This window comes from Streptomyces sp. NPDC051104 (genome assembly GCF_040682835.1).
GTDB lineage: Bacteria > Actinomycetota > Actinomycetes > Streptomycetales > Streptomycetaceae > Streptomyces > Streptomyces cynarae.
Genome location: NZ_JBFBBS010000039.1, coordinates 1 through 57,142 on the forward strand (window position 1 = coordinate 1; position 57,142 = coordinate 57,142).

General features: G+C 69.3%; 50 protein-coding genes and 8 pseudogenes (1 of these 58 cut by a window edge). 35 read left to right on the plus strand and 23 right to left on the minus strand.

Annotated features, from left to right (window positions below):
- Nucleotides 1-383 precede the first annotated feature (383 nt).
- Complete coding sequence (locus AB0N14_RS32665) at nt 384-1,241, plus strand: aldo/keto reductase (RefSeq protein ID WP_366029319.1); 858 nt, start codon at nt 384-386, stop codon at nt 1,239-1,241.
- Between the two features lie 95 nt (nt 1,242-1,336).
- On the opposite strand, the gene AB0N14_RS32670 is transcribed toward AB0N14_RS32665, so the two are convergent.
- The gene (locus AB0N14_RS32670) at nt 1,337-2,290 is read right to left on the minus strand and encodes an NAD(P)-dependent oxidoreductase (RefSeq protein ID WP_366029320.1); all 954 of its coding nucleotides are present in this window, start codon (nt 2,288-2,290) and stop codon (nt 1,337-1,339) included.
- Between the two features lie 259 nt (nt 2,291-2,549).
- Between AB0N14_RS32670 and AB0N14_RS32675 the strand changes: the two genes are divergently transcribed.
- Nucleotides 2,550-2,822: a dienelactone hydrolase family protein gene (locus AB0N14_RS32675; protein WP_366029321.1), complete on the plus strand. Its 273-nt coding sequence runs from the start codon at nt 2,550-2,552 to the stop codon at nt 2,820-2,822.
- Between the two features lie 318 nt (nt 2,823-3,140).
- Here the strand turns inward: AB0N14_RS32675 and AB0N14_RS32680 are convergent.
- Nucleotides 3,141-3,563 (minus strand): annotated as a pseudogene (locus tag AB0N14_RS32680) (four-carbon acid sugar kinase family protein); the annotation flags it as partial.
- A gap of 30 nt (nt 3,564-3,593) precedes the next feature.
- Complete coding sequence (locus AB0N14_RS32685) at nt 3,594-5,138, minus strand: MFS transporter (protein WP_366029322.1); 1,545 nt, start codon at nt 5,136-5,138, stop codon at nt 3,594-3,596.
- A gap of 779 nt (nt 5,139-5,917) precedes the next feature.
- On the opposite strand from AB0N14_RS32685, the gene AB0N14_RS32690 reads away from it, so the two are divergent.
- From AB0N14_RS32690 to AB0N14_RS32700, 3 genes are read left to right on the plus strand one after another with little or no spacing between them, the layout of a single operon-like run.
- Complete coding sequence (locus AB0N14_RS32690; RefSeq protein ID WP_366029323.1) at nt 5,918-6,139, plus strand: Ig-like domain-containing protein; 222 nt, start codon at nt 5,918-5,920, stop codon at nt 6,137-6,139.
- 15 nt (nt 6,140-6,154) lie between these two features.
- The gene (locus AB0N14_RS32695) at nt 6,155-6,439 is read left to right on the plus strand and encodes a L,D-transpeptidase (RefSeq protein ID WP_366029324.1); all 285 of its coding nucleotides are present in this window, start codon (nt 6,155-6,157) and stop codon (nt 6,437-6,439) included.
- A 13-nt stretch (nt 6,440-6,452) separates the two neighbouring features.
- The gene (locus AB0N14_RS32700; protein ID WP_366029367.1) at nt 6,453-6,722 is read left to right on the plus strand and encodes a L,D-transpeptidase; all 270 of its coding nucleotides are present in this window, start codon (nt 6,453-6,455) and stop codon (nt 6,720-6,722) included.
- Nucleotides 6,723-6,956: 234 nt separating this feature from the next.
- On the opposite strand, the gene AB0N14_RS32705 is transcribed toward AB0N14_RS32700, so the two are convergent.
- Together AB0N14_RS32705 and AB0N14_RS32710 are read right to left on the minus strand one after the other, a co-directional pair.
- On the minus strand, nt 6,957-7,646 hold the full coding sequence (locus AB0N14_RS32705) for a sigma-70 family RNA polymerase sigma factor (RefSeq protein WP_366029325.1): 690 nt from the start codon (nt 7,644-7,646) through the stop codon (nt 6,957-6,959).
- Nucleotides 7,643-8,824 carry an MFS transporter gene (locus tag AB0N14_RS32710; protein ID WP_366029326.1) on the minus strand — a complete coding sequence of 394 codons (1,182 nt, stop codon included), beginning with the start codon at nt 8,822-8,824 and terminating at the stop codon, nt 7,643-7,645. The genes AB0N14_RS32705 and AB0N14_RS32710 overlap by 4 nt, the downstream gene beginning before the upstream one ends.
- Nucleotides 8,825-9,043: 219 nt before the next feature.
- Between AB0N14_RS32710 and AB0N14_RS32715 the strand changes: the two genes are divergently transcribed.
- Entirely contained in the window at nt 9,044-10,000 is a 957-nt protein-coding gene (locus AB0N14_RS32715) for a LysR family transcriptional regulator (protein WP_366029327.1), read from the plus strand.
- A gap of 38 nt (nt 10,001-10,038) precedes the next feature.
- A pseudogene (locus tag AB0N14_RS32720) lies at nt 10,039-11,116 on the plus strand (gamma-glutamyltransferase); the annotation flags it as partial.
- Between the two features lie 330 nt (nt 11,117-11,446).
- On the opposite strand, the gene AB0N14_RS32725 reads toward AB0N14_RS32720, so the two are convergent.
- From AB0N14_RS32725 to AB0N14_RS32735, 3 genes are all read right to left on the minus strand, one after another.
- Nucleotides 11,447-12,598 (minus strand): AAA family ATPase, encoded by a 1,152-nt coding sequence (locus AB0N14_RS32725; RefSeq protein ID WP_366029328.1) that lies wholly within the window; start codon nt 12,596-12,598, stop codon nt 11,447-11,449.
- Between the two features lie 29 nt (nt 12,599-12,627).
- Nucleotides 12,628-13,665 carry an aliphatic amidase gene (locus AB0N14_RS32730; protein WP_366029329.1) on the minus strand — a complete coding sequence of 346 codons (1,038 nt, stop codon included), beginning with the start codon at nt 13,663-13,665 and terminating at the stop codon, nt 12,628-12,630.
- A 99-nt stretch (nt 13,666-13,764) separates the two neighbouring features.
- Nucleotides 13,765-14,901, minus strand: coding sequence for a substrate-binding domain-containing protein (locus AB0N14_RS32735; protein ID WP_366029330.1), 1,137 nt, complete (start codon nt 14,899-14,901; stop codon nt 13,765-13,767).
- Between the two features lie 126 nt (nt 14,902-15,027).
- Here AB0N14_RS32735 and AB0N14_RS32740 point away from each other — a divergent pair, with 126 nt between their 5' ends.
- The 7 genes and pseudogenes from AB0N14_RS32740 (at nt 15,028) to AB0N14_RS32770 (ending at nt 21,365) form a co-directional block, all read left to right on the plus strand.
- Complete coding sequence (locus tag AB0N14_RS32740; protein WP_366029331.1) at nt 15,028-15,486, plus strand: MarR family transcriptional regulator; 459 nt, start codon at nt 15,028-15,030, stop codon at nt 15,484-15,486.
- Nucleotides 15,487-15,937: 451 nt separating this feature from the next.
- Nucleotides 15,938-17,680, plus strand: coding sequence for a hypothetical protein (locus tag AB0N14_RS32745; protein ID WP_366029332.1), 1,743 nt, complete (start codon nt 15,938-15,940; stop codon nt 17,678-17,680).
- Between the two features lie 40 nt (nt 17,681-17,720).
- Nucleotides 17,721-18,149 (plus strand): FmdB family zinc ribbon protein, encoded by a 429-nt coding sequence (locus AB0N14_RS32750; RefSeq protein ID WP_366029333.1) that lies wholly within the window; start codon nt 17,721-17,723, stop codon nt 18,147-18,149.
- A 94-nt stretch (nt 18,150-18,243) separates the two neighbouring features.
- Nucleotides 18,244-19,494 carry a formamidase gene (gene fmdA, locus AB0N14_RS32755; protein ID WP_366029334.1) on the plus strand — a complete coding sequence of 417 codons (1,251 nt, stop codon included), beginning with the start codon at nt 18,244-18,246 and terminating at the stop codon, nt 19,492-19,494.
- Between the two features lie 404 nt (nt 19,495-19,898).
- Nucleotides 19,899-19,985, plus strand: a pseudogene (locus AB0N14_RS32760) (IS3 family transposase); the annotation flags it as partial.
- Between the two features lie 3 nt (nt 19,986-19,988).
- A complete protein-coding gene (locus AB0N14_RS32765) occupies nt 19,989-20,375 on the plus strand; it encodes an integrase core domain-containing protein (protein ID WP_366029368.1) in 387 nt (128 codons plus the stop codon).
- A 366-nt stretch (nt 20,376-20,741) separates the two neighbouring features.
- On the plus strand, nt 20,742-21,365 hold the full coding sequence (locus AB0N14_RS32770) for a TetR/AcrR family transcriptional regulator (RefSeq protein WP_366029335.1): 624 nt from the start codon (nt 20,742-20,744) through the stop codon (nt 21,363-21,365).
- A 166-nt stretch (nt 21,366-21,531) separates the two neighbouring features.
- Here AB0N14_RS32770 and AB0N14_RS32775 read toward each other — a convergent pair whose 3' ends face one another.
- Nucleotides 21,532-22,185, minus strand: coding sequence for a class I SAM-dependent methyltransferase (locus tag AB0N14_RS32775; RefSeq protein ID WP_366029336.1), 654 nt, complete (start codon nt 22,183-22,185; stop codon nt 21,532-21,534).
- Between the two features lie 123 nt (nt 22,186-22,308).
- Nucleotides 22,309-22,809 carry a class II fructose-bisphosphate aldolase gene (locus tag AB0N14_RS32780; RefSeq protein WP_366029337.1) on the minus strand — a complete coding sequence of 167 codons (501 nt, stop codon included), beginning with the start codon at nt 22,807-22,809 and terminating at the stop codon, nt 22,309-22,311.
- Between the two features lie 9 nt (nt 22,810-22,818).
- On the opposite strand from AB0N14_RS32780, the gene AB0N14_RS32785 reads away from it, so the two are divergent.
- The 9 genes and pseudogenes from AB0N14_RS32785 to AB0N14_RS32825 all read left to right on the plus strand — a co-directional run bounded on the left by AB0N14_RS32785 (nt 22,819) and on the right by AB0N14_RS32825 (nt 31,782).
- Entirely contained in the window at nt 22,819-23,334 is a 516-nt protein-coding gene (locus tag AB0N14_RS32785) for a SpoIIE family protein phosphatase (protein ID WP_366029338.1), read from the plus strand.
- Between the two features lie 112 nt (nt 23,335-23,446).
- Complete coding sequence (locus AB0N14_RS32790; RefSeq protein ID WP_366029339.1) at nt 23,447-24,337, plus strand: ABC transporter substrate-binding protein; 891 nt, start codon at nt 23,447-23,449, stop codon at nt 24,335-24,337.
- Nucleotides 24,337-24,948 (plus strand): annotated as a pseudogene (locus tag AB0N14_RS32795) (amino acid ABC transporter permease); the annotation flags it as partial. The gene AB0N14_RS32790 and the pseudogene AB0N14_RS32795, both read left to right, overlap by 1 nt.
- Before the next feature lie 189 nt (nt 24,949-25,137).
- Nucleotides 25,138-25,941: an amino acid ABC transporter ATP-binding protein gene (locus tag AB0N14_RS32800; protein WP_366029369.1), complete on the plus strand. Its 804-nt coding sequence runs from the start codon at nt 25,138-25,140 to the stop codon at nt 25,939-25,941.
- Nucleotides 25,938-26,369, plus strand: a complete 432-nt coding sequence (locus AB0N14_RS32805; protein ID WP_366029340.1) for a RidA family protein — start codon at nt 25,938-25,940, stop codon at nt 26,367-26,369. Before AB0N14_RS32800 ends, AB0N14_RS32805 begins: the two co-directional genes overlap by 4 nt.
- Complete coding sequence (locus AB0N14_RS32810; RefSeq protein ID WP_366029341.1) at nt 26,366-27,481, plus strand: acetamidase/formamidase family protein; 1,116 nt, start codon at nt 26,366-26,368, stop codon at nt 27,479-27,481. The genes AB0N14_RS32805 and AB0N14_RS32810 overlap by 4 nt, the downstream gene beginning before the upstream one ends.
- Nucleotides 27,482-27,585: 104 nt before the next feature.
- A complete protein-coding gene (locus AB0N14_RS32815; protein WP_366029342.1) occupies nt 27,586-28,323 on the plus strand; it encodes a FadR/GntR family transcriptional regulator in 738 nt (245 codons plus the stop codon).
- A gap of 242 nt (nt 28,324-28,565) precedes the next feature.
- Nucleotides 28,566-29,948 carry an acetamidase/formamidase family protein gene (locus tag AB0N14_RS32820; RefSeq protein ID WP_366029343.1) on the plus strand — a complete coding sequence of 461 codons (1,383 nt, stop codon included), beginning with the start codon at nt 28,566-28,568 and terminating at the stop codon, nt 29,946-29,948.
- 193 nt (nt 29,949-30,141) lie between these two features.
- Nucleotides 30,142-31,782, plus strand: a complete 1,641-nt coding sequence (locus AB0N14_RS32825) for an amidase family protein (protein WP_366029344.1) — start codon at nt 30,142-30,144, stop codon at nt 31,780-31,782.
- A 569-nt stretch (nt 31,783-32,351) separates the two neighbouring features.
- On the opposite strand, the gene AB0N14_RS32830 is transcribed toward AB0N14_RS32825, so the two are convergent.
- The 3 genes from AB0N14_RS32830 to AB0N14_RS32840 all read right to left on the minus strand — a co-directional run bounded on the left by AB0N14_RS32830 (nt 32,352) and on the right by AB0N14_RS32840 (nt 34,741).
- Complete coding sequence (locus AB0N14_RS32830) at nt 32,352-32,867, minus strand: DUF3293 domain-containing protein (RefSeq protein ID WP_366029345.1); 516 nt, start codon at nt 32,865-32,867, stop codon at nt 32,352-32,354.
- A gap of 348 nt (nt 32,868-33,215) precedes the next feature.
- On the minus strand, nt 33,216-33,749 hold the full coding sequence (locus AB0N14_RS32835; protein ID WP_366029346.1) for a GNAT family N-acetyltransferase: 534 nt from the start codon (nt 33,747-33,749) through the stop codon (nt 33,216-33,218).
- 596 nt (nt 33,750-34,345) lie between these two features.
- Complete coding sequence (locus tag AB0N14_RS32840; RefSeq protein WP_366029347.1) at nt 34,346-34,741, minus strand: helix-turn-helix domain-containing protein; 396 nt, start codon at nt 34,739-34,741, stop codon at nt 34,346-34,348.
- A 129-nt stretch (nt 34,742-34,870) separates the two neighbouring features.
- Here AB0N14_RS32840 and AB0N14_RS32845 point away from each other — a divergent pair, with 129 nt between their 5' ends.
- Nucleotides 34,871-35,956: a Gfo/Idh/MocA family oxidoreductase gene (locus tag AB0N14_RS32845; RefSeq protein WP_366029348.1), complete on the plus strand. Its 1,086-nt coding sequence runs from the start codon at nt 34,871-34,873 to the stop codon at nt 35,954-35,956.
- Between the two features lie 149 nt (nt 35,957-36,105).
- On the opposite strand, the pseudogene AB0N14_RS32850 reads toward AB0N14_RS32845, so the two are convergent.
- Nucleotides 36,106-36,288, minus strand: a pseudogene (locus AB0N14_RS32850) (hypothetical protein); the annotation flags it as partial.
- A 95-nt stretch (nt 36,289-36,383) separates the two neighbouring features.
- Between AB0N14_RS32850 and AB0N14_RS32855 the strand changes: the two are divergent.
- A complete protein-coding gene (locus AB0N14_RS32855; protein WP_366029349.1) occupies nt 36,384-36,521 on the plus strand; it encodes a hypothetical protein in 138 nt (45 codons plus the stop codon).
- Between the two features lie 214 nt (nt 36,522-36,735).
- Here AB0N14_RS32855 and AB0N14_RS32860 read toward each other — a convergent pair whose 3' ends face one another.
- On the minus strand, nt 36,736-37,896 hold the full coding sequence (locus tag AB0N14_RS32860) for a PP2C family protein-serine/threonine phosphatase (protein ID WP_366029350.1): 1,161 nt from the start codon (nt 37,894-37,896) through the stop codon (nt 36,736-36,738).
- Between the two features lie 282 nt (nt 37,897-38,178).
- Nucleotides 38,179-38,463, minus strand: coding sequence for a hypothetical protein (locus AB0N14_RS32865; RefSeq protein WP_366029351.1), 285 nt, complete (start codon nt 38,461-38,463; stop codon nt 38,179-38,181).
- 826 nt (nt 38,464-39,289) lie between these two features.
- On the opposite strand from AB0N14_RS32865, the gene AB0N14_RS32870 reads away from it, so the two are divergent.
- Together AB0N14_RS32870 and AB0N14_RS32875 are read left to right on the plus strand one after the other, a co-directional pair.
- Nucleotides 39,290-40,483 carry a serine hydrolase domain-containing protein gene (locus AB0N14_RS32870; protein WP_366029352.1) on the plus strand — a complete coding sequence of 398 codons (1,194 nt, stop codon included), beginning with the start codon at nt 39,290-39,292 and terminating at the stop codon, nt 40,481-40,483.
- Nucleotides 40,484-40,500: 17 nt separating this feature from the next.
- A pseudogene (locus tag AB0N14_RS32875) lies at nt 40,501-40,857 on the plus strand (leucine zipper domain-containing protein); the annotation flags it as partial.
- 120 nt (nt 40,858-40,977) lie between these two features.
- Here the strand turns inward: AB0N14_RS32875 and AB0N14_RS32880 are convergent.
- Entirely contained in the window at nt 40,978-43,383 is a 2,406-nt protein-coding gene (locus AB0N14_RS32880) for an alpha-L-rhamnosidase C-terminal domain-containing protein (protein WP_366029353.1), read from the minus strand.
- A gap of 489 nt (nt 43,384-43,872) precedes the next feature.
- On the opposite strand from AB0N14_RS32880, the gene AB0N14_RS32885 reads away from it, so the two are divergent.
- Together AB0N14_RS32885 and AB0N14_RS32890 are read left to right on the plus strand one after the other, a co-directional pair.
- Complete coding sequence (locus AB0N14_RS32885; protein ID WP_366029354.1) at nt 43,873-44,088, plus strand: hypothetical protein; 216 nt, start codon at nt 43,873-43,875, stop codon at nt 44,086-44,088.
- A gap of 202 nt (nt 44,089-44,290) precedes the next feature.
- Nucleotides 44,291-47,584 (plus strand): GH92 family glycosyl hydrolase, encoded by a 3,294-nt coding sequence (locus AB0N14_RS32890; protein WP_366029355.1) that lies wholly within the window; start codon nt 44,291-44,293, stop codon nt 47,582-47,584.
- Between the two features lie 180 nt (nt 47,585-47,764).
- Here AB0N14_RS32890 and AB0N14_RS32895 read toward each other — a convergent pair whose 3' ends face one another.
- Nucleotides 47,765-48,649: a helix-turn-helix transcriptional regulator gene (locus AB0N14_RS32895; RefSeq protein ID WP_366029356.1), complete on the minus strand. Its 885-nt coding sequence runs from the start codon at nt 48,647-48,649 to the stop codon at nt 47,765-47,767.
- A gap of 609 nt (nt 48,650-49,258) precedes the next feature.
- Between AB0N14_RS32895 and AB0N14_RS32900 the strand changes: the two genes are divergently transcribed.
- From AB0N14_RS32900 to AB0N14_RS32910, 3 genes and pseudogenes are all read left to right on the plus strand, one after another.
- Entirely contained in the window at nt 49,259-51,019 is a 1,761-nt protein-coding gene (locus tag AB0N14_RS32900; protein WP_366029357.1) for a reverse transcriptase domain-containing protein, read from the plus strand.
- Nucleotides 51,020-51,157: 138 nt separating this feature from the next.
- Nucleotides 51,158-52,030: an SDR family NAD(P)-dependent oxidoreductase gene (locus tag AB0N14_RS32905; RefSeq protein ID WP_366029358.1), complete on the plus strand. Its 873-nt coding sequence runs from the start codon at nt 51,158-51,160 to the stop codon at nt 52,028-52,030.
- A gap of 420 nt (nt 52,031-52,450) precedes the next feature.
- A pseudogene (locus AB0N14_RS32910) lies at nt 52,451-52,561 on the plus strand (hypothetical protein); the annotation flags it as partial.
- A gap of 73 nt (nt 52,562-52,634) precedes the next feature.
- Here the strand turns inward: AB0N14_RS32910 and AB0N14_RS32915 are convergent.
- Nucleotides 52,635-52,766, minus strand: a complete 132-nt coding sequence (locus tag AB0N14_RS32915; protein WP_366029359.1) for a hypothetical protein — start codon at nt 52,764-52,766, stop codon at nt 52,635-52,637.
- Between the two features lie 295 nt (nt 52,767-53,061).
- On the opposite strand from AB0N14_RS32915, the gene AB0N14_RS32920 reads away from it, so the two are divergent.
- Nucleotides 53,062-53,892 carry an IS701 family transposase gene (locus AB0N14_RS32920; protein WP_366029360.1) on the plus strand — a complete coding sequence of 277 codons (831 nt, stop codon included), beginning with the start codon at nt 53,062-53,064 and terminating at the stop codon, nt 53,890-53,892.
- Nucleotides 53,893-53,895: 3 nt separating this feature from the next.
- Nucleotides 53,896-54,405: a hypothetical protein gene (locus AB0N14_RS32925; protein ID WP_366029361.1), complete on the plus strand. Its 510-nt coding sequence runs from the start codon at nt 53,896-53,898 to the stop codon at nt 54,403-54,405.
- Nucleotides 54,406-54,648: 243 nt separating this feature from the next.
- Here the strand turns inward: AB0N14_RS32925 and AB0N14_RS32930 are convergent, their stop codons facing one another.
- On the minus strand, nt 54,649-55,422 hold the full coding sequence (locus AB0N14_RS32930; protein ID WP_366029362.1) for a transposase family protein: 774 nt from the start codon (nt 55,420-55,422) through the stop codon (nt 54,649-54,651).
- 58 nt (nt 55,423-55,480) lie between these two features.
- On the minus strand, nt 55,481-55,960 hold the full coding sequence (locus tag AB0N14_RS32935) for a hypothetical protein (RefSeq protein WP_366029363.1): 480 nt from the start codon (nt 55,958-55,960) through the stop codon (nt 55,481-55,483).
- A gap of 226 nt (nt 55,961-56,186) precedes the next feature.
- On the opposite strand from AB0N14_RS32935, the gene AB0N14_RS32940 reads away from it, so the two are divergent.
- Nucleotides 56,187-56,681 carry a hypothetical protein gene (locus tag AB0N14_RS32940; RefSeq protein WP_366029364.1) on the plus strand — a complete coding sequence of 165 codons (495 nt, stop codon included), beginning with the start codon at nt 56,187-56,189 and terminating at the stop codon, nt 56,679-56,681.
- An 8-nt stretch (nt 56,682-56,689) separates the two neighbouring features.
- On the opposite strand, the pseudogene AB0N14_RS32945 reads toward AB0N14_RS32940, so the two are convergent.
- Nucleotides 56,690-56,847, minus strand: a pseudogene (locus AB0N14_RS32945) (ISL3 family transposase); the annotation flags it as partial.
- Between the two features lie 164 nt (nt 56,848-57,011).
- Nucleotides 57,012-57,142 carry the 3' portion of a hypothetical protein gene (locus tag AB0N14_RS32950; protein ID WP_366029365.1) on the minus strand. It continues 205 nt past the right edge of the window, so the window shows 131 of its 336 coding nt (coding positions 206-336); its start codon lies beyond the right edge, outside the window; the stop codon is at nt 57,012-57,014.

The window sequence follows — 57,142 nt, forward strand, 5'->3', positions numbered from 1 at the left end:
ACTTCCGGTTCGTGTTCCACCTCGACGTCTCGCGGGAGGATGCGGAACGCGCGGCGATCGTCGTGCGGGAGACCCTGGCCGAAAGCACCGCCTGACGCGCAGCCATGAGCGCACCCGCGTTGCCTCGAGACGTCCGGAGTCGGATCGCGCCCAGCGGCATGGCCCTTGCGCGCGATCCGGCTCGCGCTGCAATCAGTGAGCGTTGTGAAGGTCGTCCCATTCAGATGACTCGCTGCTGAATGCGTTCGCTTTCTTCTATTGGACCCCTGGCTGTGGCTCGACGAGGCTCGGTTGTGCCGAGTCGCCGCGGGACCCTACCGCGGGTGTCGACCGGCACCAGTTCCGCGCGAACCCGCGTGACATTCGAAAGAGGTCTCGAGCACATGCACACTCGCCGCATCGGTGACGTCGAGGTCGGCGCGATCGGCCTGGGCGGCATGCCCATGTCGATCGAGGGCCGCCCCGAGGAGGCACGTTCCATCGCCACCATTCACGCCGCGCTCGACGCCGGCGTGACGCTGATCGACACCGCCGATGCCTATCACCGGGACGCCGGTGAAGTCGGTCATAACGAAACCCTGATCGCCAAGGCTCTCGCCTCCCATGCGCTGGGTGGGGATGTCCTCGTCGCCACGAAGGGCGGCCACCTGCGTCCCGGAGACGGCAGCTGGACGCAGGACGGCTCCCCCAAGCACATCAAGGAGGCCTGTGAAGCCTCCCTGCGCCGCCTTGGCGTGGAGGCCATCGGGCTCTACCAGTTCCACCGTCCCGATCCCAAGGTCCCCTACGCCGAATCCGTCGGTGCGGTGCGGGAACTCCTCGACGAGGGCAAGATCCGCATGGCCGGTGTCTCCAACGCCGACCCGGACCAGATCCGGCAGGCGGGCGAGATCCTCGGCGGCCGCCTGGCCTCCGTCCAGAACCAGTTCTCGCCGGCCTTCCGCTCCAGCGAGCCGGAGCTTCAGCTGTGTGACGAGCTCGGCATCGCGTTCCTGCCGTGGAGCCCTCTGGGCGGCATCTCCCGTGCGCGCGAACTCGGCTCGGTCTACGCACCGTTCGCGCGGGTCGCCGAGGCTCACGGGGTCAGCCCGCAGCAGGTCTGCCTGGCCTGGATGCTCGCCAAGTCGCCGGTCGTCGTTCCGATTCCCGGCGCGAGCCGGCCGGAGACCATCCGCGACTCGGCGGCGGCTGCCGAGCTGAAGCTGACGGACGAGGAGATCGCCGAGTTGGACACCGTCTGACACGGTGCACCTTGCGCTCGACGCCGGCTCGGCCACCGAGCCGGCGTCCCCGAGGATTGTCGAGCCGGTGGCAGCCGTTGTCCGTTGGTCGCTGGTCAGTAGCCCTGCGCAGGAACCACGGCGAGCTCGGGAAGGCGCCCCTGGCTCAACGCCTCCCAGCAGACGGCGAAATCAGCGGTCACGTCGTCCGGCCCGGTGATGCCCGCGGAGTGGGAGGTGACCACGGTGCGAGGCAGCCTCCACACCAGGTGGTCGAATCCGGGCGGCTCTTCACGCAGCACGTCGAGTACGGCCGTGCGCACCGCGCCCGTGTCGATCGCGTGGGCGAGGGCGGCGAGGTCGACGTTGGCGCCGCGACCGGCGTTGATGAACGTGGCGCCGCGCATGGCGTCGAACCTGTCGGCGTCGAAGAAGTTCTCCGTCTCGGCCGTCAGCGGCAGCGTGGAGACGACCCAGCGGGCCCCGCCGAGCAGGGCGTCGGCCGCGTCGGTGGTCACCGTCTCGTCGAAGCCGGGGACAGCGGTACGCGCCGTGCGGCTCACGCCCACCGTGTGGATCCCGCAGCCGCTCAGCATCGCTGCGACCCGCGCTCCCACGCGTCCTGCACCGTAGATCAGCGCCGTCTGGCCTGCGACGAGCTCGGACGGCACCCGCTGCCACTCGGTGCGCCGGTGCTGCTCGAGGAAGACCGGCACCGTCTGACATTCCGCGAGGATCCAGGCCAGTACGTACTGCCCGATCCGCTCTCCCATGCGTCCCACGGTGCGAGTGAGGAGTACTTCGGGCGGCCAGGACCTGCGGCGCAGCAACGCGTCGACCCCGGCGTTGGTGCTGTGGAACCAGCTCAGCCTCTCCAGGCGCAGCGATTCGGGAACGTCAGGGCCGACATAGACAACGGGAGTCTCCGCAGCGAGGTGATCCTCCCCGCTGCCAAAGGACACCCCGGCGTAGCCCTTCACCGGGCGGCCGGTGACTTCCGTGAGCGCCTCGACGACATCTCCGACCAGGTCAGGGGTCACCAACACGACCGAGCGCTGCAGCTCGTCCATAATCCGCACGTACAGCCTCTCTCACAACGATCCGCACGTCAGTCGACGTGTCTGTGTCTTACGCAGCAGCCGCGGACTGCCGCAGCAGTGCGCACATACCCTTGGGGATGACGACGCGGAGTGGGCCATGGCGGGCCCGCAGGGCTACTGCATCGGCCGCATCGTCGATGCGGCGCACGGTCTCATCGCAAAGGCGGCGCCGCCGGCGTAAGCGGAGCCGATCGCCGAGTTCCACTGGGCGGCGGAGCCGACGGCCGCGATGATCTCACGTCATCCCGGGCGCGTTGCCGGACTTCTCCGGGCTCAAGGCCGAAGTGCTCGGCACTACGGGGAGTTGGACACGACCGTCCCGCTGGAGTCGCTGGAGCAGCTGCGCGCCGCGATCGAGCAGCAGGCCGACATCGTACCGACATTCCACCTCTACCCGGCGGGCCACGCATTCTTCAACGACGGCCGTGAGACGTACCATGCTGCGTCCGCGCAGCTGGCTTGGGACCGTACGCTCGAGTTCCTGAACTCTCACGTCGGCTAGTGCGGTGACCCTGGGCCAGGGCCACGGCGAACTGCTGGGCGAGCTCGGGCTGCACGGCCGGGGAAGACGACGGCGTTGTCGCCCGCCCGCGAGCGCGGCGCGCAGTTCGCGCATCGCGCGGGTGGGGCCGCCCGGAGCGGTCGTCACCTCTACCGGCACGGCGGCCAGTTCCTCGATGAGTACGTGACGATGGGCGTGCGCCTGCCGGCTCCGGCTCCCGACACAGATGAGCGCCGGGCCAGGGACCTGACGGCCCAGGGGCAGTGTCGGACGAGAGGCCGGTTCCGGCTCCGTCCGCGGCGCGCCCAGCTGGTGGGCCATGCCGCCGGAGCCGACCAGCAGGACGGAGAGGTCCGCCGAGGCCCGGACCGTGCGCGCGAGATCCTCGTCGGTCAGCGCGTCGACGACCACCGCGTCGGCCGTGCCGACTGCCGCTGCAAGGGCGCGGGCCGGATCGCCGTCCCGCAGCTCTGCCAGGCTCAGCAGCGCCACGGTCAGGCCCGCCGCCTCCAGCTGTTCGGCGAGGGGTCGGCGGCCGGGATGCCGTTCCTCGACGGGCTCGCCACCGACGAGTACCCGGCCGCCGACGACGGTGCGTCCCGTGGCGGGGAAGGCAGGGGCGACCACCGCGAGGCGGCGCCTGCCTTCCCTCTTGGTCAGGGCTGCCAGGCAGCCGCGACCTCGGGATCGATGGTGCCTCGGAGTGTGGAGTCGAGGGAGCCGTCTTGATCCGGCCCGCAGAACCCGGAGACCACTCGTTGCTGTCCGTCGTCAAGGCCGACTCTCCGAGTGGCTGTCGGGTTTCGTTCGCCCGACGTCCGCCGAAGCAACCCTGGGCGCAGCCGACGTGGACACCACCCTCGCCGACGGACGGGCCGCGGAGCCCGCGTCGGGAGGGAGCTTGAAGGTCTGCCATCCGGACAGGCAGGTGATGACGACCATGACCAGCCAGGTCACGCGGTACGGTTCGGTGCTGTGCCCGGTGGCGCCGGGCAGGGCCTGGGCTCCGCGCAGGACGAGCGCGGTGACGGCGACGCCGAGGCCCGCGGCCAGTTGCTGCGCCGTCGCGGCCAGGGTGTTGGCGGCGGGCAGGATGTCCGGGCCGACGTCGGCGAACTGCAGGGTGTTGTACGCGGAGAACCCGGTCGACCGGAAGATGCCGCTCGCCAGCAGGATCAGCGCCGTCATCCACAGCGGTGTGCCGGACGACAGGGCCGCGCAGCCCGCGAAGCTCACCGCGAGCCCGACGGTGCTGACCAGGATCACCAGGCGGAAACCGAAGCGGCGTATGAGGGGCGTGGTGGCGGGCTTGATGCCGACGTTGCCGACGAAAACGGCGATGACCATGAGGCCCGTCCGCAGTGGTGACCAGCGGTACGCGTCCTGGAACATCAGAGGGAGGAGGAACGGGGCCGCGCTGACCATCGTCCGGTAGATCGAGCCGTCGAGCGTGGACGCCCGATATGTGCGCACCTGAAGGCTCCTGAGGTCCAGGAGGGGGCGCGCGGCGCGGCGCAGGTGGCGCACCGACACCGCGAGCAGCACCGCTGAGACGGCGAGCGCCACCAGGGGGCGGGCGAGGCCGCCTCCGCCGCCGACTTCCTCCATGCCGAGGACCAGCGTCGCAAGGCCCGTGCCGGTCAGCAGGAAACCCGGCCAGTCCAGGGGAGCCTTCTCTTCGGCGGGTTGTGTCGTGGCGACCATCCGCAGTTCCGCGATCAGGCAGGCTACACCGAGCGGCAGGTTGACCAGGAAGATCCATCGCCAGGAGGCGCAGGTGACGAAGAGGCCGCCCAGGACCGGCGCGACCACAGGTGCGAGCAGCGCGGGCCAGGTGAGGTAGGCGATCGCCGTGGCCAGGTCCTTGCGGTCGGTGGTGCGCAGGACGATGAGTCGGCCGACGGGCACCATCATGGCGCCGCCCAGTCCTTGCAGGACACGCATGCCTGTGAGCAGGGGCAGGCTGTCGCTGAGGGCACACAGCAGCGAGGCGACGGTGAAGACCGTGATGGCCAGGGCGAAGACGCGCCGGGGTCCCCACCGCTCGGCGAGCCAGCCGCTCGCCGGAATGCCGACCGCCAGGGCGACCAGATAGGCGGTCATGACCACGCCGATGCTGTCGGCGCTGGTATGGAAGCTACGCGCCATGCGGGGCGCGGCGGTCGCGATGATGGTGCCGTCGAGGTTCTCCATGAAGTACGTCGCGGCGACCAGGAGGGCCAGCCCGCTGCCCGCCCACCGGGTGTTCGCACCGTGCCGGCGCGAACCGCGACTCGCCGGCCGTGCGAGGCCGGCCCGAGCCGGTGTGGCCGTCATACCGCCACCCTCCCCGCGCCTTCGGCCCGTTCCGCAGCGGAGGCGGCGGACCTGCACGCGGGGGGAGCCCCCGTACGACCCGGAGGGGGACGCCGGAGGGAGGACGCCGAGACGAGCAGGGCCATAAGGTCCAGGGGCGCTCCCAGCAGGCAGAGGCCTTTCCGTTCGTGCGTGCCGTTCACGATGCCGGACGGGGCCGTCGCCATGTCACCGCCGGTGAAGCTGAAGACCAGGCAGCGACTGCTGACGCGTGCCGGGACGTTCTTCCGCGGGCTGCGGGTGTCCGGGAGGCTGAATCTTCGGTGGCCCTGGACGGCTGGGTCTTGCTTCGGCATGTTCCTCGCCTCTCAGTCCTCATGGGCCGGACCTCCACGAGCGCCCGGTTCTCCGGGATGTCGCCGAGCGGCGGCAGAGGGAGCGACCCGAGGGCGTATACGAACCGGGTCAGGGCAACGACGGGCGTGGCGCTGCGCGGCTCCCGCCGAACGTGCCGGCGACCGGCGAGAGCAGGGGCCCGCGCTTGCCGGAGGACTCAACGGCGGCTCCGCTCCGTCTGGTCTCCTTCGCCCCCTGGGCCCCGCTCATGCATTCCCGTCCCTGAGCATGCTCATATTTCTGTACGATTAGTTCACTATATAGGCGGCCACGGATCCGCCGACCCGTGTCTCGGCAGCCGGACGACGAGCGGTCCCGGCTGCCATCGCCGCACCGCGACGCATCCGTCCGCGACGGTCGGCGCGAGTGCGAGCCCCTCCCCTACGCGACCGTCCGGCCCGCCGATGCTGCTCCACACGATCGTCCCCGAGCCGGACGGCACCGTCGGAGTGACCATGCCGATCTCCATCGAATTCAGCGACCCCGTGGCTACCCCCGCCCGCGCCGCGATCGAGCGACACCTGAAGGTGACCACCTCCACACCGGTCACCCGTGCCTGGCACTGGTTCAGCAGCCGCCGGGGCGACTTCCGGCCCAAGACGTTCTGGCCGTCAGGCACCAGGTGACCGCTCAACGCCGAGTTGAAGGGGGTCGGCGACGGGAACGGCCGCAACGGCACCCACGACTACGACCGCAGCTTCACCATCGGGGCGCATGTCGAGACTCAGGTGAACGCCCCGAGCCACACCATGAAGGTCTACCGCAACGACAAGCTGGTGCGCACCATGCCCATCGACGCCGGCAGCCCGAACCGGCCCTCCTGGGACGGCACCACGGCGGTGATCGACAAGGAACGCGCGGTGCGGATGACGTCCTGCAGCGTCGGCATCGCTGCAACCCGAACAGCCCCGACTACTATGATCTGACGCTGCCTTGGACGTGCACCTCACCACGTCGGGCACTTACGTCCACTACTCCACCGGCGACCCGGACCCGGGACATTCCTACCACTCGCACGGCTGCGTCCACCTGTCCCACGCCAATGCCGAGTGGTTCTACAACTACGCCGAACAGGGCGATCCGGTCATCATCTCCGGGTCTCCACGCGGCACGTCCCCGGGGGACAACGGGTATACGGACTACAACGCGTCCTGGCCGCAGTGGCTCGCGGGCAGCGCCACAGGGCAGCTGACGACCAGCACGTCCTGACCCGCCTCGCTCGGCCGCCTCGCGGTTTTGGCGGCCGGCGGTGAGCACCACCAACTCAGCACCACCAACTCGTCGGACGCACGCTGGTGGCGGCAGGTGTGTGTGTCGCCTGCCGCCATCGGCACATCCCATCCGGTGAACCAACCGGTACGTCACACGCTCCGCCACGTGACGAGCGGCCGCGCGCGTCTGCGGCGTAGGTGCGTCGACGCTGCCGGGACAGAGCCGGGCAGCTCAACCGACCGTGGATTCCCATGATTCACCGTCGTCGCGGCCGTCGGAGCATCCGGGCGTGTCCGGGAGGAGGCCGCGGGCACGGGAGTAATCCTGTAGGAGGCGGCGCAGTTGGCGTCGGCCCCGGTGGACACGGGACTTCACCGTGCCGGTGGGGGTGCCCGTGATGTGGGCGATCTCCTTGTAGGCGAAGCCCTCGACGTCCACCAGGTACAGGACGATCCGCAGGTCCTCGCCGATCGTCCTGAGGGCGGCCGTGACGTCCGAGTCGGGCAGGTGGTCGAGGGCTTCCGCCTCTGCGGAGCGCCGCCTGGCGAAGTAGAGCGACTCGGCGGCCGCGAGGTGCGAGTCTTCGATGTCCTCGGCCTGGTGGTCGCGCCTCGACTCGCGCTGCTTCGTGTGGTAGTCGTCGATGAAGGTGGTGGTGAGGATGCGGTACAGCCAGGCCCGGAGGTTGGTGCCCTCCTGGAACCGGTCGCAGGAGTGGTATGCCGTCGCATAGGTCTCCTGCACCAGGTCCTCGGCGTCGGCGGAGTCGCATGTCAGGGCCAGCGCGGCGGCGTAGAGGCCGCCGATGTGGGCGAGTGCGGGCTCGAAACGGGCATCCTGTCCCGTGTTCTCGACACGATGGCTGGGCCGGTGATCGCCTGGGAGCACGGGCCGCCCCGCGTGGGAAGGTGCGGCGGTCATCGGCAGCTGGCCGCAAGTTCGTCGCGGAGGTACTGGGCGCGCACCGAGCGGGCGCCCAGCGCGACGGCGGCGCCGATGATCACCACGAAGGCGAGCATCACCACGCGGGTGGACACGTATTGCGTCGCGATACCCAGTGCGAGGACGGGCACCGACAGACCGATGTAGGCGCCGAGGAAGAAGAAGGCGAGCGCCTCGGCGCGGGACTCGGGCAGGGCGGTCATCCCGGCCGCGGTCAGCGCGCTGCGGAAGGCCAGTCCCCCGCCGGCGCCAGTCAGTATCCCGCCGATGACGAACATCAACAGGCTGGGCAGCCACATCCCGCCCACCAGCAGGGCCAGGCCGGGAACGAGCACGAGCGGGCCCGTGCGCAGCGTGAGCCCGAGCCCTGCGCGACTCAGCGCGATCTGCGCGACGGCCCCTGCGGCGAACGCGGCGAACGCCATGGCGCCGGCCACCGCGTGGGAGGTCTCGTGCAGGGTCCCGGCCAGGAACGACGGCACGAGGGAGTTGAAGATCCCATAGACGGCGAACGAGGCCAGGCCCGTCGTGACGGCAGCGAAGAACATCCGGCGCGCGTGCTCCGGCACCGCGATACGCTGCGGCCGGTACCGCGGCGCCGGATCCGGCAGGTCCGCGGTCTCGGGCGAGAGGGCGACGAGGACGGCCAGCACAGCCAGCGCGACGAGGAACACCACGTAGGGCAGTACCAGCGGCTGGGGGGCGTACTGGGCGAGCAGCCCGGCGACCAGCGGCCCGAATCCGATGCCGCCGAGGTTGGCCGCGGTGGCGACGATCTGGGAGCGGCGCGGCGAGCCCGTCCGGCCGCTCCAGGTTCCCAGGTGCAGCTCACTGAGATAGGCGGTGGCCGTCGCGGTGGTCAGACCGACGGAGACACCGGAGACGACCCGGGCCACCAGCAGTCCGGGCAGGCTCGGCGCGCACACGAAGATCAGCGCGCTGACGACATTGAGCAGCAACGCGGGCACGAGCACTCGCTTGCGGCCGATCCAGTCCGAGACGTGACCGGCGAGGAAGAGGCTGGCGATCACACCGACCGCGTACACGGCATACACGACGGTGATCATGATGGTGGAGAAGTGGTCACGCCGCTGGTAGAGCACATACAGCGGGGTCGGCACGGCCGAAAAGCCCATGTTCACCAGGAAGGCGAGCATGGTGCTCCAGAAGCCGAACGAGTGGTGTCGATGGCGGCGCGTGGGGCCATGGCGGTGTGCGCTTGGCTCCACCCTTCCTGCGGGGATGACAGACATGAACGGCCCTTTCCAGGTGCTTGCTCCAGACAGCAGCAGCGCGCCGTTGCCCTGCCGAGCCACCGTTCAGGCTTCCTGACCCGCGTTATGATGTCCAACGAAAGATTTCGATGGAGATCATTGATGACATGCATGAATGGGAGGGAGCGCGACGTGGAGCTGCGGCACCTGGAGCACTTCGTGGCCGTCGCCGAGGAGGGCAGCTTCACTCGCGCCGCGGCCCGGCTGCACCTGGTGCAGTCGACGCTCTCGGTCTCCATCCGATCCCTCGAGCGCGAACTCGGCGGAAAGCTGTTCGACCGCAGCACGCGCCAGGTGGAGCTCTCCGACGCCGGTCGGGCTCTGCTCGCCGAGGCGCGCACCGCCCTGGCGGCGGTGGACGCGGCCCGGGACGCCGTCGCAGCCGCCCAGGGCGGAGTGCGCGGCACCGTACGCGTCGGCATCATGCAGTCCCTGGCGCTGATCGATCTGGCTACGACCCTCACCCGCTACCACCGGGAGCGTCCACAGGTGCAGATCATCCCCAGCACCGCACCGGGCGGCTCGGCCGAACTCGTCACCCGGGTGCTCGACGGCAGCCTCGACCTGGCCTTCACCGCGCTCCCCGGCCGCTACCCCGCCGGGGTGACGGCACGCCTTCTCGCCTCCGAGCCCCTTCTCCTGGCCTGCCGGGAAGACCACCCGCTCGCCGGGCGCCCGGCCATCCCACTCGCCGACCTCGACGGCGAGCGCTTCGTGGACTTCCCCACCGGGTGGGGCACCCGGGCCAGCGTCGACCGCCTGTTCACCCAGACCGGCCTGCGGCGCGAGATCGCCGTTGAGGTGACCGACATCCCCACAGCCGTAGACCTGGTCCGCGCCGGATTCGGCTGCGCCTTTCTCAGCGCCTCGCTGACCTCCGGCTCCCGCGCCGACGCCCTCGCGCTGCGCCCGGTGCAGCCCGCCCCCCGCTTCGAGGTCTCCCTCGTCACCTCCACGGAACGCCGCCCGTCCGCCGCCGCCAAGGCGTTGGTCGACCTCGTCCTGACCACCCACGCCGTCCCGGATCCCGTCCCGCTGACCGAGCGGGGGAGCTTCTGAGTCTCCTCTGAATCGGCGAGCGAGGGGAGCACTCGTCGCCCGGGGCTCTGCTGAAGAACCCGGCCCTGGCCGCCACGTGGCGGCGGATCATCGCGGAGGCCGAGGCGGCCGGCTGCGGACGGGAGGCGCAGATCGACGCGGCGCGCCGCACCTGGCGCGAGGGCTTCGTCGCAGAAGCCCTGGCGGCCCAGGCGGCCCGGCCCACGATGGACAGCTCGGGTGAGCGGCACAGCGGGACCCTCACCGGTGACGGCCTCGCCGGCTGAACGGCCACGTACGAGGCTCCGGTCACCTACGACTGGAACGGCTGGACGGTGGCCAAGGCGGGGCCGTGGAGCCAGGGACCCGTCCTCCTCCAGCAACTGGCTCTGCTGCCGCCGGAGGTCATGGACGGCCTGGAGTACGGATCGCCCGACTACGTGCACCGGCTGGTCGAGGGAACCAAACTCGCGATGGCCGACCGAGAGGCATGGTACGGCGACGCGGCCGACGTCCCGCTCCAGGACCTGCTGAGCCGCCCGTACAACGACGCCCGGCTGGCGCTCATCGGCGAGACGGCCGCGATGGACCTCCGTCCGGGACGGCCCGGCGGCAGGGAGCCGCGGCTGAGCGAGCACGCCCTGAAGGCGGCCCGAGGCGCCGCGCCCGAATCCCGGGGTGCCGGTGACGGGGGACCGCAACGGAACCACCCGGGGCGACACATGCCACATCGACGTCGTCGACCGCTGGGGCAACATGATCGCCACCACCCCGAGCGGCGGCTGGCTCCAGTCCAACCCCGTCGTACAAGAGCTGGGCTTCCCGCTCGGCACCCGGCTCCAGATGTCCCGGCTGGAGCCCGGTCTGCCGTCGTCCCTGACTCCCGGCCGCCGTCCGCGGACGACGCTGACCCCTTCCCTCGCCCTGCGCGGCGGCGAAGCGGTGATGGCCTTCGGCACGCCCGGAGGAGACCAGCAGGACCAGTGGAGCCTGCACTTCCTTCTCGCCGTCGCCCTGCGCGCACCCGTCCGCGGCGGTCTCGACCTGCAAGGCGCCGTCGACGCACCCAACTGGCACAACGACAGCTTCCCCAGTTCGTTCTACCCCCGTGACATGCGACCGGGCAGCGTGACCGTCGCCGCCGTCCGGCCGGCACTCGCCCGCGGGATGACGCTGCTGGTCGGTACCGAAACGGCCGCCCTGCTGCTGTTCGCGGTGGTGGACTCCGCCACCGGCAACACCACCGTGTCCGCCGAGACACCGCATCTGATCGCCCTGGCAGGATGCTGTTCCTCCACCACCTCCCCCGGAGCCCTCTCTCGGGCGGCAACCGGTCCGACAGGCCTCGCCGGGCTCCCGCAGCACGGCCGGGACGGCTGCGCCGGCTCGGCGCCCTGTGGTGAGGACGTCTGCACGCGAAGGCGTGGCCCCGGGCTGCGGACGCCCACGTCGCACGGGCGTCCTCAGTCACGGGTGGCCCGGCGGCCGGCCTGCGAGCAGCTCCGGCGCCGCTGCCCGCTGCGAAGGGGCCGGCCGGCACTCGGCGCGGCTTGCCGCCCGGTCGGGTCGGTTCCGCGCCGGGTCGCCGGCCTCATCGACGACAGTGCACTCGACGCGGTCTCCGTTCATGCGGATGTGAACGACCCCGGGCGTGCCGGGGCGGGACCCTTCACCGGCAAGCGCCTCCACGAGGGGCGTGAGCAGCTCCCGTCGCATGGCCCGCTTGAGCGCCCGCACGCCGAACGCCTCGTCGTGGCCCACACGTGCGAGGTGGGTGACCACGTCCCGGCCGACATGGGCGCGCACCGATCGCTCGAGCAGGCGGTCGACGACGAGGAAGACCTCACGTTCGGCGATCTCGACAGCGGTTGTGCTGTCGAGATCGCCGAACGCGACGATCTCGTCGTACCTGTTGAGGAACTCCGGATCGAAGAACTCCTGCAGGGCGGCCGCGAGGATGCCGGCCTCCGCGCCCTGTGCGGCCTCCGCCGAGGGGTGGATGAGCAGACTCGCGAGCTCGTTCGCGCGGTTCCGGGGCACCGCCGGACGCCAGGGCCATCGCCGCCGGGTACGGTTCCTGCGGTGCTGCGCGATCGCCCGAGCGCCGAGGTTGGACGTCATGACGACGATGCAGTTGCGGAAGTCGATCGTCTGGGTTCCGTTGGAGAGCGTGAAGCGCCCGTTGTCGAGTACATGCAGCAGTGCGCGCACGACCGCGGGGTGCGCCTTCTCGATCTCGTCGAAGAGCGCGATACCGGGGCGGTCTCCGTCCGATTCGATGAGTGCGCGGTCGAGGACGGTGAGCCCCTCCTTGCTGCCCGCGTATCCGGGCGGCGCCCCCGCCAGCGACGCCGCGTAGTGCTCCTGTGCGAGCGCGCTCATGTCGATGCGGCAGAAATCCTCCGGACCCGAGCGCAGCACCTCCGCGAGTGCGCGCACGAGTTGGGTCTTGCCGACCCCGGTCGGGCCGACGAACAGCAGCCCGGCGAGGGGGCGGTCGGGTTCCAGGAGACCCGACCGTCCGATCGTGACCGCCCGGACAAGTGCATCGACCGCGTGGTCCTGGCCGATCACGCGCAGCCTCAGCTGCTCCGTGAGCTCGCTCGCTTGAAGATGCATCCTTCTTGCCTCGATGCCCGATACGGTCCTCAAGCCTCCATGACCTTCTCGGTCGGCAGGTCGTAGACCGGGCAGTCGGCGACTCCGATGGTGTCGCGTGTGATCGCTTCCACCTGCTCCTGCGCCTTCTTCGCGTCGTTGACCCAGGTCTTGTAGAAGTCGAAGGGACAGTCGGCGATGCCCTTGTCGCCGTCACCGGCGTTCCACACGCCCGTGTAGCCGCGGTGCAGGAGCTTGAACAGGTGGTTCTGCGCCTGGTCGTTCCTGCGGGCGTCGCGGATCTCGGGGACGGACAGCTGCGCGTACTGGATGCCGTACTCCTCCTCGCCGCACTCGCCGAGTGTGTGTCCGTCGAAGCCGATGATCGCGGAGTGGCCGAAGTAGGTGTAGACGCCGTCGAAGCCGGCGCAGTTCGCCACCGCGACATAGCAGTTGTTGGCCCATGCCATGGCCTTGGCCATGAGGACCTGCTGGTCCTTCGCCGGGTACATGTAGCCCTGGCACCGCACGATGAGTTCGGCACCCTTCATGGCACAGTCCCGCCAGATCTCCGGGTAGTTGCCGTCGTCGCACACGATGAGCGAGACCTTCAGCCCCTTGGGCCCCTCCGTCACGTAGGTCTGACCGCCCGGATACCAGCCCTCGATGGGGTTCCAGGGCAGGACCTTGCGGTACTTCTGCACGATCTCGCCCTGGTCGTCGATGAGGACGAGCGTGTTGTACGGCGGCTTGTCCGGGTGCGCCTCGTGGCGCTCACCGGTGAGCGAGAACACGCCCCAGGTCCTGGCCTTCCGGCAGGCCTCGGCGAAGATGTCCGTCTCCGGGCCGGGGACGGTCGTCGCCGTCGCGTACATCTCGTCCTTGTCGTACATGATCCCCATCGTCGAGTACTCGGGGAAGACGATGAGGTCCATACCGGGAAGCCCCTGCTTGATCCCGACGACCATCTCGGCGATCTTCTCGGCGTTCTCGAGGACCTCGGCCGTCGTGTGCAGGCGGGGGATCTTGTAGTTCACCACCGCGACGCCGACGGTGTCTGGGCTCGAGGTGATGTCTCCGTGGCGCATGGGCGTGCGACCTTCCTTCCAGTTAACTTTCAAATGAAACTATTTCCACAGGAAGGACATGTCAAGGGTCGACGGGTCGGCGATGATGCCGCGAGGAGGTCAGAAACGGTGCAGCACGTCGAACTGCAGGCCGTCGACGGCCGCGAGGAACACACGCTGCTCCAGGTGCCGGTCCCGCAGGCGCACGGGGCCACGCGGGCTGTCGTAGGCAAGACCCTCCGCCGACTCCCGGATCCGCCGCACGTCCGCGCTGCCCGCCCTGCTGAACAGTTCGGCGAGCAGCCGCACCCCCTCGTAGCAGGACTCGCCGATGCTGTTGAGCACCGGGGCCAGCGCCCCGAACCGGTGGTGGTAGCGGGCACTGAAGTCCAGGCTGTCGGCGGTGACCAGCGTCTCGAAGAAACCGGCCGCCGCGAACAGCCCTCTGGTCGCTGCGGCTCCGCTGCCCAGCACCATGTTCTCGTCCATCAGCGGGGAGAACCGCACGCACGTCTCCTGCAGTCCGGCGGCGGCGAACGCGCGGTTGAAGGCGACCGCGTCCGCACCGACGAGCAGCATCAGCACGCCCTGCGGAGCGGCCGCAACCAGGCGCCGGACGACATCGTCATACGTCTCCGTACCGAGCGCGACGAAGATCTCCTCGCCGACACTCCCGCCGATCCGCGCCAGATAGCGACGCGCGGCCACCGCGGTACGCCGAGGCCAGACGTAGTCGTCGCCCACGACCGCCCACCGTCGCACGCCCAGCTCCTCGGCGAACCAGCCCAGGGCGGGGCGCAGCTGGCACCCCGGCGTCTCACCCGCCAGGAAGACGCAGGGCGCGCGCTCGCCGCCTTCGTACAAGGGGGTGTAGACATACGGCACCCGATCGGCGATGCGCGGTACCACGGCCTTGCGGACGCTGGACAGGTGCCATCCGGTCACGGCGTCCACCACGCCCGCAGAGATCAGCAGGTCGACCTCGTCGGCCACCACATGCGGCGGCGCTCCGCCGTCGACCACCACGAACTCGATCGACCGGCCGAGCACTCCACCCGCCGTGTTGACCTCCTCGGCGGCCAGATCGGCGCACAACTCGCAGGACGGCCCGAAGATTCCGGCAGGTCCCTGCAGGGGCACGACGAGGGCGATGCGAAGCGGGCCGGACGGCCGGCGCCGCCCCTCAAGGACCGGCTCCCGGCAGACCAGGCCGCCCACCGTAAGACCGTGCGCAGATGGCGAGTCGATCAGGACCATCAGCGACCTTTCGCTCCCGACCCCCGCCACCTTCACCGGTACGGAGGCCCTCGTGCTCCCCCGCACGCTACTATGCAAGTGTTTCCAGAATGAAAATTTCTATCCGAAAGGGCACGGGTGGGGTGAATGGCACCACAGCGGACTGCGCAGCAGGCGCGCGCAGCGGTGACCGGTGCGGCCGGTGACCTTCCACGACTCCTGTCCGCGGTCGAACGCAAGGTCTCCGGCCGACTCGCCGCCGCACTCGAGTCGGCGGGCAGCACCATCGAACAGTGGCGGGTCCTGTCCCTCCTCGCGGACAACCGCGGGCACACCATGACGGAGCTGGCGGACCACGCCCTCCTGCCGGCACCGACACTGACGAAGGTGATCGACCGCATGGTGGCCGCCAACCTCGTCCACCGCCGGGCGGACGAGAACGACCGGCGGCGCGTGCTGGCACTGCTCACTCCGCGCGGCCGCAGGGTGTACCGCTCACTGCAGCAGACGATCGAGCAGCAGGAGTCCGATCTGTTCTCACCACTTGCCGACGACGTGGACGAGCTGCGCGCCCTGCTGACACGCGCCAACCAGCGGCTCCCCTGAACCGGCCACCCACACAATCCCGGGCGGCACTGTTCAGCCACCACGACAGGCGCCGCGCCACCAGGAGCGGCATCGCCCCCAGCCGGGGGCGGTGCCGCTCCTCGGCTTGTGCGTGACGGACCGGAGGCCGGAGTGCCGTCCGCGCCTTACACGTTGTTAACGGATTCGTTGCCCAAACGGTCTTGATCGGCGTCACGGTTGCCTTCACCGCTGCGGTGCAACGGCCCGTCGGCAACGGACACGGCCGCCGGGCGAGGAGTCGACCCGGCTGCGGTAGGTGGATTCGATTCCTCGGGCCCCCTGAACCGGAAGCAGCCCGCAGCCCACCATTGACATTTACTTCACGTCAAAATAATTTCTGTGAGAACTAATGCTCCTCCGGTGCAACGGCGCGTCGGTGGCACACACAGTCGACATCCCATCGCCCGCCCATCCTCGAGAGGACGACCCGATGTCCCCTGTTCCAGAAAGCACCCAAGCCGGCGAGCCCGCCGTCGGCAGCACCAGTGACGGATCGTCCGGCGTTCTCACCGCGCCGGACCGCACCTACGCCAAGGCGGCCGCGAGCGAGTCCCTCGAGGACTACTCGCTGCGCTACGCCCCGCTGTCCTTCCGCACATGGACGCCGTACGTGGTGGCGACAACGGCCATCGGAGGCATCGCCTACCTCGCCGACTTCAGCATCGGGGCCTCCATCGTCCTGACGAACGGCGCCGCCTCCGGCATCACCGCCATCCTGGCGGCGGCCGTCATCATCTTCATCACGGGCGTCCCCATCGCACGGGCCTGCGCCAAGTACGGCGTCGACATGGACCTGCTGACGCGGGGAACCGGCTTCGGCTACTTCGGCTCCACGCTGACGTCACTCATCTACGCGTCGTTCACCTTCATCTTCTTCGCGCTCGAGGGCTCGATCATGGCGCAGGGCTTCCTGTACGCCTTCGGCCTGCCCCTGGCCGTGGGGTACCTGGTCGCCTCGCTGCTGATCATCCCGATCGTCGTCTTCGGCATGAAGGCCCTCGCGAAGCTGCACGTGTGGACCCAGCCGCTGTGGCTCGTCCTGCTCGCCCTGCCGTTCGTCGCGGTCGCGGTGCACAACCCCACCGCCTTCAAGAGGCTGGGCTCTTTTGCCGGTACCGACGGCGCCCACAGCGCCTTCTCCTGGCACGCCTTCGGACTCGGTATGGGTGTGGCGCTCAGCCTGATCGCACAGATCGGTGAGCAGGCCGACTACCTGCGGTTCATGCCGAAGAAGACCAAGGAGAACAGCCGGGCGTGGAACGTGGCCACGACCGTCGCCGGCCCCGGCTGGGTGGTCCTGGGTGCGGCGAAGCAGATCGGCGGCGCCCTCCTGGCCGTCTCCGTGCTCCAGCTCGGCGGCACCGCGGCGGACGCGGTCGAACCCATCCACCAGTACGCCGAGGCCATCAAGCCCTGGCTCGGCGGAGCCACCGTTGCGGTGGCCACCATCTTCGTCGTCATGAGCCAGATCAAGATCAACACCACCAACGCGTACTCGGGGTCGCTGTCCTGGTCGAACTTCTTCTCCCGGATCACCCACCGCCACCCCGGCCGCGTCTACTACGTGGCGCTAAATGTCGGCGTCGCTCTGCTCCTGATGGAGCTGAACATGTTCAGCTTCCTCAACACGATCCTCGGCTTCTACTCCAACGTCGGCATCGCCTGGGTGGGAGCCGTCTGCGCCGACCTGCTCATCAACAAGCCACTCGGCTGGAGCCCGAAGCACATCGAGTTCAAGCGCGCCTACCTCTACACCATCAACCCGGTCGGCTTCGGGTCGATGGCGATCGCCTCCCTCGTCTCCGTCATGGCGTTCTTCAAGGCGTTCGGCGACGGCTGGACGTACGCCTTCAGCCCGCTGATCGCCCTGGTGCTCGCCATGACCCTCTCGCCGCTGCTGGCCTGGGCCACCAAGGGCAAGTACTACATCGCCCGGCCCAACCTGGTCGCCGGCCCCGAGGCCGGCGAGGTCGACATGGCGGAGGAACTGACCTGCAGCACCTGCGGGACCGCCTACGAGCGTCCCGACATGGCGGACTGCGCCTACACCCAGTCCCTGGTGTGCAGCCTGTGCTGCAGCCTGGAGAGCCGCTGCCACGACGAGTGCAAGAAGCCGGGCGCGGCAGCCGGGCCGGTGCTGCTCGGCACGCCCCAGGTTCCCAAGTCCGTCTGACACAGCCGTTCACGGCAACAACGCTGAGGACGCCCCAACGGTGCAGGGGGATCGCCGGTTCGCCACCGGTCGGCGGTCCAGCACCGCGCTCAGCCAAGCCCGTGGCGACGACGAACTCCGCGCGGTGGCCGACCGCCCCGTGGGCGGCCTGCCCACCGGCACGCACAGAAGGAGTGACACGACCGTGCCCACGTACGCGTTCCGGTGCCCGGCCTGCGGTGACTTCGACGCCCGGTTCCCGATGACCTCGATTCCCACGCAACTGGACTGCCGGACGTGCGGTGGGGGCGCCAGGCGGATCTTCTCCGCACCTCATCTCGGCCTCGGCTCCTCGACCGCCGTGAAGCTCCTCGACGCGACCGAACGCACCGCGAGCGAGCCCGCGGTCGTGGCGTCGCTGCCGGACCGCCGGACGCCACCGCGCCCCGTCACCCGCAACCCGCTGCACGCCAAGCTTCCCCGTCCCTGACGACCGTCCCTGACACCCCATCGGCGTCGTCGCCCGACCCAGCGAGCCGGTCACCGGACGACGCCCCCTCATCACGCGCACCCCAGGAGCCGGCATGCCCGATGTGATCTTCCCTCTGGACTCGACCAAACCGTTCACCGAGCAGAAACTGCTGGGCCACAACAGGTGGCATCCGGAGATCCCGGCGGCCGTCATGGTCAAACCCGGCGAGTCCTTCCGGGTGGACTGCCGCGAGTGGTTCGACGGCGCAATCAAGAACGACGACTCGGCGGAGGACATCCTCAACGCCCCGCTCGACGCCGTGCACGTCCTGTCGGGGCCCATCGGGGTCGAGGGCGCGAGGCCGGGCGACCTGCTCATCGTCGACATCCTCGACATCGGCCCGATCCCGCAGGAGACCGGCGCCCTGGCCGGTCAGAGCTGGGGCTACACCGGGATCTTCGCGAAGGACAACGGCGGCGGCTTCCTCACCGAGCAGTTCCCCGACGCGTACAAGGCCGTATGGGACTTCTCCGGCGGCGTGGCCACCTCCCGTCACGTCCCCCACGTCTCCTTCACGGGGATCGTCCACCCCGGCCTGATGGGCACCGCTCCGAGCAGGTCGCTGCTGGCATCGTGGAACACCCGCGAGGCGGCGCTCATCGCGACCGACCCGCACCGGGTGCCTCCGCTCGCGCTGCCGCCGCAGCCCGAATCCGCCCTCCTCGGCGGCGTCCCGGCAGGCGAGTTCGACCGCATCGCCGCCGAGGCCGCGCGCACGGCACCGCCCCGGGAGAACGGCGGCAACCAGGACATCAAGAACCTGTCGAAGGGGACCCGGGTGTTCTACCCGGTGTTCGTCGACGGTGCGAACCTGTCCGTCGGCGATCTGCACTTCTCCCAGGGCGACGGCGAGATCACCTTCTGCGGAGCCATCGAGATGGGCGGCTACATCGATCTGCGGGTCGACCTCATCCGCGGCGGGATGGAGACCTACGGCGTCTCGGAGAACGCCATCTTCATGCCCGGCAACACCGACCCGCAGTACTCCCAGTGGATCGCGTTCTCCGGGACCTCCGTCACCCTCGACGGAGAACAGAAGTACCTCGACTCGCACCTCGCCTACCAGCGGGCGTGCCTGCACGCGATCGACTACCTGACGAAGTTCGGCTACAGCCCCGAGCAGGCCTACCTGCTGCTGGGCGCAGCCCCGATCGAGGGACGGCTGTCCGGCGTCGTGGACATTCCCAACGCCTGCGCGACGGTCTACATCCCCACGGCCATCTTCGACTTCCCCGTCGGCCCCAGCAGCGACGGGCCGGTCAGGATCGACCCGGGACCGGGAGCGCCGAAGGCGTCCTTCTGACCGGCATCCTTCGCCGAACGCCGAACGCCGGTCCAAGCGCCCCCGAGCAGGGCCCTTGGACCGGCGTGGCGTTGCGATCAGCCATGCGTTGCGCCCGTGCCTGCCCGAGTACCACGTCGGGTGGACGACGGCGTCGCTGCTGTCGGCATCGATCCCGATCCGGCACACCGCCGCCCGCGGCGCAGCCCCGTGAACCCGACCTGCCTAACCGAACATGACAACATAAGCGGGATCCTCAGGTTGAGCACGCACAATGCAGGCGTGAACCGATCGCCGGAACGCAGGTACCACGACACAGAGCGAGACGATGGTGCGCGAGCGCCGGGCCGGCGGCGCGCGGGCGGCAGCCCGCCGAGGCGGGCACCCGCGAGCGGCACGGTCCACGGTCCGGGCTCCCGCCCCGTGTGTCCCGGGGCACCTACGGCGCTCCGCGCATCCACGCCGTGCTCCAGCGTGAGGGAACTGCCTGCGGCCGCAGACGCATCGCCCGGCTGATGCGGGCCACCGCCGACCACCTGCGCACCGAGTTGGTCGCCGACGCCCTGCGAGCCGCCTGCCGCCATCGCCGTCCCGAGGGCCCGGTGATCTTTCATTCGGATCGCGGATGTCAGTACACCAGTCGTCAATTCGCCCTTCCGGCAAGCGAGTCGGGTATCCGGCTCTCGGTCGGCCGCACCGGGCAGTGCTGGGACAACGCGCTGGCCGAGTCGTTCTTCGCCACCTTGAAGAACGAGCTCATCCGCGACCATCCCTGGCCGAGCCGGGTCGCCGCACACACCGCGGCCTTCAAGTGGATCGAAGGCTGGTACAACGTGCACCGACTGCATAGCAGCCTCGGCTACCGAAGTCGCGCCGACTACGAGGCCGGCCTGGCGGCCTGACCACCACATCGACGGTGTCCGCCAAAGCGGAACAAGCCCACATGGGCGTTGATGGGCGGTCGCGGACACGGGACCTGGGGTGGCTTCATGGCGCTGCTGGACAAGTCACCGGAGATCCAAGTGACATCGTGTAGCGCCGGACCGAGCTGCGCTCCTTCGAATCCCGAATACTGCAACCTGCCGGTCTACCGGGACGTCCACCTGACATGGAGCGGCACCAGCATCCACGACGACTCGGCATCTGCCCGCACTCGGGGTCGAACGCCTCCGGCGGATAACCTCGGCTCGCTGCGGCACGACCGGCCCTGCCACGGCCCTCGGTCCGGCGGTGCGGATGTCCGTCCGGAATCGGTGTTGGATGGAGAGATGAACGATTCGATCACCACGTCGCAGGGGAGCGGCGCCGTGCCCGGTCTGGCCCGGCGCGCCGGCCGGCCCCGTAGCGAGCAGGCGCGTCATGCCGTGCTGCAGGCTTGCACGGAACTGCTACAGGAGGGCGGTCTGCGGGGCATGACGACCGACCGGATCTCCGCCCGGAGTGGGGTGAGCAAGGCGACGATCTACAAGTGGTGGCCGAACAAGTACGCGGTCGCGGTCGAGGCCTTTCTGTCGCAGATGTACGCCGAGTCACCGGATCCGGACACCGGTTCCGCGGCTGAGGATTTCCGCCACGCGGTGCGCGGCATGATGCGGTTCTACGCGAGTCCGAGCGGGCGGATCTTCGCCCAGCTGGTGGCCGAGGCGCAAAACGATCCAAAGGTGGCCGCGGAGCTGCGGGACCGGTTGATCGCTTCCCGCCGGGAGCTGGTGCGGGCCATCTGGGACCGGGGGGTCGAGCGGGGCGAGCTGCGGGCGGAGGTCGACCCTGAGGTGGCCATCGATCTGTTCTTCGGCCCGGCGATGTACCGGCTGGTGGCCGGGCATGCGCCGCTGGATGAGGCGGGCGCGGACGAGATCGTCCGGGCCGCGCTCCGCGGCCTGGCCCCCTGACGCCGGCGGGGCGTCCGTCTCCGGTCCGGGCCGCCCCTGTGCCATCGCGTTCCTGAGCAGTCGGGAATCGCCTATGCCCAATGTTTGTTGTTTTTCAACGGGCCTGACCGCCGCACCGACCCTCGGCGATCTGACACGAGCGGCCTCGCCGCAGGAACAAGCCCCGTCAGGGCTTTTCGGGCTTGCGGGCCAGCAGGCAGGCGTGCGGTCTGTTCACCCGTCCGCCAGGCTCCTGCTCCAGTCTCGCGGTGACGACGAGGCCGGCCTGCTCCAGCAGGCCGATCATGCGGTTCAGGGGCAGGAGATACGACTCGTAGGACACGGGATGGCCATAGCCCTGGGTCGGCTGAAGCCGTTCATCGCCGACATAGTCTCCCCAGAGCAGGTAGCCGCCGGGCGCGAGCGTGCGGTGGAACTCGGCGAACACCGCCGGCAGCCACTGCGGGGGCGTGTGGTGGGTGGAGTACCAGGCCAGGATGCCGCCGAGTTCGTCGTCCCTCATCTCCAGAGCGGTCATCGAGCCCGCGGTGAACCGCAGGTTCGGATAGGCGTGCCGGGCCAGCCCGATCATCTTCGGTGACAGATCGACGCCGAAGGCGGACACTCCCAGCCCGGCCAGGTGCGCCGTCACGCGGCCGGGGCCGCATCCCAGGTCCGCGACCGGCCCCAGACCGGCCGTCCGCACGAGTTCGGCGAACCCGGCCAGCATCGCACGTGACAGCGGGTCCATCGCGGCTGGAGGCGGGACGCGTTCGACGTAATCGGCGGCGACCGTGTCGTACGACTCGCGGACGGCGGTCAGAAAGGAGGGCTCAGCCATGCGGGCGACCCTAGACCAGAGAACTGACAGGCCGTGTCACGACCTTGAGTTGACCTGCGCGACATCCACCGCCGTAGATGCTCGGCCATCACACCACTCCGGTGATCGTTTCCGGTCAGAGCATCAGGAACGCGCGTGCCCGGGCGTAGCGGGACACGTGCTTACGCCTCGGTGAAGGCACCGACGGCATCTCGACACGCCCCTGCGGAGTCCCACGCCGCGTTCAGTACGCGCTGCAGGTGGTAGCCGTCCTCCCGGGCAGGGGGCCGGGGTCTCGTCGAGGGCGCCGAAGCGCGCCCGCCGCAGCTCCGCGTTGACATTGATCTTGGCGACGCCGCTGTGGATCGCCGCGCGCAGTACGCCGTCCTCGAGGCCCGAGGCACCGTGCAATACCAGCGGGACCGGGACGACCGCGGCGATGTCGGTCAGCAGGACGAGGTCGAGCCGGCCGCCGTCGGCGCTGAAGCCGTGCACGTTGCCGATCTGCACCGCCAGCGCGTCCGCCCCGGTGCGCTCCACGAACTGAGCCGCCTGAGCGGGGTCGGTGAACAGTGCCTCGGGCCGGGCGGATACCGAACGGTCCTCCTCGCCGGGGATGGCGCCCAGCTCGCCCTCCACCCACACCCCGGCGCTGTGTCCGACGGCACCGCCGCCTTCCCGGAACTGACCCCAGGGCCGCCCCTGGGCCTGGGCGGACTGCTTTTCGAGACGGCCGAACTGCAGCTGCCCGCGAGGAGTCGGCTGGTGTTCTACACCGACGGTCTTCTGGAGGGGCACCGGCGCGACATCGACGTCGGCATCGAGACACTGCGGCGCGCCCTTGCCGTCCCCGACCGCCCTGCGGAGGAGACGTGTGAGGCCGTCCTGGACGCCATGCTGCTGCCCGCCCGGTCGAGTGACGATGTCGCTCTGCTCGTGGTGCGCACGCGGCCCCCGGACTCCCAGCAGATCGCGTCCGCCCGCCGACACAGCCCCGCACAGCGGCTCATCGCCACACGGCACCGGCGTCGCCGACGGTCCGCGCATCCCCTCCGCGGCGGGCCTCGCTCATTTCCTGGACTTCACCGACCAAGGCGGTCCGGTTTCCCCCACGTGTCCAGGCGAGTGGCGGCATCGGGCATTTGTTGCGTCTACGTAAGAACGCCATGACGTTTACGCCCGGCTGCTGACGCGCCTGCGGGCCGTTCGTAAGGTGAGCGCACTTGGTCGGACCATCCGACCAGCCCCTTCTCCCCTCCTCGCGAACGAGAGGAATGCCTCCATGCGCGCCCTTCTGCCGATAGCCGCGGCGTCCGCCGCCTCCGTCGCCCTCCTGACGGCCTGCGGCGCCGGGTCGACGTCGAACGCCGCGGCCTCGGCCACCACGGTTTCGCCGGCCTGCAAGCAGATGCAGTCCGCCCATCCGGATCTCACGGGCAAGACGTTCACCAACGCGATCAACCCGCACACTCCCGGCTACGAGGCGCTCGATCCCAATGATCCGAGCAGATACGTAGGGTTCGACATCGATCTCGGCACCGCTCTGGGCCAGTGTCTGGGCTTCAAGCTGAACTACAAGCCGGTGGCCTTTCCTGCTCTGTTGCCCACGCTGCAGAGCGGCCAGGCCGACCTCGTGATCTCCGACATCTACGCCACCAAGGACCGTGCAAAGGCCGCGGACTTCGTGACCTACTCGAAGGTCTACGACGGGGTGCTGGTGAAGAAGGGCAACCCGAAGAAGCTCACAGGCATCAACACCTCGCTGTGCGGGTCGACCGCCGCGCTCAACACCGGGTTCGTAGAGGTGCCGCTGGTCCAGGACCTGGCCGGCGCGTGCAAGGCAGCAGGTCGCCCGGCTCCTCAGGTCCAGCTGTACGACAACAACGCCCAGTGCATCCAGGCGATCCTCGCCGGCCGCGCCGACACCTACATCAACGACGTGAACACGGTGACGCAGGCGGTCAAGGCGCACCCGAACGAGCTGGGCAAGGCGACCGCCGTGACGCTGCCCTACTCCATCGGTATCGCCGTGCCGAAGGACAAGACCCAGTTCCGGGACGCCATCAAGGCCGCTCTCGTGGAGATCCAGAAGGACGGCACCCAGACCAAGCTGCTCAAGAAGTGGTCGCTGGAGACGGGCACTCTGGAGGCTCCGCGGCTGGTGACCGGCTGATGTCCCAGTTCCTCCACTACCTCGAACTGCCGTATCTGCTGCAGGGAATCCTCATCACCCTGGAGCTGACCGCGCTGGGGCTGCTCGGCGGTCTGGTACTGGGCTTCGTACTGGCGAGCATGCAGCTGTCCCGGCACCGTTCGCTGTCCGCGGTGGCACGCGGATACACGATCATCTTCCGGGGCACCCCGCTGATCCTCCAGCTGGTCTTCGCCTACGACGCCCTGCCGCACGCAGGTCTGACCCTCAGCCCTCTGATGGCGGCCGGGCTCGCGCTCGCGGCCAACGAGGCCACCTTCATCGCGGAGGTGTTCCGGTCCGGCGTGCTCGGGGTGGACAAGGGCCAGGTCGTCGCCGGGCAGGCGCTCGGCATGACACCGCTCGTGATCATGAGGAGGGTCGTCGCTCCGCAGGCGATACGCCTGATGGTCCCGGCTCTCGGCAACGAAGCCGTCACGACGCTGAAGAACTCCTCGCTCGCCTCGTTCATCGCCGTCCAGGAACTCACCCTGCGCAGCACCCAACTCGCCTCGTCCACCTTCGACTTCTTCTCCGTCTTCTTCGCGTCCGGCGTGATGTACCTCGTCCTCACCGGCGGCATCAGCGCCATCCAGCTGGTGGCCGAGCGCGCCCTCGATCTGGACCGCCCCGCCTCCCGGTCGTGGGCGCAACGGCTGCTGCCGGTCCGCCGGCCCGCCGCCGCGCCCGCACCGGTGGCCGCAGCGGTGAAGGAAGCCGTCGCCGACGACCAGCCATGGGAACCTCCGGCGCCGCCCGAGCCGTGGGAGCGGGAAGCCCGGGTGGCCGCCCTCGACGGTGCCCCGGCCGCGGTCGAGGTCCGCTCCCTGCACAAGTCGTACGGAGAACACATCGTCCTCGACGGGCTCGACATGACCGTGCGTACCGGCGAGGTCGTGGCCCTGCTCGGTCCGAGCGGATCCGGAAAGAGCACCCTGCTGCGCAGCATCAACCACCTGGAGGAGGCGAACTCCGGAGCGGTCCTGATCGGAGGGCGCCGCATCGGCTACCGCGACGACGACAAACCGCTCTCCCCCGCGAAGATCGCGAACGCCCGCGCGGAAGTCGGGGTGGGCATGGTCTTCCAGCACTTCAATCTCTTCAGCCACCTCACCGCCCTCGAGAACGTGGCGGGACCCCTGCGGTGGGTGCACCGGCTGCCCGCCGACGAGGCGGAACGCAGGGCGGCCGAGCTGCTCGAAAGGGTCGGTCTCGCCCACCGGGCGGGAGCGCTGCCGAGGCACCTCTCGGGAGGGCAGCAGCAGCGGGTCGCCATCGCCCGCGCACTCGCGCCCGGTCCCCGGGTCCTGCTGCTCGACGAGCCGACGTCGGCCCTCGACCCGGAACTCGTCCACGAAGTACTCGAGGTGATCCGCCGGCTCGCCCGCGAGGACGGTCTGACCATGCTCATCGCCACCCACCAGCTCCGCTTCGCCCAGGAGGTGGCCGACCGGGTGGTGTTCATGAGCGACGGCTCCGTGACCGAAGAGGGGCCCGCCGATGAGCTCCTCACACGTCCCAGGCATCCGGCGACCGCGCGGTTCCTGCGGGTCATGGGCGCGCAGACCATGGGAGGGGTGGCATGACGGTCCCGGCCGACGCCCCAGCGGTGAAGGAGACCTTCGTCTTCTCACCCGAGGACGGGGTGCCCCCGCAGGTGGGCCCCTTCGCGCACGCGACCCGCTTCGGGCCGATGCTCTTCGTCACAGGCCAGATGCCCACCGACCCGGCCACCGACCGGTTGGTGGAAGGCGGCGTGCTCGCCCAGGCGGAGCAGGTGCGCCGCAATCTGGAGGCCGTACTCCGACAGTTCGGCCTCACTCTCGACGACGTGCTGATGGTCCGGGTCTATCTGACCGACTTCGCCGACTTCGACGCCTTCAACACGGCCTACGAAACCTGGTTCGAAGGCCCCCTGCCGAGCCGTACCTGCGTCGGCGTCACCGGTCTCGCTGTGGGTGCCGCCATCGAGATCGACCTCATCGCCGGCATACCGCAGAGGAACCACTCATGAGCCTGCCCCTCCTTCAGCCCCACGAGGGGCCCCTTCCCGGCCACCACTACCTGGCGTCGACCAGCGACACGGTCACCTGGGGATGGCTTCCCGCCGAGGGGGCCGCACCGGTCGCCCGGATCGGCTCCGGGGAGACGATCACCGTGGACACCGTGTCCCACGAGGGCATCATGGAAGACCAGGGCAGGGACCCCGTGGCCTTCTTCGGCCAGTTCGGGATCGGCCCCGGGGACGTGCTGCGCGACGCCGTCGACATCGCCGCCGGACACCCCGTCCGCGACGCCGCCGGCGACGGACCGCACGTCACCACCGGACCCATCGCGGTCAGCGGGGCGAGACCCGGCGACGTACTGCGGGTCGACTTCCTCGAACTTGTGCCCCGCGCCCCGTACGGCGTCATCTCCAGCAGGCATGGGTACGGCGCCCTGGCCGGGGAACTCCCCCACCTGCCGCACCCCGGCTTCGTGCCCGATCCGGGCCACCCGGAGAAAGCGGGCTCCGTCTCCACGTTCTGCCGGGCCTCGGCGGAACTGACGGGCAGCATCGCGGTGCCGGGAGGCAGGGAACTGCGCTTCCCCCTCGCACCGTTCCTCGGGCTCGTCGGGGTGACGAACACCGGCGCCACTCCGCTCAACTCGGTACCCCCCGGCCCGTTCGGCGGGAACATGGACGTCAAGGATTTCGTCGCCGGCACCAGCCTCTATCTGCCGGTGCAGGTGGACGAGGCCGGGCTCTACGTCGGAGACCCGCACTATGCCCAGGGGCACGGCGAAGTCGCGCTGACCGCGCTGGAGGCCCCGCTGCGCGCGACCCTGCGCGCGACGGTGCTGCCGGCGGCGCAGAGCCGCGCTCTGCTGGGGTTGCTGAGCCGGCCCTTCGGTGAGACGCCGGAGCACTGGATCGCGCTCGGGCTGCACCGCGACCTCAACGAGGCGTTCCGCGAGGCGGTCCGCGAGGCCCTGCGGGTGCTCGCCGATCTGTACGAGGTGCCGACGGACATCGGGTACGCCTATCTGAGTGCCGCCGCGGACTTCGTCGTGAGCCAGGTGGTGGACGACGTCAAGGGCGTCCACTGTCTGATCCGCAAGAGCGACTTCGGCGCATGGACATGATCGAGGAAGACTGTCGGAGCCGGCCCCGGCCGCGAGCTGAAGCCCAGGCCCGAGGTGATCGGACACGGTACGCTGGCTGCACACTCGGCAAGGAGGTAAAGGGCATGGGAGTGGCGAAAGTACCGCCGCTGCGGACCCGTGCTCACAGCGTCAGTGACGCCCTGGCCGCACATCTGGAACAGATGATCGCGCTGGGCGAAATCGCCCCGGGCGACAGGCTGCCGTCGGAGCGCGAACTTGCCGAGTCGCTGTCCGTCTCGCGGACCTCCCTGCGGGAGGCCCTGCACCAGCTGGAGGCCAAGCACCTCATCGAGCGCCGGCCGGGTCGTGGCACCGTGGTGCTGGCCCCGCCCACCCAGGTCGACGATCTCTACACGAATCTGGCCGAGTTGGCCGAGGCCGACCGGGAACTGGCGAACGTGGCCGAGCTGCGGACGGTCATCGAACCGAAGATCGCCGAATTCGCGGCACTGCGCGCCACCAGCGCCGACCTGCTGCAGATGGACGACATCCTGCACGCCACGGACGAGAACCTCTTGGGTGCCAAGTCGCTCGAGCTCGACATCCAGTTCCACCTGACGCTGGCCAGGGCGAGCCACAACCCGCTGCTCACCGCCCTCACCACGATGGTCAGTTCATGGACCACCCCGGTGCGCAAGGATTCCCACAGCACACCGGAAGGGCGCCGGGCATCGCTGGCCGGCCACCAGGCGATCCGTGACGCGATCGAGGCCCGTGACCCGGCCGGGGCAGCCCGCGCCATGATCCGTCACCTCGCCGACGTCGACCAGCTCATCCGGCGCTCGCGCGACGACAGCGCGCCCTCCACCGACCAAGCCTGACCTTCGGCCCCGGGGCCTGCCCCAGCGCATGCCGGACCTGACGGGTCTGCCCAGGCCTGGCCCATCTCTCAACCGCTGCGCCCCGCCACAGAACAGCGCGATTTCCCCCGGCAAGTCTCCCTTTCACCGGTTCAGTTCGGGTGCTTCCCCGCCACAGCGCTGTGTCGTGTTCCCGGCCATGCCGGGCCCCGATCCGACCGACGGCAGACCCGATCCGACGACACGAACTCTGGAGTACCCGTATGAACACCTCCGCCATGGACCCGGGCGACGCCCGGGAGCTGCTCATCTCCGGCCTCGGGCGCCGCGGTTTCCTCCGCGCCGCCACCGCCGTGACCACGGCGGGCACCGCGGCGACCCTGTTGTCGAGCGGCACGGCGCAGGCGGCGCAGCCGACGGCCGCGCTTCCGAAGGAGATCCTCCAGCCCGGCAGGGGCCCCATCCACGGCAAGCACTACGTGCCGTCCCTTCCGGAGCAGGTCCGCTGGGGGTATGTGCCCTCGGTCGGCAGTCAGCCGGTGCTGCGGATGCGATCCGGTGAGTCGGTGACCGTCGACACGGTCTCCCACGAGGGCCTTCTGGAGGACCAGGGACGCGACCCCGCCGCCTATTTCAAGAGCCACGGCGTGCCGGCCGATCAGGTGCTGGACGACGCGGTCGCCATCGCCCGCGACTACAACCGCACGGACCGGAATTTCGACGTCGACGGCCCCCACGTGGTCACCGGCCCGATCCACGTCGAGGGGGCGCGGCCCGGTGACGTACTGAAGATCGAGATTCTCTCGCTGCTGCCGCGGGTGCCCTACGGCGTAGTGTCGAGCCGCCATGGAAAGGGCGCCCTCGCCCGCCAGGCCGGCGGCTCTGCCCCGGTGGGGATCACGCTCGACGAGGTCATGCCTCCGGTGGCGACGGACGGCCGGTCCACGGGTGACCCCACGCACTACGGCAATGTCTCGGTCTTCACACCGGTCCGCCGCGGTGACGCAGGCGCCGCCAACGGCGTGATGCCCTTTGGCACTTCGGGTGAAGTCGCCTTCCCACTCAAGCCTCACATGGGCATGATGGGCGTCGCCTTCACCTCCGAGAACGATCTGACGGCACCGGCGCTCAACTCGATCCCGCCGACCCTCGGCGGCGGCAACATCGACATCAACCGCCTCCAGCAGGGCTCGACCCTCTACCTCCCGGTCTTCTCCGAAGGCGCGCTGTTCTACACCGGCGACCCGCATCTGGCCATGGGCAACGGCGAAGTGGCCCTCACGGCCATGGAGGGTTCCCTGCGCACGACGTTCCGCCTCACCACGTGCCGGCAGGGCTCCGGTGACGCCCCGTCCGTCGCGTTCAACTACCCCTTCGCCGAGACCCAGGACGCCTGGGTGGCCGTGGGCCTGTCGGATCCCGACGGCAGCCTGAACGGCCAGGTCAACGACCTGAACATCGCCATGCGGCGCGCGGTGGTCAACGCGCTGGACTTCCTCCAGCACGACCTCGGCATGGACCGGGCCGTGGCGTACGCGTATCTGTCGGCGGCCGCCGACTTCGAGGTGTCCCAGGTCGTGGACCGCACCGTCGGCGTGCACGGCGTCATCGAGAAGGCGCACTTCCCCGCGCGGCACCGCAAGTAGGAGTGCGGAACGAACACCGGCCCCCTCCGATGCCGGCGCGACCCACCCGCCGGCATCGCGGGGGCATCGGACTCCGCCGAGGCCCTGACGGTCGTCCCGTCCCCAGCCGTCCGCGGCGCTCGCCGCCGAGGACCCGAACCATGCACATTCCCTGCCGCCGCGAACGGCGGTACCAGAGAGGACCAGTGAACGCGTGAGCGAGCACAGCAATCTGAACAGGCGTGGCTTCATCGGCGCCGTGGGCGCCGTCGGCGCGCTGAGTATCGTCGGCGAGACCGCGGGCCCGGCCGCCGCGCAGGCGCCCGCCGCGTCGAAGGCCGCGGCCGGTACGTCCGGGTCGCCGTCCGGCACGGGCGGCTTCGAGCTGATCGAGGCCACCGTCGCCGACATCCACGACGCCTACCGCCGTGGCCGGCTGACGTGCCGCCAGCTGGTGCAGCAGTACCTCGACCGGATCGCCGCGTACGACAAGCAGGGCCCGACCCTGAAGGCGCTCATCACCGTCAACCCGCGTGCCCTGGAGATCGCCGACGAACTCGACCGCCAGTACCGGCGTTCCGGCCTGATCGGCCCGCTGCACGGCATCCCGGTGATCCTCAAGGACAACTACGACACCCACGACATGCCGACCACGGGCGGCAACACGGCGATGCGTACATCCGTGCCGCCGACCGACGCGTTCACCGTCGCCAAGATGCGCAAGGCGGGGGCCATCATCCTCGCCAAGGCCAACCTTCAGGAGTTCGCCCGCGGCGGCAACTCCCTCAGCTCGCTGGGCGGCCAGGTCCTCAACCCCTACGACCTCACCCGCACCCCGGGCGGCTCCAGCGGTGGGACCGGAGCGGCGATCGCCTCGAACTTCGCGGTCCTGGGCACCGGAAGTGACACGGGCCAGTCGGTCCGGTCCCCCGCCTCCGCCAACAGCCTCGTCGGAGTGCGCTGCACCAGGGGCCTGATCAGCCGCAGCGGCGTCATTCCGGCCAGCATCACCCAGGACGAGCTGGGTCCCATCACCCGCACGGTGGAGGACGCGGCCCGGATGCTCGACGTCATGGCGGGCTTCGACCCGACCGACCCCGTCACGGGGTACGGCGTCGGCCGTCCTCCGCACAGCTACACGGAACACCTGGACCGCCACGCTCTTCGCGGTGCGCGCATCGGCGTGATGACCAATCTGTTCGGCACCGAGGCGCGCCACGAGGAGGTCAACCGCGTGATGGAGGAGGTCATCTCCACGATGCAGGCGCAGGGCGCGACCATCGTCCGGTTCAGCCTGCCGGAGTACGACACCCTCCAGAACATCGTGGTGACCTCCACCTGGGAAGCGCACACGGCCATGGACGCGTACTTCGCGACACTCGGCCCCGACGCCCCGGTGCACACCTTCGACCAGCTGGTCGCCTCCAAGACGGCGACGCCCGAGGCCCAGGCGGCGATGGAGCAGGAACTGGCCATCGTCGACGGCCTGAACAACCCGACCTACAAGGACCACTTCGTCAACCGCGAGAAGCTTCGGCTGGCGGTGTCGGCCAAGATGGCCGAGCTGGACATCCAGGCGATCCTGTATCCGCTGCAGAAGGTGCTGGTCTCTCCGGTCGGAGTGCCGCAGCCTGAGCGCAACGGCACCCTGTCAAACGGCACCGGCTTCCCGGCCGTCTGCTTCCCCGGCGGATTCTCGACCCCCACCTCCACCGCCCCGATCGGCGTGCCGGTGGGCGCGGAGCTGCTCGGGCGTGAATTCGACGAGCCCCTGCTCCTCTCGCTTGCCTACGCCTACGAGAAGGCCTCGAACACCCGGAAGCCGCCGCTCAGCACCCCGCCACTGGCACGGTAACCGAAGCCTCAGGCGCAGTAACGCGCAGCAGAGGGTGCCGAGGCCGGACGTGCTCGCCCCTCCTTCGATGCCCGGTGCGGGCCGGACCTTCTCCAGCCCGCACCGGGCATCGGCCGTGAAGACCGCGCCTTTCGAGGATTGCCAAGAGATCGAGGAGGGGATTGCCGGGGGCGAGCGAACCGTGTCCGTGCCTCCATGCCGAGGGTGCGGGCATCCCAGGGTCGCCATCCGCACCACGCCCCGGGTGGGCAGCGCCAGTTCATCGGGCCACTCGCCGCGCGTCAGGGCCAGGTGGTTCTGCCGGCCGCGCTCCGCCTCCAGAGTGCCCGCCTCTCGGCGAACCGACTGCCGCCGACCCCGCTGACCACGTCGACACTCAGGCTGGGCCGAACACCCGCCGCGATCAGGTGACTTCTGGAAGGCGGTGGATGCCGGCAGCACGATGGCAGTCAGCTTCCTCAAGCCGGCGGTGTACCAGAACGCGCATCCGGCTCAGTTCTCCCCCGGGATGAGCAGCACTTCACGTGGGATGCAGGTCGTGGTGTGGGTGCGTGGCTGATCGTCGGGTGTTACGCGGCCGACAATGGGACTGGCCGGTGGGTTGGCGGCATCAGGAGGGTGGCGTGCCAGTCGGTGATGACCGTGTCGTGGGCCGCGTCGGCGCAGGCCAGGAGTCGCCAAGAAGTCGGTGACCACGCGAACACCGCGTCCTGGCCGTAGCTTCGGCCTAGTGCCCGGGCCTCGGCGTCGTCCAAGCCCACCACGGCTGCGCTGATTTCGGCATGCATGTCGGCCAGGTCGCCTCCGACAGCCGGCCACCACCGCAGCCCGCGCAGGCCGAGGAGCTGGAGCAACTCGTGCTGCGCCCGGAGGTTGGCGTGCGCGGTGGCCAGGCGACCGCCCGGGTTGAAGGCGGTGACGATGTGGATCGTGTGCGCGCCATCGAGCGGGAACGCACGCCCCGCTTCGAGGTGTCCGGGGCCCGGTACGACGCGGATACGGTGCGCGGGAAAGGCGATGTCCACGACCGCGTGCTGATAGTGCGGCCACGGTGCCGGCTGGGTGCAATGAGAAACGGCAGGCACAGGAGTCTCCTTCGAAAGGGGACCCCCTTACCTGCCGGCAGGGAGATCTATGAGCCCGCTGATGCGGGACAGCCTCTGCCAGGTATGGAGCACCTGACGGCCCACATGCTGCCACGCAGGCGTGTTCCACGTCCACTGGCTGCGCCCGCTGTTGCTCGACACTGGTTCACACCGTCGACCAGGGCGTCGGGCAGGACGCTCGCCGACAGTTCCCTACCAGCACGCTCTCTCCCGGGGTCGCCGACACCGCAGGCTCATGCCGACACGGCGCGCCCGCGCCCGGCGGCACGTTCCTCGGGTATGGACGGCCGTCGGCGATCTCACGGTGGTCCCGATGGCTCGGCCGGTTCAAGCCTGGAACTCGGTGAGATCGATGGTGTACACACGCAGCGGGTAACCGTATACCGGGTGTGCCGTCTCGCGTTCCGGCACCATGCCGAGCTTGCGGATGACGTTCTCGGAGGCGTCGTTACCCACCCGGTTGATGCTGATGACGCGGTCGAGGCCACGGTCCTGGAGCGCGAACTCCAGGGTGGCCTGGGCGGCTTCGGACGCGTATCCCTGACCCCAGAACTGTGAGCCGAGCCGCCAGCTGATCGCCACGGCGGGCAGCACCTCCGGCAGAAACTCGGGCACGGACAGACCCGTGAAGCCGGCCAGTTCACCCGAGGCCAGCAGCTCGACGGCGAAGAGGCCGAAGCCCTCCTCGTCCCACTCTTCCTCCCACCTCTCGATGGACTCCACCGTGTGGTCCAGGTCGCGCACCGATCCGTCGTCGATCCAGTGCATGACCCGCGGGTCCGCGTTGATGTCCGCCATCGGCGCGAGGTCGTCGTCATGCCAGCGGCGGAGAAGGAGGCGGGGGGTACGGATCTCGGTCATGCTGCCCATCCTGCCGAAGGCAAGGGCCTCATCGGTAATTGGCGCTTGCCCATGTTGCCGCTCCGGGACCGCAAGGCATCAGGGTGCCTGCACCGCACGCCGTCACGGGCGAAACTTCGAGCCGTTGGCCCGGGGCAGAGAACGTGCCGCTGCGGCAGCGCGATCGAGAGGCGAGACCGATTGGGGGTCAGCCTGCCGCGGCGCCAAGATTGTTCACGGAATCGCGGCCAGAGCCCTGACTCTCCCCACCAGGTGCTGGGTCTTTCCTCAGAGTTGCTCAGCTTGATGCCCCGGGCGGACCCGCGCTGACTGCGGTCGGGCGCCACAAGGGAAGGTCCGCCCGATAGCCGGCCGGCGCCAGGGTCGTGGTGGCCGCGGTCCAGGCTGCACGCCGCGCATCACATGAGCGACGCCGAAGGCACCTTTGACGGGCCGTCCTCCGGCGCGAGGGGCCTGTCGGCCACAGGAGACCATCCGGCCCCTTCCATGGGTCGCCTGCTCAACGGCCTCCCGAGATCCAGCTGACCCGCGCTCCGGGCATGCTGATCGCGTCGCGGTCGATCAACGCCGTGGATGGGGCTCGACCGCGTCTGGCGTCAGGCTGTGGCGTGCGTTCGCTGGTCGTAGTCCGCGCGGGCGGCCCGGATCACGTCCACGTGCTGGTCGGTCCAGCGGGCGAGGGCCTTCACGACGTCGAGCAGCGTGCGGCCGGTCTCGGTGAGGGCGTACTCGACGCGGGGCGGAACGGTGGGGTGGACGGTACGGGTGACGATGCCGTCGCGTTCCAGAGCGCGCAGGGTGGAACTGAGCATGCGCTGGGTGATTCCGTCACTGGTCCGGCGCAGCTCGTTGAAACGATGAGGCCCCTTCCCGAGGCGGCAGATGACGATGACCGACCATTTGTCGCCAATGCGGTCGAGGATGTCGCGCACGAAGGCCGCCCGCTCCGCGGCCGTGTGCCAGTGCGCCGACTCGTCCACGGTGGCTGCCATCGGTTCCTCCGGTGATACCAGGGCACTTCCAACTGCCTTCTTGCCGGCTTCGACGGCCGGTCCAATGATCGTAGTACCGGTATGCATCAGATACCAGGATGCTTGTCAGGTACCAGGAAGGGAGCTGCGGTGAAAGAGATCGGAGTGGGGATCATCGGCGCCAGCCCGACCACGCCGAGCTGGGCGGTCACCGCGGACATCCCCGCGTTGCGGGCCCTGCCCGGCTACCGCCTACGCGCCGTGGCCACCAGCCGGCGCGCCTCGGCGGACGCCGCCGCGGCGGCCTGGGGCGTCGACGCGTTCGACGATGCTCGGGCACTGATCGACCACCCGGACGTCGACCTGGTGGTGGTGGCGGTGAAGGTCCCCCAGCACCACGACCTCGCGGCGCAGGCGCTCGCCGCCGGAAAGATGGTCTACAGCGAATGGCCGCTCGGCGTGAACCTCGAAGAAGCCACACACCTCGCCGAGCTGGCCGCCGCGGCCGGCGTGCGGACCGCCATCGGATTGCAGGCCAGATTCGCCCCGGCCGTACGGCGCCTGCGCGAGCTGGTCACCGAGGGCTACGCCGGGCGGGTACTGGCGACCACCCTGACCGGGTCCGCCATGGGCTGGGACGCCGTGACCAGCCGAAAGTACGCCTTCCTGTACGACGTCACCAACGGCGTCACCACGCTGTCGGTGTCCACCGCGCACGCCCTGGACGCGCTCACCTACGTCCTCGGCGACATCGACCGCGTCACCGCAACCCTCACCGTCGGACGCCCCGAGGTCCTGATCGCCGAGGAGAACACCACCGTGCCGGTCACCGCGCCCGACCAGGTCGCGGTGACCGCGGCCCTGCGCTCTGGCGCCGTCGCGTCCGTCTTCTACCGCGGCGGCCGGTCCCGCGCGGGCGGCCTGCGCTGGGAGATCAACGGCACCTTGGGCGACCTCCTGCTGACCAGTACATCCGCCGACGGCAACATCCAGAGCACCGAGCTGACCCTCGCCGGAGGCAACGGGACCGCCACCGAGGTGAGCCCCCTGACGGTGCCCACTTACCTGGACGCCGATCTGGCTGCCGTACCCCCCGGACCCCCACGCAACGTCGCCGCCGTGTACACGGCGTTTGCCGAAGACCTGGCCAAGGGCACCCACAAGGTTCCCGACTTCGCACACGCACGGCGCATCCACCGGCTCATCGCCGACATCGAAGCCGCCGCCAGCCGCTGAGCGCCGCCGAAGAAGGGCACAGCTCGACCTTGGCCATTTTCAAGGCTCTGTCCGCGGTTCCGTGATCCGGGCTGCGAGTCAGCCGGTGGACGGGACGGCGGGCCAGGGGTGTCCTTCTGGTGAGCCGTCGACTTCCCCTCGACCGTGTACGGGGCGCCGTTCGGCAGTCCGGTGACGACGAGGTGGTTGTCCTGCGTCTGCTGCTGGGCGACCTGCGTCACGCCGCTGTCCTTGACGGTGACGGTGTAGTCGAGGTCGCTGCCGTTGTGGCCGCTGTCCTCGGGCGCGTTCCAGGACACGAGCAGGCCGCCGTCGCCGGGCGCCGCGCGCACCTGGGTGGGGCGCGTCCGGAGCCGTCGCCGCGGTGTACGAGACGGTCAACTGCGGGCCGTCCGTGGCGGGGCCGGTGTCCCGGGAGGAGTGGTAGGTGACGCCGGTGGTGGCCGAGGACTCGCCGTCGGCGCGGACGGCGACGCCGTCGTTGGACTCGGGGTCCTCGAGCCAGTTCTCCACCACGTCGGTGACGTCGAGGGCCGCCGGGTCCGCCGCCGGGCTGGTGGCGTAGGCGTTGGTGGACTCGGAGACGTGCAGGGTGCCGGGGGTGGCCCAGTCTGGTGGGCGGCGCGGGGTCCGCGGGCAGCTTGACGGTGAAGGGCACCGCCGCGGAGTAGGCCGAGCAGCCGCACGGACAGGCGCAACAGGCGGCGGCGCAGGGCCGTGGTGTCACGGCGGTGGGCCGCTGCGGCTCATCACTGTGGGCTCAGCCGTCTCTTGGCCGCTCACCGACGATTGCCGTGCCAGTCCAGTATCAGGACCGTGGCGTCGTCCTTGAGGTTGCCATGGCAGGCATCAAGCACCGCGGCGGTCAGGCTTCGGACAGCTTCTCTTGGATGCAGCGCGTGGGTGTCGTGAACGAGCGAGGCCAGGTCGACGGCTGCGGCGCCGCGCTCCTGCATTCCGTCGGTGAGCAGGATCAGGCGGTCTCCGGGCCGCAGTTGCAGTTCCTGTACGCGGTAGGAGGTGGGTGCCGCCACGCCGAACGGCAGGTTGACAGCGAGTTTGACCTCTTCGACGGTGCCGTCGCGCAGCCGCAGCGGCCAGGGATGGCCGGCGTTGACCAATTCACACAGGCCTGTTTCGAGGTCGATGCACAGCAACTGTCCGGTGGCCAGGCCGCGGCTGTGGCTCAGCAGGGCCTGGTGGGCGTGGTGGGCTTGCTTGAGGGCGTCACAGCCGCTGCGGCGTGCCCGCCGCAGGGCGCCGACCAGCAAAGTGGCCAGCAGAGCGGAGTTCGTGTCGTGGCCCATGGCGTCGGTGATGGACAGGTGCAGGGTGTCACGGTCGAGGGTGTAGTCGTAGGTGTCGCCCCCGATGTCGTCGGCCGGGACCAGCCCGGCGGCGAGGGTGAACTGGGGCGCCTCGCAGCAGGCGGCTGAGGGAAGCAGTTGGTGCTGGATCTCCGCGGCCAGGCTGGTCTCGGTGGTGCGCCGGCCCAGGTGGTACAGGTCGGTGAAGCGGCGGTCCGTGACGATGATGTAGGCCAGCGCGTGTGCCGCATCGCGGACCTGGCGGAGCACGGTGTCGTCGGCGGACTGCAGGGTTGCTTCCAAAACGCCGATGCAGTCGCCGCGGTTGCTGACCGGCGTGATGACGCGCCGTCCACCCTGGCCGTCCGGTTCCACATGCTGGCGCTGGCTCTGCAGAACGCTGTCGTAGACGCTGCCCTGCAGGTCGATCGGCTCGGCATGGTCCGCGACGTCACCGCCGGCCGCGGCGAGCCGTACCAGCCGCTGACCGATGAGGTCGGCGAACAGGAAGGACACACGCTCCGCACCGAATCGCTTTTGCAGATCGTGCGCTATCACGTTGACGGACTCACCGGGCGGCGCCGCCTCCGCAGCGGCCAGCAACTCGCCCAGTTCCAGATCTCCATGCTCCACGGCAACCTCCCATCGGCTGCCGCTACTTTTTCCCCGAGTTTCCGGCGAATCACCTGATGTTCCTGTCTTGCCTGGTCAGGACCGTGGTCCGGGTCGGCGCGAGCAGGTCCCGGGTCCGTCAGGTGGCGTCCGCAGGCGGCCGGGCGGCCAGTGCGTCGGCGGCCGGGGGTACAGGGTAAGTAGCATCAACACACGGCGAGCGGTCCAGGAAGGGCCGATGCCGCTCCGTGCGCGGTGGTTGCCGACCACAGCCTTCGCCATGCCGCCGTAATCCATTACCCGTCACCCGCGGGCTTTCAACGTCACTGGGCGGACCGGGTGGGCCACTGGGTGCATTGCTCTTGCAGCGCCTGCCGGACCGGGCCTCGCGGCCCACAGGATGTACGGCCGGCGCAGGACGGTGACCCGGACCTCCGCCAGGACGATGCTGGTCACCGTGTTGCGGTGCACCGGGACGTACAGGCCCCAGTCGACGGCACCGGCCGTGAGCCAGCCTCCGGGCCACGGGTTCGGGGTGGTCGACAGCCCACAGCCAGCGAGCGGGCCGCCCAGGAGTCGGACGATCACGGCGGTACCTCCACTTGGCGGGACTCTCCCGCCTCACCTCTTGGTGAGGGCCCAGCCGCCGGAGGACAGCATCGGGACCGCCGGCGTCTTCTCCCGCCGGGCGTCGCCGCGCTGACGGCGGCGCGGCGCGGCCGCCCCGACCGACGCCGCGCCGATCCCAGCCGCGACCCGCGACAATCAGTCTTTGACTTTGGTGGTGGACATGCGGGCGTCCTTGCCGGTTGAGGGATCAGTGAGAGGCGGAGAGTTCGTCGGCGTCACAGTCGGCGCGTTCGCCCGACGCGGCTACCGTGGCTGATCGGCTTAACCGGCGGCGCGGCGGAGCAGAAGCTCGACGCCGCCACACGGCAGACCCTCGAGGACTTCGCAGGCGGCCAAAACCTCGACGCCGTCCGGGCCTGGGCGAACAGCGTGCGCCCCAGGCCTACACCGACCAGACCAACGCCCGCCAGATCCCGACGTTCTCCAACACCTGGCACGAGACCCTCATCCCGGTCAAGGAGGTCCTCGACCCCTTCAACGTATCCGATGCGCACCGCACCGGATACGCCGAACTGGATGCGCACCGCGGGGTCCGGGCGCGCTGGGTGACCGGCCGACCCGTTGTCCTTGTGGGCCGGCGGGTGCACTTCCCTTGACCGGGTTCGCTATCCGGAACGTATCTCCTTGACCACTCCCGCGGCGATCTGGGCTTGTCCGCTGGGGCCTCATGGGTAGCCAAATTCCAGCAACGTCATCCGTGTCCGGGACGGGTCATGGTGTGATCGGGGATCACTCCGGGGCGAACCCCGATGCGCGCGGCACGTGACCGCCGCAGGGTGGGGGCATGACCTCAACGCGCATGTCACGCAGATCCTTTATGAGCGTCGCCCTGTCGGGGACGGCCGCGCTGGCCGCCAGCGCGGTGCTGCCCGCGCACCGCGCCCTCGCCTTACCCGCGCCGCTCCCGCCGCTGAACCCCACCGCCCTGCAGGCGGTGATCGACGACCTGGAGCACCCGCCGTCGACTGCGGCCCAGTTGCGCGTCGGCGGCACGGCCGGCTACTGGCGCGGCACCTCGGGGGTGGCCGACATCCGGACGCAGCGTCCGGTGACGGCACATGACAAGGTCCGGATCGGCAGCATCACCAAGGTTTTCGTCGCCACGGTGGTGCTGCAGTTGGTGGCGGAGCGACGGGTCAGCCTGGATGCGCCGGTGCGGCGCGTCCTGCCGGGGCTGCTGCCGACCCGGTTCGCGGCTGTCACCGTGGCGCACCTGCTGAACCACACCAGCGGACTGCCCGACCACGTCGGCATCCCGGACCCGGAAACCGCGGAGGAGGTGTTCCGCCACCGCTTCGATCACTGGACGCCGCAGGAGTGGGTGGCGACGGCGACGCACGGACCGATGAAGTTCGCCCCGGGCACCCGGCAGGAGTACCGCGGCATCAACTACGTACTGGCAGCACTGATCATCGAAAAGGTGACCGGCCGCCCGTACGGGGAGGCCGTCGCTGCCCGCATACTGCGTCCGCTGGGCCTGGCGCGCACCGTCGTGCCGGGCGACGACCCGCGCATCTACGGCCGGCACGTGCACGGCTATCTGGCGATGGCCGATGGCAGCCTGCGGGACATCACCGTGTACGACCAGTCGTCCAGCCGGGGCGAGGGCGACATGATCTCCACCACGGGCGACCTCGACCGGATGCTCGCCGCGCTGTTCTCCGGCGAGTTGCTCCCACCTGAGCTGCTTCAGCTGATGTTCACCTTGCCCCCGGACGACGTGCGGATGCTGGACGGCTCTCCGGCCCGCTACAGCACCGGCCTGCAGCAGGCCACCGTCAACGGCATCACGCTCTGGGGCAAGACCGGTGAGACGTACGGCTACAAGAACGCCGCATTCTCCACTCGTGACCAGCAGCGCCGCTTCGTACTTGCCTACCACCCGACGACCGCCCGCGACGGCGAAGAGAGCCAGATGATCGCTCGGGTCGCCGACCAGCTCACCCGCAACCCAAGCGGCGAAGGCTCAGCGGCCTAGTTGTTCGTAATGCACCGCTGACCGAGACGGGCCGTCTGCGCCTGGCCCGCTGCGTCGTGGACGACAACTGGAGCCTGCGACGGGCCGCAGAACGCTTCCAGGTCTCGCCGACCACGGCCCAGCGGTGGGCCGACCGTTACCGCCGGCTCGGCGAGGCCGGCATGGCCGACCGCTCCAGCCGTCCACGCACAAGCCCGCGCCGCATCCCGACCCGCACCGAGCGCCGGATTATCAAGGTCCGCATCCTGCGCCGGTGGGGGCCGGCCCGCATCGCGCACCTGCTGCACCTGCTGCCGTCGACAGTGCACCGCGTCCTGGCCCGCTGCGGCTTGGCCCGCCTTGCCCACCTGGACCGGGCCACCAGCCATGTCATCGCTCCATGCCGAGAGAGGCCGCAGTTCGCATCGTCGATGAAGAGCTGGACCGTGAGTTCAGGAGGCGGTGGTCTTGCCGCGCTCAGCGGCAAGACCACAGCTGTCCAGGTCGCGGATGCGCTATCCGTTTCGAACGGTGGTGAACTTGTAGCTACCCGCGCTCAGATCCGAGACGGTGACGCGGCTGTTCGTCACCCGGACGTCACCCTCCAACGCTTTGAACCCGTCCCAGAGGATGCGCCCTCGGCTCCGGACCATCACCTGGCGGCTGTCTCCCGGGAACGCGACGGTGCCCCGGGTTCCGGCGGGCACGTGAACGGTCATCTGGAAAGCCTTCTCGGAAGCCTCCCACGAGACCCGCAGCGGCCCGTGCGGGGTGGGCACTTGGCCTTGAGCCCACGCCACATCGCCCGGATGAGGCCGCACTTCCCACGTGGCATAGCCAGGTGCGGTCGGCCTGGCACCGAGCAGTTGATGCGTCAAGGCCGGCAAGACACCTGTAGACCACCCGTGGGCCATGCTGGTGTAGGCGCCCTCGTACAACGACCCGCCGGGGCCGATGCCTTCCCAGTGCGTGATGCCGGGATCATGGCTGTCCATCCAACCGTAGGTCCGCCTGATCTGATCGAGGGCGGACTCTGCCCGACCGGTCTCGAAGCGGGCCACGATCTCGGGGTAGGACGTGAAGGCGTACACGCGCTGTGAGGCGTCGCCGAAGATGGTGTCGTTGTCCATGAAGGCGTTGCCGTAGGGCTGTCGTGTGGTGGCGTCGAGGTGTGACAGGGCCGATGCAGCGCGGGCGCTGTCGGCGACGCCTGCGGTGATGGCGATGGCGTTGCCGTCCTGCGCATGACGCACCGGGCCGGTCGCTGAATCGAGGTAGGCGCCGGCGTCGTCGTCCCACAGGCGGGCGTTGATCGCCTCCTTCACTCTGTCGGCCCGACGAGTCCAGCGATCCGCATCGGCTGCATGGCCCAGCCAGCGTGCCAGCCGTGCCGCGTCGTTGAGGGCCTGGACGTAGATGGCGTTGTAGTAGGTGATTCTTCCCGTCCGGCCCAGGAAGGCGTAGTCGCCGTACCCGCCTGTGTTGTTGAGGCCCTTGCTGAGCAGTCCGGCATCATCGGTGACGCTCGGGTACCAGACATCAAGCACCTTGGTCAGATGCGGGTAGTAGCGGGTCGCATAGGCACGGTCCCCGGTGTACAGGACGTAATCCCAGCTGCAGGTCACCCACCACAGCGGATAGTCGAACAACGGGAGTGCGTAGTCGGCGATGGATGCCGGAGGTATCCATCCGTCGGCACGCTGGTGCTCGGCCAGATCGGCCAGGACATTACGCGCCGCGGCAGCCGCTTCGTCGTGGGTCAGGTACAGAGTCCGCGCCGACACGGCCAGGTCGCCGACGTAGGGGTCCCGGTCGCGCTTGGCCCCGTCGTGCAGCACCGGTTTGCCCTCGAGCGACTGGCTCCAGGCGTTGCGGGGATCGACATCGTCTTGGCGGAAGGTGTCGGTGACCAGTTCGTTGGTGTAGGAGGCGCCGTACCAGTAACGGTTGAGTTCGTCGTCGGAACACAGGAACCATCCGCGGTAGGTGCTGGGCGTGCCCAGGTAGCCGCTGAAGTCAAGACTGACGGAGTCGATCTCCACCGTGCCCCACGCCTGCGCCGCGGGAGCGTCGGTCGCCAACGCGTCAAGCGTGATCTTGAGATAGCGGAAGCCGTGCAGGCCGTCCGCATAGACCTTGTCCCCGTGCTGGAAGCCTTTGTGATCGACCCAGTCGGCGCCTGCGGCCGGCACGGCGAACTGGTCGGTTCCCTGGCCGGCCCCGCCGGCCTGGTCGGAGCGGGTGAAGTCGGACCGGTCGGTCAGAAACTGCCTGGTCTCGGAGAAGGCGACTCTCACACCAGGGGAGTTGTCCGAGGCCGAGGTGAAACGGATCCGCGGGAACCCCACGACGACCTTCCCGAAGTCCACTGTGACACTGGGCGCCGCAACCGGGGCGACGGGTTCGGGCCACACTTCGTTGACGCGGGTGAAGGCTCCTCGGGGAGTGTCCTGCGCGTCCGTCACGGTGATACGGACCCTGGTGGTGCTCACCGGCGTCGTGAAGGGAACAGCGCACTGGATGACGTCGTTGTCCTGGACTGCTGCGACGTTCTGCCAGAAGCTGTCCTGCCACACGTCGACCGTGAAATCGGCCGGAACTCCGTCGCTGTTGGAAAGGAGCGTGATGCCGCTCAGTTCTCTGGCGGCAGGAAGCGTGATGGTCAGCGTGTCCGGAAAGGCGGCCACCGTGTCGTCGTTCCAGAAGGTGTCCGGGTTGCCGTCGATGGCGTTGCCGGCGTCGTAGGTGCGTGGCTGCCCGTCGTTCCCGTTGTTGCCCGCATGCGACGACGACGCCTCTGCCACGGTCCCGTCGGGCCAGCGGAGCGGTGACGAGGCCTCGGCGCGCTGGAGAATCGTGCGAGAGCCGCCGGCTCTCAGCAGCGCATCGGGGTTTCGGACATCGCCCGTGGTGGCAAGCACTCCGATCGGCCGCACGGTAGTGGAAGAGGGGGCCTGTACGTAGCGCTGCCACCCTCGCCCCATCTGGGGCGGTTGTGAAGCGGCTGCTGCAGGGTTTGCCCCTCCTGCTGTTGACGGTGTGGAGGCGTGTGCGAGCGGAAGACCGGTTGCGGACAGGGCTACAGCGCCTGCCCCGGCAGCGACGATGGCGCGCCGACTGGGTCCTGACGGGGGCGTGTTCCGGGTAGTACTGCTCGATGTCATGGAGTGTCCCATCTTTCCCGACCCGATTGAAACGATTCATTCCGGGTGTGCGAGGTGACGTTATCTCCGGACCCGCGTTCGGTAAAGATGTTGCACAGCTGCCACTGCAAGAGCTTCCGGGCCCGGGAGTGCGCGGGGGCGCGACTTCCTCCCCGAGGGCGACACGGGCGTCGTTCCGTCGCTGGACCGGCTCGCCAGCTCCATCCAGGACCTCATCGCGATCGTGTCCGGCCTGCGCAAGCGGGCATGGGATTCGCGTGGATGCACGAGGCGCTCGACACGACCGCGTCCGGCGGGCGCCTGGTCCTCCATGTGTTTTGCGGCCCTCGCCGATTCATCCGCGAACTCTTCGTGCAGGGCACCACCGAGGACCTGGAGGCCGCCCGCGCCCACGGCGCCCGCCTCGGCCCCCCCGACGGCCAGGACGGACGAGGCGGTCGGGGGCGCCGCACAGGCCCATGACGCCCGGACCGAGCGGTGGTTGCGCGCCTTCATGCCCCTGCGAAAGGGGACGTCCGCACCTCGGCCCGAGCATCCGCATGTGCCTCGGCAAGGCCAACTCAGCCGCGTACGGCGGCGCTTGGGCCATTGACAGCGATCCGGCGACATGACACGTTCTCGGCCTGCCCCAAACCGAGACAACGTTGTCAAGGAGGTCTGCCCGATGCGGCTGTCCGCCAGACGGATAACGGCCCGCGCAACCACTGTGGGCATCAGCCTGCTCATACCAGGCCTGCTGTTCGGGGGTGTACTTCCGCCTGCCGCAGCGGCTGCGGAGCCGGTCTCCGACCCCGCCGCACTGGTGAATCCCTTCATCGGCACCCAGAACTTCGGTAACACCTTTCCCGGGGCCGCCGCCCCGTTCGGCATGGTCCAGGTCAGCCCGGACACCGGCGGCCAGGGCGGATACGACTACCAGCAGGACAAAATCCTTGGGTTCAGCCAGACTCACCTCTCCGGAGTCGGCTGCGGCGTCTCCGGAGAGCTGCCCATCATGCCGACCACCGGAGCGGTCGCCAGCGTGAACCCCGACACGTACCGCTCCACGTACACCCACGACGACGAGGAAGCCACCCCCGGCTACTACAGGGTGGGACTGTCGACGTACGGCATCGATGCCGAGCTGACCGCCACGCGGCGCACCGGCTGGCAGCGGTACACCTTCCCGGCCACCGGCGCGGCGAATGTGCTGTTCAACACCGGCAAGGCCAACCAGAAGGTGTTCGACTCCGAAGTACACGTGGTCGGCGACCGCACGGTGGAGGGACGAGTGCGTGCCGGAGAGTTCTGCGCCGGACACGACAAGCACACCGTCTACTTCACCGCCACCTTCGACCGGCCCTTCAAGTATCACGGCACCTGGCGCGGTTCCACACGCAGCCCCGGCAGGCGCGACGCGGAAGGAGAGGGCGGCAACGGCGCCTGGGTGACCTTCGACACCGCCGAGGACCGGGACGTCGTCGTGAAGGTGGGGCTGTCGTACACCGGCATGGACGGTGCCCGGAAGAATCTCGCGGAGGAAACCGGGGACTCCTACGACTTCGATGCCACACGCGCGGCGCTGCGCGCCACCTGGGAGAAACAGCTCTCCTCGATCAAGATCGGCGGCGGGGCTCCGGACCGCCAGAAGGTGTTCTACGCCGCCCTCTACCACGCCCAGTTGCACCCGAACCTGGCCGGTGACGTCGACGGCCGCTACACGGGGTTCGACGGCACGGTGCACACCGCCGCCGACTTCACGCCGTATCAGAACCTGTCGCTGTGGGACACCTACCGGCCACAGAACCAGCTCCTGGAGATGCTGGAGCCGCGTGTCGCCCGGGACGTCGCGTTGTCGGTCGTCGCGATCGGCAAGGACGGCGGGTGGCTGCCCCGGTGGGCCCTCGCCAACAGCGAGACCAACATCATGACCGGCGACCCCGTGACGCCGTTCCTCGTCGAGGCCTGGTCGAAGGGCTTGCTGGCCGGGCACGAGAACGAGGCCTATGCGCTGCTGAAGAAGGACGCGACGAGCACCCCGCCCGCCGCCTCCCCGTACAACGGCCGCTCCGCCATGGACCAATACAGTCGGCGCGGATACATCCCGTCCGGCCTGGAGCTGAACAAGGACTGCGCGGACAAGGGCGGCGACAACGACTGCACACACCCGGCTTCGGCGACCCTGGAGTACGCGGCGGCGGACGCGTCACTGGCCCTGATGGCCAGGGGGCTCGGGCACGACTCCGATGCGCGGACGTTCGCTGCCCGCGGCCAGTGGTACCGCAACCTGTGGGACTCCTCGATCGGCCAGTTCCGGCCCCGCACGACCGCAGGGACGTGGATGACACCGTATGACCCGGTCGAAGCGGGCCACGAGTTCCACGAGGGCGGCGCCTACCAGTACCAGTGGCTTGTGCCACAGGACCCCGCCGGCCTCATCGGGCTGATGGGCGGCCGGAAGGCCACGGAGAAGCGCCTCGACTCCTTCTTCGCCTACGACAAGCTGCTCACCGACCCGACGGGCACGGCGCGCGAGGACTGGATCTCCCAGCCGTACGACTACTACGGAAAGCCGACCTACAACCCGAACAACGAGCCCGACCTCCTCGCGCCTTACATGTACCTGTGGGCGGGCGCGCCGGCGAAGACGGCCACCGTCGTGCGCGCCGCGATGACCCTGTTCTCCAACGGGCCGGACGGCATGACCGGCAACGACGATCTGGGCACCATGTCGGCCTGGTACGTGTTCTCCTCGCTCGGCCTGTACCCGACGATGAGCGGCGCAGACTTCCTGGCGCTGTCCAGCCCGCAGTTCGAGTCGGCGGCCATCACGATCGGCCGGTACGGGATGCGGCAGGGCGGCACACTGACGATCAACGCGCCGGGGGCGAGCGACACCAACCGGTACGTACAGCATGTGTCGTTCGACAGCCAGGACGTACGGCGCGCATGGCTGGACTGGGACAGGGTCGCGCACGGCGGCACCCTGGTCCACCGGCTCGGTACGACGCCGTCGGTCTGGGGCACCGATGCGGGTGCCCAGCCGCCGTCGGTCAACCAGGCGGACGCCGACGGCCGACGGCACCTGGACGCGTCCCTGCGGAACTCCTCCGACGTCATCCCGGTCGGCGACACGGATCAAACCGCCCACCTGACCCTGGACGTCCTCGGCCAGGCCCCTGGGGAGCTGCGGGCATCGGTGACGGCGCAGGCGCCCACCGGCTGGCAGGTAACGACAACTCCGCGCTCGCCACTGCGGATCCAATCCCTGCACCTGCCCGTGCAGAAGACGGTGTCTGTGGAGGTGACCGTGCCCCCTGGCACCGCCACCGGGTCCTACCCGGTGCGCGTCACGGTCGAGGCGAAGGGGGCAGGCCGCGTCACCCGGGACGCCACCGTCGAGGTGCGCCCGGCCGCGGAGTGTGCGAGCGCCACGGACAAGCAGTGTGCGGTGGACCTGAGCAGGGACATGTCGCGCGACGGCACGGCCACCGCGGATGAGCCCGGCCAGGGAGACTTCGACGGATCCGGCTGGAGTTACGACACCGGCCTGCTTCCGGCCGCCGGTCCTGTCACCTGGGGCGGCGTGACGTACGAGGCACCGGATCCGACCGGGACCGCGGTGAACTTCGTCGAGGCCCGCGGCCAGACGCTGCTGTTGCCCGCCCGCAGCCACGGCACCCTGCGCCTGGTGGCGGCATCGCACAACGGGCCGGTGACGACCGGGCTGACCGTCCGTTACGCCGACGGCAACAGCTCCGAGGTTCCGCTCAAGGTCGGCGACTGGGCCGGACCGGCCCCCGACGGCAGCACCGTCGTCCTCGACATGCCCCACCGGATCAAGGCCGGCCAAGGCATCGACGGGCCGCCGGTACGGCTGTTCGGCCATGCCATCGAGTTGGACGACGCCAAGGTGGTGCGCTCGTTGACGCTGCCGGACGATCCGCGGGTCGAGGTGTACGCGATCACGCTGTCGTAGGGGCGCCCGGAGGCAGCCATCGGAAGCCGTCCTCCGGCCCCCAGCCACTTCCTCTCCTGCCGCCGGGCCGCAGAGGAAGTGGCGCGTTTCATGGCCGCACGGGAAGCGTACGGCCTGGTCACCCGGCCCCTCGGTGGTCTTCCAGCCGTCGTCGACTGTCTGGTGGGTTGCTGCCTGGCCTCATTGGCCGGTGCGCTTGTGTGCGACGTCGTCGGCCGGGGTCTCCGCGGGGACGGTCGTATTGCGGTCTGGCGCGTTCATGCTGGCGAGCAGGTTCAGGCGTTCCTCGGAGTCGCTGCCCGGCCGTGCGTGGTAGGTGATCATGGTCTGCATGTCGGTGCCGGGGATGAGCAGCTTTTCGTAGTGCAGCTCCAGTGGGCCGACCTGGGCGTGGTTGAGCAGGCTCGTCCCGGTGGTCTTGCGCTTGACGTCCTGCCGTGCCCAAAGGGTCCGGAAGCGTTCGCTGCGCAGGGAGAGCTCCCCGATGATCTCCACGAGCCGGGAGTCGTCGATGTCCGCTCCGACGACGGAGCGCAGATAGGGGACCACGCGGGCGGTCATGTCCTCCCAGTCCTGATGGAGCTCGCGCATTTCCGGCTCCAGGAACGCCGCGAGGATGCCGTTGTGTCCGGGCGCGTTGAACGGTGAAAGGGCGATCGCCAGGCTGTTGGCGGCGAGTACGTCCATGTACTTGCCGTGGACGTAGGCGGCGGTGAGCGGCCAGCTGTTGATCAGCGTGAGGATGCCGTCGCTGACCTTCTCAGGCCTGCGGGGGCGCTTGCGGCCCGGACTCTTCGGCTGGGCGAGCTGGAGCAGGTATCGGGTGGCGTCCTCGTCCAGCTGCAGCGCGTGGGCGATGCTGTGGAGTACCTGTTCGGAGGGGTGCCGGTCGCGGCCCTGCTCCAGGCGGACGTAGTAGTCGGAGCTGACCCCGGCGAGGAAGGCGACCTCTTCGCGGCGCAGCCCGGGGACGCGGCGGTTGCCCTGGGCGGGCACTCCGACGGCTTCGGGTCGGACGAGTTCCCTGCGGGCGCGCAGGTAGCCCGTGCGCGGCCGATGCCGCACGGTGAGGAGTGCGCAATCCAACCCGCCGAGATCGGAATCCATATATGTCCCAGCTTTTCCAGAGCCCGTTCGGCTGCCAGTGCGCCATGAGGCGCTCTGACGTATCCCCAGCTGAGCTGGGAGGGACTTGGAAGGAGGTTCCTGGGCCTGATGACTTACCCGATCCGGAAACGGTGACGGGACAAGAGCATGTCAGGAAACTGGCGGCTGCGCCGAGACGCTACGGGCGGTGCGCCAGGTGGCCCGCGTGACATGGCGAAAGCTGGATTGCCTGAACCCCAATCTCCAGCGAAGGCAACGAAGACTCCACCGGCAAGGCGTCCGATGCCGGTGTCGTCGTCTGTGGCGGCTTGATGGTGTGGCCGCCGCACCTTCCGGACGGCGACGCGACGCTCGGTCAGAGCGTTCAAGGGGATGAGTGGGGCGCCTACATCACGCTGTTACGTACGTCGGAGACGAACATGGGATCGCCTACGGGACGCGAGTCCTAAGGCGACGGAGTGCCCGCAGTAGTCGCAGGGGTCACGGCCTGCCGAGGAGGACGGTAACGCCGTCTGCAGGGCGAAGGGGCACAGGTGATCGGACATCCCGGTCTGGGAGGTATGCGAAATGCAGAGCGCCGAAACGGTGCTGGGTGTCCTGCGTGAACGCGGCAGGCGTGGCCTGCCGTGCGAGGAGTTGTATCGACAGTTGTTCAACCCGCAGCTGTACCTGTTGGCCTACGGACGTCTCTACTCCAATCAGGGGGCGATGACGCCCGGGGTGACCGGGGAGACCGTGGACGGCATGTCACTGGGCAAGATCGGACGCGTCATCGACGCGCTGCGCCACGAGCGCTTCCGGTGGAATCCCGCACGACGGGTCTACATCCCGAAGAAGAACGGCAAGCGTCGCCCGCTCGGTCTTCCCTCGTGGACGGACAAGCTGGTGGCGGAGGTTGTGCGTCTGCTGTTGGAGGCGTACTACGAGCCGAACTTCAGCGACGCCTCTCACGGTTTCCGGCCAGGACGCGGCTGCCACACCGCCCTTCGTAAGATCGCGGACACGTGGCAGGGCACCACCTGGTTCATCGAAGGGGACATCGCCGACTGCTTCGGCAGCCTCGATCACGACGTCATGATGACGACGCTGGCGGCGAACATCCACGACGGCCGGTTCCTCCGGCTGGTCAGACACATGCTGCAAGCCGGGTACTTGGAAGACTGGATCTTCAACGCGACCCTCAGCGGTTCCCCGCAGGGTGGGGTCGCGTCCCCGATCATGTCGAACATCTACCTGGACCGGTTGGACACCTTCGTCGAAAACGTCCTCATTCCGGAATACACCCGAGGGCGCTCCCGGCGACCGAACCGGGAGTACCACAGGATGTACTACGCGATGCGCAGAGCCCAGGGACGAGGCGACCACGCCGAGTTCAGGAAACTGCGCCAGCGGTTACGGTCCCTGCCCAGCTCGGATCCACGAGACCCGGACTACCGCAGGCTCCGATACGTCCGCTACGCGGACGACACCCTGCTCGGGTTCATCGGACCCAGGGCGGAAGCCGAGGAGATCAAGGCGCGTCTGGCTCAGTTCCTGCGAGACGACCTCAAGCTCGAACTGTCACCCGACAAAACCCTGATCACCCACGCCCGCACCCGGGCGGCACGGTTCCTCGGCTATGAGATCACCGTCCAGCACAGCAGCACGAAGGTCACCAACGGACGCAGGTCCGTCAACGGCGTGATCCGACTGCGGGTGCCGATCCCGGTGATCAACGCCTATTGCTCCCGCTATCTCAAGCACGGCAAACCCGCCCACCGCTCCGACCTGTTCGCCGCCCCCGATCGGGACATCGTCAGGACCTACGGAGCCGAGTACCGGGGCATCGTCCAGTACTACCTGCTCGCCAGCGATATCTTCCGACTGTCCCGGCTCCGCTGGGTCATGGAGACCTCGCTGCTCAAGACGCTCGCCGGCAAGCACCGCTCGACCGTTTCGGCCATGGCCCGCAAGTACCGGTCCAAGGTCGTCACCCCGGTCGGGCCTCGCGTGTGCTTGCAGGTCACCAGCGAGCGTCCCGGCAGGCCCCCTCTGGTCGCACGGTTCGGCGGCATTCCGCTGCGACGGCAGAGAACCGCTCTGATCATCGACAAGTCCACGACCGGAGCGGTGGCCCGGCGCAGAGAACTGGTCTCCAGGCTCCTCGCCGGACGCTGCGAGGTCTGCGGCGGCACGGACAGCATCACCGTCCACCACGTCCGCAGCCTCACAGACCTGTCCGAACGCAGGCAGCCCCACTCGGCATGGGTGACGGTGATGCTCAAGAAACGGCGCAAGGCCCTCGTGGCCTGCCGGGACTGTCACACCACCATCCACGCCGACGGCTGACGGAAACACGAAGATCACTGGAGAGCCGCCTGCGGTGAAAGTCGCACGGGCGGTTCGGGCCGGGGGCCACCGGAAAAGGGTCCGCGCTTCACGCGGACACCTCGCCGGTGGCCTACCGGTACTTCCACCGCGTCGGAGGTGATCGACGGGGTTGACCTGTCCGGCAGGCGGGCGATCGTCACGGGGGCCACTTCCGGCATCGGAGTGGAGACCGCCCGGGCGCTGCTGGCCGCCGGCGCCGAGGTGACCTTGGCGGTCCGGCGTCCGGAGGCGGGTGAGCGGGTCGCGGCCGACCTTCGGACCAAGACGGGAAGCGACGCGGTCCAGGTTTTCCGCCTGGATGTGGCGGACCTGGACTCGGCTCACGCGTTCGCCGCCGGCTGGGGCGGCCCGCTGCACATCCTGGTAAACAACGCCGGGATCATGATGTCGCCCGAGCTCGAGCGGGGCACCCGCGGCCATGAGCAGCAGTTCGCCACCAACTACCTGGGCCATTTCGCACTGACCCTCGGCCTACATGGCGCGCTCGCCCAGGCCGGCGGCGCCCGGATCGTTTCCGTGTCTTCCGCCGGTCACCTGTTCTCGCCGGTCGTCTTCGACGACCTCGACTTCCGGTTCCGCCCCTACGACGCCCTCGCCGCCTACGGGCAGTCGAAGACGGCGCAGGTTCTGCTCGCGGTGGAGGCAGATCGCCGCTGGTCGGGCGAGGGGATCAGGGCCAACGCACTGCACCCGGGTGCCATCCCGACAAACCTGCAGAAGCACACCGGCGGTCTGAGGACCCCCGAGCCGTACCGGAAGACGATCGAGCAGGGTGCGGCGACTTCCGTTTTCCTCGCCGGTTCCCCGTCGGTCGAAGGCATCGGCGGGCGCTACTTCGAGGACGTCAACGAGGCGCCTGTGGTCGACGCCCGGCCCACGGCACTCGGCGTGCTCGGAGTGGCGCCGTACGCGCTCGACCCGGAGAACGCCGAGCGCCTCTGGGAGGTTGCAACCGACATCCTCCGCTGACACCGCGGATTCCAGACCCCCTGTCGAAGAAAGACAGCAGCATGCAGCATGCACAAGGAAATACAAAAGGTCGGTTTCATCGATCTCGGTGACCAGGGCGGACCGATGGCGGAGGCGATCCGCGAGCGAGGTTTCGAGCTCCACGTCTGGGCACGCCGCCCAGCGTCGCTCTCGGCAGTGCAGAAGTCCCCCATGTGGTGCACGAGACGGTGGCCGATCTGGCGGCCTCTGTGGAGCTCACCGGCCTGTGCCTGCGGGACGACGCAGACATCTGGGACGTCCTCGACCAGGGGCTGCTGGCGAGCATCGCTCCGGGGACGATCATCGTCAACCACGGTACCGGCGACCCCGTGAGGCCGAGCGCATCGCCGCGCACATCACCGCAGCCGCAGGCGTCTACCTCGACGCTCCGGCGGCAGCCCGGGCGCCCGCGCCCGCACCCTGACGACATTTGCCGCAGGTCCGGAGGAGCCCTTCCAGGCCGCACGCCCCGTGTTCGCAACGGTTCTTGCGGCGATCGATGGTGGATAGCGGCACAGCTCCGGCCAACCCATTCGACCAACGATTCCCCGGCTGTTCCGGTACCGCCCCGGGGCGGTACCGCTCAGCTCCGGTCGTTCACCGCCCGCTCGACGGCCGCGGCCACGCCGGCGCGCAGCCCATCGCCGACGCCGACCGTGCTCACGTTCCCGCCGTCGTGACCGCCGCCGACCAGTACGAGCATGAAACGTGCCACGGGGAACTCGCCGACGGGAAAGTTCGCGAAAAATTGCAGGTCGGCCTGTTTTCGATAGAGGCGCCTCAGCCTCGTCGCCCCTCAGGTGAATATCCGCAGTCGAGAACACCGCATTCACTGCGACGTATGGACTGCCTGGCATAACGGACACGGATGCGAAGATCGCGTACGGCGGCGAAGCCAGCAGCCTCTGACACGGCAGCTGTAGATGTGGCTGCGTCGTGAGTTGAGGCTGGTCAGCGGGATGGCGGGGTGCCTGCGGGCATGAGTACGGCCACCTTGATCATGAACGTTTGTGACGACGTTTCAGAACCAGGTGGCCGCAGAGGCCACGATAGCCGAGCAGACATGGACGGCGGCGTTGGGGGCGGTGACTGAGGAGATCGCGGACTGCTTCGAGCGCCGTGAACCACGCGCTGTGGTCCGGGAGATGACCGAGGCGATGCTGATGGAGCTGGACACGCGGAACTGCTGGACGCTGGCCGAGGCCCTCGGCCACCGCGGGCCGCACCGGCTGCAGCACCTGCTCTCCCGTGCCGCCGTCGACCATGATCTGGCCCGGGACCGGATCGCCGCCTGGGCGGCCGGTGAACTCGCCGATCCGGACGCGGTGCTGATCGTGGACGAGACCGGGGACGAGAAGTCCTCCACGGACTGCGTCGGCGCGGCCCGCCAATACTCCGGAGCATTGGGCGGTATCGGTCTGTGCCAGGTCGCCGTCCACCTCACCTACGCCGGCCGGCACGGGCACGCCCCGATCGACCGGGCCCTGTACCTCGGCGCCGAGTGGGCCGCTGACGAGGAGCGACGCCTGCTCACCGGTGTCCCCGACGACGTCATGTTCGCCACCAAGCCGCAGCTGGCCGGCGCCCTGCTCGCCCGCACCCGCGACCTGGGCATCAAGGCCCGCTGGCTGGCCGGCGACGAGGTCTACGGAGGCAAGGAGCTGCGCCGGACGGCCCGCGCACTCGGCTTCGACTACGCGCTGGCCGTCCGCACCGACCACCGCGTGGACACCGCCATCGGCCGCCTGACCGTCACCCAGCTCGCCGCCCGCGTCCCGAGGAAGAACTGGATGCGCCTGCGCACCGGCCACGGCCTCAAGGGCGACCGCCACTACGACTGAGCCATGCTCGACATCCACCCCGATGACACCCCTGACGGGCACCGGCCCGGGCACGCCACCGTCCTGGTCCGCCGCCACCGCTACACCCGTGAACTCTCCTTCTACCGCTGCCACTCGGCCACTCCCGTCACCCTGGCCGATCTTGTGGATGTGGTGTGCTGCAGGTGGCGCGTCGAGGAGGACTTCCAGACCTCCAAGGGCGTCTGCGGCCTGGACCAGGGCCAGACCACCTGCTGGAACTCCTGGATGCGCTGGACTTTGATCAGCCTGCTTGCCGCCGCCGTCCTGGCCGTCACCCGCGCCCGCACCACCACGGCTACCACCACCGGCAGCGAGCTCGTCCCGGCCAGCGGCCGCGAACTGCTCCGACTCCTGCGGATCACCGCCCTGCCTCGCCCCCGACGCGACCGCGACCACCTCCTGCACTGGTCCGCCTGGCGCCGTCACCACCAATACCAGGCCGCCGAAGCCCACCGGAGATGGAACAACATCACCGCCACCGAAACGACCTGACCAGCCGCGATGCCCTACCGATCAAGGAACTACAGCTGCCGTATCGGACGAGGCGCACATCCAGCCCTCTTCCACTGGCAGTGAGCGTGTTTCAACTTGAAGTTGCAGGTCGTGGGGCTGGTGTGGGTCGCGGCTGGGATGGTCGTGCCGGTCGTGGGTGTGATCGGTAGGAGGTGATCGTCCGTCAGCGGTGGACTCGGCGTTCGTCAACACGAGGAGCGCCCGCAGCAGCGTGGTCGCGTGTCAGGCGTTCATGCGGACCTTGGTGAGGATCCGCCAGTTCTTGAGGTCGGCGAAGCCGTGCTCGTTCGCCGCTCGCTCGCGGCTGACCAGCCGGTTCGCCTCCTTCTGGGCGGCGGTGAGCGGATGGCCGCGGGTCGCCCGCCGGCCGGTGACGATGACCGGGTCGTCGGGGTCGTCGTCCAGGCCGACGAAGCCGAGATCGCCGAGGGCACCCAGGCCGGCCTCCCGCAGGTGACTGGTGATCTTGTTGTGACGGGCGGTGGTGATCTCGCTGGAGCGCCCCGGTTTCGCCGCCGAGATCCACACCAGGTTGCCGCGCTCGTCGGTCAAAGCGAGGAACAGCAGGCCGTGGGCCTTGTGCTTGCCCGAATAGTTCGGCCGGTTCTCGTCCCCGGTGCGTCGGCGGGTGCGCACGAGGGTGCCGTCCAGCAGCACGACGATGCCACCCTTGCGGGCGATTTTCTTCAGCGCGCGGTCCAGGCGCGGGGCGCGGGCCGACAGTAGCCCGATCACTTCCAGCAGCCAGCGGCGCACGGTGGACGCGGAGACGCCGTTGCCGCCTGCCATGTCACAAAGCCGCTGGTCGTGGCGGAGGACCGCGAGGACGATCAAGGCGATCCGGCCGGGCGGGAGCTTGCGCCAGCGGGAACGGATCTTCTTCAAGTGGGTGCGGATGAGGCCGGCAACCATGTCCAGGGTGGCACTCGACAGCGGCAGACGGCACTGGTGGACAAGCCCATCCGGGCCCTCGACGGGGTGGGAGTTCTTCGACATGAGCGCCCCAACTGCCGTCGGGGGCCCGCCCGTTACGCGCTGATCGAGCCAGGTTCACTCATGGCCTGGGCCCGGTCAGCGCCGCATACCGGCCCGCCGGCGTGCGGTGCAGCCAGCCCCGCTCCGCCAGCCGCTTCAGCTTCGCGCGCACCGCCTCCACCTGGCCCGGCAGGGTCCCCTTGCCCAAGGCGACGCTGACCTGACCAGCCTTGACCGGCTCGGCCGCCCGAGCCACCACCTGCATGATCGCCTGGTAGTCCTCGGGCAGCAGGTCCGCGTCCATGGCCGGCTCGCGCTGCGGCACCAGCAGCATCCCGCCCGCTCCCGGCGTGCTCGTCACCTGCTCCAGCTCCGCGTCCATGGCCGGATCGTCCGCCTCACCCGCGCGCTCGGCCTCGATGAACTGGCCGATCACCACCTCCGCTGCCTCCAGCCGGGCCACCTCGGCGTCGATCTCCGCCAGCTCCTTGCGCAACCGCTCAGCCCGCTCGGCCAGTACCATCCGCCGCTGCATCACCCACGTCAGTATCTCGGCCACAGCCGCCCCTCACGCCCGTGAACTCTCCGTATCCCACACACCGTAGGCGCCACGGACCATCACGGCGCACGTTTCCGACAAACCAGCCCCATGGCAGACGATCACGTGCTACCGATCACACACCCGACCAGCACGAGCAACCTGAGTCCCACCCACACCAGCCCCTTGACCAGCAACTTCAAGATGAAACGGCCTCACTGACAGACCCATTTGGCATCATGCCCGCATGGACTTCGACCTCGCCCCACCTACCGGCGCTGGCCCGTTGCGGATCGGTATGACTCGGCACGCGGCCAACACGGCGCTGGACTCGCTCCGCGATCTTTCCGCAGTATCGGAGTCCGACCAGCCAGGACAGCACGTCTTCCGTCCCAGCGGGCTGATGATCAGCATCCACTGCGTGCGCGACATGCTCGAAGCCATCGAGCTGGGGAGACCGTCGACCCAGGCAGACCGAGTGCTCTTCCATGGTGTGGACGTGTTCGCGCTTCCGGCCCGGGAGGTCGTCCGGCGCGTCGGCGAATTCACCTCCATCGAGGAAGACCCCGACGACGCTCCTTCATTCATAGCCCAAGACTTGCTGCTGAGCTTCTGGCGCCCGTTCGCTGCCGACGAGCCAGAGGAAGAGCAGGGCTACTACTTCAACTCAGTCCTGGTGGCACAGCCTGGCTACTACGACACCCCTGCTCAGGCTGCGGAGCGACTCCAGCAGAGCTCGTGACGGACTAGTCAGGAGGCCAGCAGGACTCGCTTCCGCAACAGGCCAAAGCCGGCCCGGCCATACATCTGGCGCTTGATCATTTTGATCCGATGACGCGGCCTTCGACGACGCCGCAGCTCCAGGGCAGCGTCAGACCGGCGGTGACGGCGGCGAGATCCCGCTCAAGGCCGTTAACGAAGACGCGGAGGCTAGGCAGGTCGTCAGCGCGGACCGCCTTGATCCACTGCGGAAGCTGGTCACCCTGGAGCTGGGTGAGCATCTTCCCGAACGCGCGAACGTGCCCGGTGAGGGCGTTCAGTTCCGGGCAGTCGGCGAGGACGGATTTCAGCTTCAGGCGCTCGCTCTCCGGCAGGGTGTCGGGTGAGTCAGGATCCAGCCGGCGACCGTGCGTGGGGACGGTGGACGGGCTGACGGTGCCGTCGGGGACGTGCGAAACGGCTGGAGGTAGGCGCGTACGGCTC

Coding starts and splice junctions, on each gene's coding strand:
- AB0N14_RS32665 (WP_366029319.1), top strand. CDS start 384: ATGCACACTCGCCGCATCGGTGACGTCGAGGTCGGCGCGATCGGCCTG.
- AB0N14_RS32670 (WP_366029320.1), bottom strand. CDS start 2,290: ATGGACGAGCTGCAGCGCTCGGTCGTGTTGGTGACCCCTGACCTGGTC.
- AB0N14_RS32675 (WP_366029321.1), top strand. CDS start 2,550: ATGATCTCACGTCATCCCGGGCGCGTTGCCGGACTTCTCCGGGCTCAA.
- AB0N14_RS32685 (WP_366029322.1), bottom strand. CDS start 5,138: ATGACGGCCACACCGGCTCGGGCCGGCCTCGCACGGCCGGCGAGTCGC.
- AB0N14_RS32690 (WP_366029323.1), top strand. CDS start 5,918: ATGCTGCTCCACACGATCGTCCCCGAGCCGGACGGCACCGTCGGAGTG.
- AB0N14_RS32705 (WP_366029325.1), bottom strand. CDS start 7,646: ATGACCGCCGCACCTTCCCACGCGGGGCGGCCCGTGCTCCCAGGCGAT.
- AB0N14_RS32710 (WP_366029326.1), bottom strand. CDS start 8,824: ATGCTCGCCTTCCTGGTGAACATGGGCTTTTCGGCCGTGCCGACCCCG.
- AB0N14_RS32715 (WP_366029327.1), top strand. CDS start 9,044: ATGACATGCATGAATGGGAGGGAGCGCGACGTGGAGCTGCGGCACCTG.
- AB0N14_RS32725 (WP_366029328.1), bottom strand. CDS start 12,598: ATGCATCTTCAAGCGAGCGAGCTCACGGAGCAGCTGAGGCTGCGCGTG.
- AB0N14_RS32730 (WP_366029329.1), bottom strand. CDS start 13,665: ATGCGCCACGGAGACATCACCTCGAGCCCAGACACCGTCGGCGTCGCG.
- AB0N14_RS32735 (WP_366029330.1), bottom strand. CDS start 14,901: ATGGTCCTGATCGACTCGCCATCTGCGCACGGTCTTACGGTGGGCGGC.
- AB0N14_RS32740 (WP_366029331.1), top strand. CDS start 15,028: ATGGCACCACAGCGGACTGCGCAGCAGGCGCGCGCAGCGGTGACCGGT.
- AB0N14_RS32745 (WP_366029332.1), top strand. CDS start 15,938: ATGTCCCCTGTTCCAGAAAGCACCCAAGCCGGCGAGCCCGCCGTCGGC.
- fmdA (WP_366029334.1), top strand. CDS start 18,244: ATGCCCGATGTGATCTTCCCTCTGGACTCGACCAAACCGTTCACCGAG.
- AB0N14_RS32765 (WP_366029368.1), top strand. CDS start 19,989: ATGCGGGCCACCGCCGACCACCTGCGCACCGAGTTGGTCGCCGACGCC.
- AB0N14_RS32770 (WP_366029335.1), top strand. CDS start 20,742: ATGAACGATTCGATCACCACGTCGCAGGGGAGCGGCGCCGTGCCCGGT.
- AB0N14_RS32775 (WP_366029336.1), bottom strand. CDS start 22,185: ATGGCTGAGCCCTCCTTTCTGACCGCCGTCCGCGAGTCGTACGACACG.
- AB0N14_RS32790 (WP_366029339.1), top strand. CDS start 23,447: ATGCGCGCCCTTCTGCCGATAGCCGCGGCGTCCGCCGCCTCCGTCGCC.
- AB0N14_RS32805 (WP_366029340.1), top strand. CDS start 25,938: ATGACGGTCCCGGCCGACGCCCCAGCGGTGAAGGAGACCTTCGTCTTC.
- AB0N14_RS32810 (WP_366029341.1), top strand. CDS start 26,366: ATGAGCCTGCCCCTCCTTCAGCCCCACGAGGGGCCCCTTCCCGGCCAC.
- AB0N14_RS32815 (WP_366029342.1), top strand. CDS start 27,586: ATGGGAGTGGCGAAAGTACCGCCGCTGCGGACCCGTGCTCACAGCGTC.
- AB0N14_RS32820 (WP_366029343.1), top strand. CDS start 28,566: ATGAACACCTCCGCCATGGACCCGGGCGACGCCCGGGAGCTGCTCATC.
- AB0N14_RS32835 (WP_366029346.1), bottom strand. CDS start 33,749: ATGACCGAGATCCGTACCCCCCGCCTCCTTCTCCGCCGCTGGCATGAC.
- AB0N14_RS32840 (WP_366029347.1), bottom strand. CDS start 34,741: ATGGCAGCCACCGTGGACGAGTCGGCGCACTGGCACACGGCCGCGGAG.
- AB0N14_RS32870 (WP_366029352.1), top strand. CDS start 39,290: ATGACCTCAACGCGCATGTCACGCAGATCCTTTATGAGCGTCGCCCTG.
- AB0N14_RS32885 (WP_366029354.1), top strand. CDS start 43,873: ATGGGATTCGCGTGGATGCACGAGGCGCTCGACACGACCGCGTCCGGC.
- AB0N14_RS32890 (WP_366029355.1), top strand. CDS start 44,291: ATGCGGCTGTCCGCCAGACGGATAACGGCCCGCGCAACCACTGTGGGC.
- AB0N14_RS32900 (WP_366029357.1), top strand. CDS start 49,259: ATGCAGAGCGCCGAAACGGTGCTGGGTGTCCTGCGTGAACGCGGCAGG.
- AB0N14_RS32925 (WP_366029361.1), top strand. CDS start 53,896: ATGCTCGACATCCACCCCGATGACACCCCTGACGGGCACCGGCCCGGG.
- AB0N14_RS32930 (WP_366029362.1), bottom strand. CDS start 55,422: ATGTCGAAGAACTCCCACCCCGTCGAGGGCCCGGATGGGCTTGTCCAC.
- AB0N14_RS32940 (WP_366029364.1), top strand. CDS start 56,187: ATGGACTTCGACCTCGCCCCACCTACCGGCGCTGGCCCGTTGCGGATC.